General features: G+C 56.6%; 59 protein-coding genes and 1 tRNA gene (1 of these 60 only partly in view). 21 read left to right on the top strand and 39 right to left on the bottom strand.

What is annotated here, in order from left to right; translation table 11 throughout:
• The 13 genes from ACSVHP_RS07620 to ACSVHP_RS07560 all read right to left on the bottom strand — a co-directional run.
• Positions 1–1,135, bottom strand: the 5' portion of a protein-coding gene (locus ACSVHP_RS07620) for an aldehyde dehydrogenase (protein WP_447551512.1). It extends 335 nt beyond the left edge of the window; the window shows 1,135 of its 1,470 coding nt (coding positions 1–1,135); it begins with the start codon at positions 1,133–1,135; its stop codon lies beyond the left edge, outside the window.
• Between the two features lie 9 nt (positions 1,136–1,144).
• Positions 1,145–1,915: an aspartate dehydrogenase gene (locus ACSVHP_RS07615; protein ID WP_447551511.1), complete on the bottom strand. Its 771-nt coding sequence runs from the start codon at positions 1,913–1,915 to the stop codon at positions 1,145–1,147.
• 9 nt (positions 1,916–1,924) lie between these two features.
• A complete protein-coding gene (locus ACSVHP_RS07610; RefSeq protein ID WP_447551509.1) occupies positions 1,925–2,719 on the bottom strand; it encodes an SDR family oxidoreductase in 795 nt (264 codons plus the stop codon).
• Positions 2,703–3,473: an alpha/beta fold hydrolase gene (locus tag ACSVHP_RS07605; protein ID WP_447551508.1), complete on the bottom strand. Its 771-nt coding sequence runs from the start codon at positions 3,471–3,473 to the stop codon at positions 2,703–2,705. Before ACSVHP_RS07605 ends, ACSVHP_RS07610 begins: the two co-directional genes overlap by 17 nt.
• Positions 3,474–3,482: 9 nt before the next feature.
• A complete protein-coding gene (locus tag ACSVHP_RS07600) occupies positions 3,483–4,013 on the bottom strand; it encodes a cupin domain-containing protein (RefSeq protein ID WP_417313436.1) in 531 nt (176 codons plus the stop codon).
• 10 nt (positions 4,014–4,023) lie between these two features.
• On the bottom strand, positions 4,024–5,280 hold the full coding sequence (locus ACSVHP_RS07595) for an MFS transporter (protein WP_447551506.1): 1,257 nt from the start codon (positions 5,278–5,280) through the stop codon (positions 4,024–4,026).
• Positions 5,281–5,305: 25 nt separating this feature from the next.
• Complete coding sequence (locus ACSVHP_RS07590; protein WP_447551504.1) at positions 5,306–6,493, bottom strand: NAD(P)/FAD-dependent oxidoreductase; 1,188 nt, start codon at positions 6,491–6,493, stop codon at positions 5,306–5,308.
• Entirely contained in the window at positions 6,490–7,416 is a 927-nt protein-coding gene (locus tag ACSVHP_RS07585) for a VOC family protein (protein WP_447551502.1), read from the bottom strand. The genes ACSVHP_RS07590 and ACSVHP_RS07585 overlap by 4 nt, the downstream gene beginning before the upstream one ends.
• Positions 7,417–7,494: 78 nt before the next feature.
• Positions 7,495–8,283 carry an IclR family transcriptional regulator gene (locus ACSVHP_RS07580; protein WP_417314047.1) on the bottom strand — a complete coding sequence of 263 codons (789 nt, stop codon included), beginning with the start codon at positions 8,281–8,283 and terminating at the stop codon, positions 7,495–7,497.
• Between the two features lie 13 nt (positions 8,284–8,296).
• Positions 8,297–9,046, bottom strand: coding sequence for an SDR family oxidoreductase (locus tag ACSVHP_RS07575; RefSeq protein WP_447551500.1), 750 nt, complete (start codon positions 9,044–9,046; stop codon positions 8,297–8,299).
• Entirely contained in the window at positions 9,046–10,068 is a 1,023-nt protein-coding gene (locus ACSVHP_RS07570) for a Rieske 2Fe-2S domain-containing protein (RefSeq protein ID WP_447551499.1), read from the bottom strand. Before ACSVHP_RS07570 ends, ACSVHP_RS07575 begins: the two co-directional genes overlap by 1 nt.
• Positions 10,069–10,078: 10 nt before the next feature.
• The gene (locus ACSVHP_RS07565; RefSeq protein ID WP_447551497.1) at positions 10,079–10,387 is read right to left on the bottom strand and encodes a recombinase-like helix-turn-helix domain-containing protein; all 309 of its coding nucleotides are present in this window, start codon (positions 10,385–10,387) and stop codon (positions 10,079–10,081) included.
• Entirely contained in the window at positions 10,384–10,707 is a 324-nt protein-coding gene (locus ACSVHP_RS07560; protein ID WP_014885174.1) for a Rieske (2Fe-2S) protein, read from the bottom strand. Before ACSVHP_RS07560 ends, ACSVHP_RS07565 begins: the two co-directional genes overlap by 4 nt.
• A 414-nt stretch (positions 10,708–11,121) precedes the next feature.
• Here ACSVHP_RS07560 and ACSVHP_RS07555 point away from each other — a divergent pair, with 414 nt between their 5' ends.
• Complete coding sequence (locus tag ACSVHP_RS07555; protein ID WP_447551654.1) at positions 11,122–12,333, top strand: MFS transporter; 1,212 nt, start codon at positions 11,122–11,124, stop codon at positions 12,331–12,333.
• 3 nt (positions 12,334–12,336) lie between these two features.
• Here the strand turns inward: ACSVHP_RS07555 and speB are convergent, their stop codons facing one another.
• The 4 genes from speB to ACSVHP_RS07535 all read right to left on the bottom strand — a co-directional run bounded on the left by speB (position 12,337) and on the right by ACSVHP_RS07535 (position 15,897).
• Positions 12,337–13,257, bottom strand: a complete 921-nt coding sequence (gene speB, locus ACSVHP_RS07550) for an agmatinase (RefSeq protein ID WP_006811917.1) — start codon at positions 13,255–13,257, stop codon at positions 12,337–12,339.
• 286 nt (positions 13,258–13,543) lie between these two features.
• Entirely contained in the window at positions 13,544–15,520 is a 1,977-nt protein-coding gene (speA, locus tag ACSVHP_RS07545) for a biosynthetic arginine decarboxylase (protein WP_234676540.1), read from the bottom strand.
• 8 nt (positions 15,521–15,528) lie between these two features.
• Complete coding sequence (gene yqgB, locus ACSVHP_RS07540; RefSeq protein WP_234676541.1) at positions 15,529–15,660, bottom strand: acid stress response protein YqgB; 132 nt, start codon at positions 15,658–15,660, stop codon at positions 15,529–15,531.
• A gap of 93 nt (positions 15,661–15,753) precedes the next feature.
• Positions 15,754–15,897, bottom strand: coding sequence for a hypothetical protein (locus ACSVHP_RS07535; RefSeq protein ID WP_420536334.1), 144 nt, complete (start codon positions 15,895–15,897; stop codon positions 15,754–15,756).
• 423 nt (positions 15,898–16,320) lie between these two features.
• On the opposite strand from ACSVHP_RS07535, the gene metK reads away from it, so the two are divergent.
• The 8 genes from metK (at position 16,321) to ruvX (ending at position 23,433) form a co-directional block, all read left to right on the top strand.
• Positions 16,321–17,475 (top strand): methionine adenosyltransferase, encoded by a 1,155-nt coding sequence (metK, locus tag ACSVHP_RS07530; protein ID WP_234676543.1) that lies wholly within the window; start codon positions 16,321–16,323, stop codon positions 17,473–17,475.
• 399 nt (positions 17,476–17,874) lie between these two features.
• Positions 17,875–19,272: a galactose/proton symporter gene (gene galP / locus ACSVHP_RS07525; protein WP_234675602.1), complete on the top strand. Its 1,398-nt coding sequence runs from the start codon at positions 17,875–17,877 to the stop codon at positions 19,270–19,272.
• Between the two features lie 59 nt (positions 19,273–19,331).
• Positions 19,332–19,829, top strand: a complete 498-nt coding sequence (locus ACSVHP_RS07520; RefSeq protein ID WP_417314958.1) for a SprT family zinc-dependent metalloprotease — start codon at positions 19,332–19,334, stop codon at positions 19,827–19,829.
• Positions 19,830–19,923: 94 nt separating this feature from the next.
• On the top strand, positions 19,924–20,631 hold the full coding sequence (endA, locus tag ACSVHP_RS07515; protein WP_417314959.1) for a deoxyribonuclease I: 708 nt from the start codon (positions 19,924–19,926) through the stop codon (positions 20,629–20,631).
• 52 nt (positions 20,632–20,683) lie between these two features.
• Positions 20,684–21,415, top strand: coding sequence for a 16S rRNA (uracil(1498)-N(3))-methyltransferase (rsmE, locus tag ACSVHP_RS07510; RefSeq protein ID WP_234675605.1), 732 nt, complete (start codon positions 20,684–20,686; stop codon positions 21,413–21,415).
• Positions 21,416–21,434: 19 nt separating this feature from the next.
• The gene (gene gshB, locus ACSVHP_RS07505; protein WP_417314960.1) at positions 21,435–22,382 is read left to right on the top strand and encodes a glutathione synthase; all 948 of its coding nucleotides are present in this window, start codon (positions 21,435–21,437) and stop codon (positions 22,380–22,382) included.
• Positions 22,383–22,456: 74 nt separating this feature from the next.
• Positions 22,457–23,017: a YqgE/AlgH family protein gene (locus ACSVHP_RS07500; RefSeq protein ID WP_234675607.1), complete on the top strand. Its 561-nt coding sequence runs from the start codon at positions 22,457–22,459 to the stop codon at positions 23,015–23,017.
• Positions 23,017–23,433: a Holliday junction resolvase RuvX gene (gene ruvX / locus ACSVHP_RS07495; RefSeq protein WP_234675608.1), complete on the top strand. Its 417-nt coding sequence runs from the start codon at positions 23,017–23,019 to the stop codon at positions 23,431–23,433. The genes ACSVHP_RS07500 and ruvX overlap by 1 nt, the downstream gene beginning before the upstream one ends.
• On the opposite strand, the gene ACSVHP_RS07490 is transcribed toward ruvX, so the two are convergent.
• Positions 23,430–24,422: a type IV pilus twitching motility protein PilT gene (locus tag ACSVHP_RS07490; RefSeq protein WP_447551492.1), complete on the bottom strand. Its 993-nt coding sequence runs from the start codon at positions 24,420–24,422 to the stop codon at positions 23,430–23,432. The genes ruvX and ACSVHP_RS07490 overlap by 4 nt on opposite strands.
• A 17-nt stretch (positions 24,423–24,439) precedes the next feature.
• Here ACSVHP_RS07490 and ACSVHP_RS07485 point away from each other — a divergent pair, with 17 nt between their 5' ends.
• The 6 genes from ACSVHP_RS07485 to ACSVHP_RS07460 are packed head-to-tail and all read left to right on the top strand — an operon-like array spanning position 24,440 to position 28,179.
• Positions 24,440–25,144, top strand: coding sequence for a YggS family pyridoxal phosphate-dependent enzyme (locus ACSVHP_RS07485; RefSeq protein WP_234675610.1), 705 nt, complete (start codon positions 24,440–24,442; stop codon positions 25,142–25,144).
• A gap of 18 nt (positions 25,145–25,162) precedes the next feature.
• The gene (locus tag ACSVHP_RS07480; protein ID WP_234675611.1) at positions 25,163–25,729 is read left to right on the top strand and encodes a YggT family protein; all 567 of its coding nucleotides are present in this window, start codon (positions 25,163–25,165) and stop codon (positions 25,727–25,729) included.
• Entirely contained in the window at positions 25,726–26,022 is a 297-nt protein-coding gene (gene yggU / locus ACSVHP_RS07475) for a DUF167 family protein YggU (protein ID WP_217186911.1), read from the top strand. Before ACSVHP_RS07480 ends, yggU begins: the two co-directional genes overlap by 4 nt.
• 3 nt (positions 26,023–26,025) lie before the next feature.
• Positions 26,026–26,619 carry an XTP/dITP diphosphatase gene (locus ACSVHP_RS07470; protein WP_234675613.1) on the top strand — a complete coding sequence of 198 codons (594 nt, stop codon included), beginning with the start codon at positions 26,026–26,028 and terminating at the stop codon, positions 26,617–26,619.
• Positions 26,612–27,760: a radical SAM family heme chaperone HemW gene (gene hemW / locus ACSVHP_RS07465; RefSeq protein WP_447551490.1), complete on the top strand. Its 1,149-nt coding sequence runs from the start codon at positions 26,612–26,614 to the stop codon at positions 27,758–27,760. The genes ACSVHP_RS07470 and hemW overlap by 8 nt, the downstream gene beginning before the upstream one ends.
• A 56-nt stretch (positions 27,761–27,816) precedes the next feature.
• Positions 27,817–28,179: an endonuclease domain-containing protein gene (locus tag ACSVHP_RS07460; protein ID WP_447551488.1), complete on the top strand. Its 363-nt coding sequence runs from the start codon at positions 27,817–27,819 to the stop codon at positions 28,177–28,179.
• A gap of 67 nt (positions 28,180–28,246) precedes the next feature.
• Here the strand turns inward: ACSVHP_RS07460 and ACSVHP_RS07455 are convergent, their stop codons facing one another.
• Genes ACSVHP_RS07455 through trmB form a run of 3 tightly spaced genes read right to left on the bottom strand, consistent with a single transcriptional unit; the run spans position 28,247 to position 30,065 of the window.
• Positions 28,247–28,966: a YggN family protein gene (locus ACSVHP_RS07455; RefSeq protein WP_234675616.1), complete on the bottom strand. Its 720-nt coding sequence runs from the start codon at positions 28,964–28,966 to the stop codon at positions 28,247–28,249.
• A gap of 53 nt (positions 28,967–29,019) precedes the next feature.
• Positions 29,020–29,346, bottom strand: a complete 327-nt coding sequence (locus ACSVHP_RS07450) for a YggL family protein (RefSeq protein WP_234675617.1) — start codon at positions 29,344–29,346, stop codon at positions 29,020–29,022.
• On the bottom strand, positions 29,346–30,065 hold the full coding sequence (trmB, locus tag ACSVHP_RS07445; RefSeq protein WP_447551486.1) for a tRNA (guanosine(46)-N7)-methyltransferase TrmB: 720 nt from the start codon (positions 30,063–30,065) through the stop codon (positions 29,346–29,348). The genes ACSVHP_RS07450 and trmB overlap by 1 nt, the downstream gene beginning before the upstream one ends.
• Before the next feature lie 144 nt (positions 30,066–30,209).
• Here trmB and mutY point away from each other — a divergent pair, with 144 nt between their 5' ends.
• The 4 genes from mutY (at position 30,210) to ACSVHP_RS07425 (ending at position 34,291) form a co-directional block, all read left to right on the top strand.
• Positions 30,210–31,262 carry an A/G-specific adenine glycosylase gene (mutY, locus tag ACSVHP_RS07440; protein ID WP_447551485.1) on the top strand — a complete coding sequence of 351 codons (1,053 nt, stop codon included), beginning with the start codon at positions 30,210–30,212 and terminating at the stop codon, positions 31,260–31,262.
• A 26-nt stretch (positions 31,263–31,288) separates the two neighbouring features.
• A complete protein-coding gene (locus ACSVHP_RS07435) occupies positions 31,289–31,561 on the top strand; it encodes an oxidative damage protection protein (RefSeq protein ID WP_234675620.1) in 273 nt (90 codons plus the stop codon).
• A 124-nt stretch (positions 31,562–31,685) separates the two neighbouring features.
• On the top strand, positions 31,686–32,762 hold the full coding sequence (gene mltC / locus ACSVHP_RS07430; protein WP_447551483.1) for a membrane-bound lytic murein transglycosylase MltC: 1,077 nt from the start codon (positions 31,686–31,688) through the stop codon (positions 32,760–32,762).
• A gap of 272 nt (positions 32,763–33,034) precedes the next feature.
• Positions 33,035–34,291 (top strand): nucleoside permease, encoded by a 1,257-nt coding sequence (locus ACSVHP_RS07425; protein WP_234675622.1) that lies wholly within the window; start codon positions 33,035–33,037, stop codon positions 34,289–34,291.
• A gap of 60 nt (positions 34,292–34,351) precedes the next feature.
• On the opposite strand, the gene ACSVHP_RS07420 is transcribed toward ACSVHP_RS07425, so the two are convergent.
• Positions 34,352–36,487 carry an ornithine decarboxylase gene (locus ACSVHP_RS07420; protein ID WP_447551481.1) on the bottom strand — a complete coding sequence of 712 codons (2,136 nt, stop codon included), beginning with the start codon at positions 36,485–36,487 and terminating at the stop codon, positions 34,352–34,354.
• A 399-nt stretch (positions 36,488–36,886) separates the two neighbouring features.
• Between ACSVHP_RS07420 and ACSVHP_RS07415 the strand changes: the two genes are divergently transcribed.
• Positions 36,887–37,600 carry a DUF554 domain-containing protein gene (locus ACSVHP_RS07415; protein WP_234675624.1) on the top strand — a complete coding sequence of 238 codons (714 nt, stop codon included), beginning with the start codon at positions 36,887–36,889 and terminating at the stop codon, positions 37,598–37,600.
• Positions 37,601–37,695: 95 nt separating this feature from the next.
• Positions 37,696–37,771, top strand: a tRNA-Phe gene (locus tag ACSVHP_RS07410).
• A 63-nt stretch (positions 37,772–37,834) separates the two neighbouring features.
• Here the strand turns inward: ACSVHP_RS07410 and ACSVHP_RS07405 are convergent.
• The 17 genes from ACSVHP_RS07405 to ACSVHP_RS07325 all read right to left on the bottom strand — a co-directional run.
• Positions 37,835–39,037 (bottom strand): VasL domain-containing protein, encoded by a 1,203-nt coding sequence (locus ACSVHP_RS07405; RefSeq protein ID WP_447551480.1) that lies wholly within the window; start codon positions 39,035–39,037, stop codon positions 37,835–37,837.
• A gap of 18 nt (positions 39,038–39,055) precedes the next feature.
• Positions 39,056–39,526, bottom strand: a complete 471-nt coding sequence (locus ACSVHP_RS07400; protein WP_447551478.1) for a hypothetical protein — start codon at positions 39,524–39,526, stop codon at positions 39,056–39,058.
• Positions 39,527–39,561: 35 nt separating this feature from the next.
• Positions 39,562–40,017 (bottom strand): type VI secretion system baseplate subunit TssE, encoded by a 456-nt coding sequence (gene tssE, locus ACSVHP_RS07395; protein ID WP_447551477.1) that lies wholly within the window; start codon positions 40,015–40,017, stop codon positions 39,562–39,564.
• Positions 40,017–40,562 (bottom strand): type VI secretion system lipoprotein TssJ, encoded by a 546-nt coding sequence (gene tssJ / locus ACSVHP_RS07390; protein ID WP_447551476.1) that lies wholly within the window; start codon positions 40,560–40,562, stop codon positions 40,017–40,019. Before tssJ ends, tssE begins: the two co-directional genes overlap by 1 nt.
• Positions 40,540–41,625, bottom strand: coding sequence for a type VI secretion system baseplate subunit TssG (tssG, locus tag ACSVHP_RS07385; RefSeq protein WP_447551475.1), 1,086 nt, complete (start codon positions 41,623–41,625; stop codon positions 40,540–40,542). Before tssG ends, tssJ begins: the two co-directional genes overlap by 23 nt.
• A complete protein-coding gene (gene tssF, locus ACSVHP_RS07380) occupies positions 41,589–43,343 on the bottom strand; it encodes a type VI secretion system baseplate subunit TssF (RefSeq protein ID WP_447551473.1) in 1,755 nt (584 codons plus the stop codon). The genes tssG and tssF overlap by 37 nt, the downstream gene beginning before the upstream one ends.
• Before the next feature lie 198 nt (positions 43,344–43,541).
• On the bottom strand, positions 43,542–43,964 hold the full coding sequence (locus ACSVHP_RS07375; RefSeq protein ID WP_447551471.1) for a DUF1240 domain-containing protein: 423 nt from the start codon (positions 43,962–43,964) through the stop codon (positions 43,542–43,544).
• Between the two features lie 54 nt (positions 43,965–44,018).
• On the bottom strand, positions 44,019–45,614 hold the full coding sequence (gene tssA, locus ACSVHP_RS07370) for a type VI secretion system protein TssA (RefSeq protein WP_447551470.1): 1,596 nt from the start codon (positions 45,612–45,614) through the stop codon (positions 44,019–44,021).
• Positions 45,614–49,045 (bottom strand): ImcF-related family protein, encoded by a 3,432-nt coding sequence (locus tag ACSVHP_RS07365; RefSeq protein ID WP_447551469.1) that lies wholly within the window; start codon positions 49,043–49,045, stop codon positions 45,614–45,616. Before ACSVHP_RS07365 ends, tssA begins: the two co-directional genes overlap by 1 nt.
• Entirely contained in the window at positions 49,029–50,099 is a 1,071-nt protein-coding gene (locus ACSVHP_RS07360; RefSeq protein ID WP_447551468.1) for a hypothetical protein, read from the bottom strand. The genes ACSVHP_RS07365 and ACSVHP_RS07360 overlap by 17 nt, the downstream gene beginning before the upstream one ends.
• A gap of 65 nt (positions 50,100–50,164) precedes the next feature.
• Positions 50,165–50,422 carry a PAAR domain-containing protein gene (locus ACSVHP_RS07355; RefSeq protein WP_447551467.1) on the bottom strand — a complete coding sequence of 86 codons (258 nt, stop codon included), beginning with the start codon at positions 50,420–50,422 and terminating at the stop codon, positions 50,165–50,167.
• 19 nt (positions 50,423–50,441) lie between these two features.
• On the bottom strand, positions 50,442–52,922 hold the full coding sequence (locus tag ACSVHP_RS07350) for a T6SS phospholipase effector Tle1-like catalytic domain-containing protein (RefSeq protein ID WP_447551466.1): 2,481 nt from the start codon (positions 52,920–52,922) through the stop codon (positions 50,442–50,444).
• The gene (locus ACSVHP_RS07345) at positions 52,910–53,443 is read right to left on the bottom strand and encodes a DUF3304 domain-containing protein (protein WP_447551465.1); all 534 of its coding nucleotides are present in this window, start codon (positions 53,441–53,443) and stop codon (positions 52,910–52,912) included. The genes ACSVHP_RS07350 and ACSVHP_RS07345 overlap by 13 nt, the downstream gene beginning before the upstream one ends.
• A gap of 66 nt (positions 53,444–53,509) precedes the next feature.
• Entirely contained in the window at positions 53,510–54,043 is a 534-nt protein-coding gene (locus ACSVHP_RS07340) for a DUF3304 domain-containing protein (protein WP_447551464.1), read from the bottom strand.
• A 66-nt stretch (positions 54,044–54,109) separates the two neighbouring features.
• Complete coding sequence (locus tag ACSVHP_RS07335) at positions 54,110–54,643, bottom strand: DUF3304 domain-containing protein (protein WP_447551463.1); 534 nt, start codon at positions 54,641–54,643, stop codon at positions 54,110–54,112.
• A 66-nt stretch (positions 54,644–54,709) separates the two neighbouring features.
• Positions 54,710–55,243 carry a DUF3304 domain-containing protein gene (locus ACSVHP_RS07330; protein ID WP_447551462.1) on the bottom strand — a complete coding sequence of 178 codons (534 nt, stop codon included), beginning with the start codon at positions 55,241–55,243 and terminating at the stop codon, positions 54,710–54,712.
• Positions 55,244–55,309: 66 nt separating this feature from the next.
• On the bottom strand, positions 55,310–55,701 hold a 392-nt coding region (locus ACSVHP_RS07325), incomplete at its 5' end, for a DUF3304 domain-containing protein (RefSeq protein ID WP_447551461.1).

Here is a 55,701-nt window from a genome sequence, read left to right as displayed (position 1 = left end):
GGGCGCTGTTGCTCAGCCCTTCAATAATCGTCGGCTGGAAGAAGCTGCCGTTGGCAAGAGCAGGATCCGCCGGGATCTCCCCGCCGCACAGCACGCGGCCCCCTTCTCGCTTCGCCAGCTCGACGTACTCCTGAACGCTCTGACGATGTTTGTCGTTAATCAGCGGCCCGACGTGCGTGCCGTCGGTAAACGGATGCCCGACGCGCAGCCCGCGGGTTAGCTCCAGCAGCCGCGCCATCAGCGGAGCGTAAAGGCTCTCGTGGATAAACAGCCGCGACCCGGCAATACAGGCCTGACCCGCCGAGCTGAAAATGCCGTAGCAGATGCCGCGCGCGGCCTGCTCGATGTCCGCGTCTTCCAGCACGATGGTCGGGGATTTACCGCCCAGCTCCAGCGACGCGGGGATAAGCTTTTCCGCCGCCACGTGCGCCAGATGCCGCCCCGTGGTCGTGCCGCCGGTAAAGGAAATTTTGCGAACTTTAGGATGGCGCGCCAGCGCGTCGCCAATTACCGAGCCTTTGCCCGGCAGCACGCTCAGCAGCCCGGCAGGAAGCCCGGCCTGCTCAAAGATCCGCGCCAGCTCCAGCGCCATCAGCGGCGTGGCCTCGGCGGGTTTTAAAATCACCGCGTTCCCCGCCGCGATGGCGGGCGCCACTTTCTGCATTTCGCTGGCAATCGGCGAGTTCCACGGCGTGATCGCCGCCACCACGCCGAGCGGCTCATAGCGGCTCAGGGTCAGCAAATCGGGCTGGCGCGGCGTCGGCAGCTCCCCTTCCAGCAGCTCGCAGGCGGCGGCGAAGTAGCGCGCGGTTCCCGCCGCGCTCATCACCAGCCCGCGCGCTTCCGCCAGCGGTTTACCGTTGTCGCGACTCTGCATCTGCGCCAGCGCATCAGCGCGGGACTCGATCAGATCCGCCACCTTATGCAGGATCTTCGCGCGGACGTGCGGCAGGCTGTTGCGCCAGGCCGGATCCCGCCACGCGCGATCCCCTGCCGCGATCGCCTCTTCCAGATCGTCGGGGCTGGCCGCGCGCAGCGTTGCGTTGAGCGATCCGTCCGCCGGGAAGTGGCTCTGCATCGGGTTGCCGCCGCCGTGTCGCCACTGGCCGCCAATAAAAATCTTCTGCTCTTCCATCGTGGCTCCTTAGCGCTGCGCCAGTTCACGGCAGGCGCGTACCGCGCTGAGTGCCGCCAGGGTGGAGGTTTTCGGGTTAGAGGCCAGCGGCAGGCCGCTCAGCTCAAGATGGAACTCCCCGAACAGCCCCTCGACGTGCAGCGTGTGGGTGTTGCGTTTTGTCGCCGGATCCACCATCAGCTGCACGCGGGTATCGTCCATCCCCACGCCGCCGAGGGCGACGGTTGCCGCCACGTTGGCGTTGGCCGGGAACAGCCGCGCGGCCTCGCGGGCGCTGCCTTCAAAGAAGACCTGCGCGTCGGACACCGCGTTCAGATCGATCAGCTGCTCGGCGTAGCTCCCGCGCCAGCTGGCCGGGCTTTTGCGCGAGCGGTAGGTGACGCGCTCAAGCCCGCCCTCCTTCGCCGCCGCCAGCCCGTCGATACCCGCTACCGCCCCAGAGAGCAGCGTCAGCCTGCCGCCCGCCGCGAGCAGCCGCTGTTCGAGGGCGCTGTCGGCCAGTGCCCCGGTGGAGATCACCGCCAGATGCCAGCCGCGACGCAGAATGTCTTCGCCGTACTGCGCCACCGCCTGCTGGCTGGCGCACTCCAGCACCAGATCGGGCGTTTCCGCGCACTCCATCGGCGAGGCCAGCGCCACCGCCGCATCGCCAAACTGTTTCGCAATCGCCGCGTGGTGAGACTCGCGCGCGACGATCCAGCCAATCGTCACCCCGGCAGGCAGGCGTTCAATCACCGCCTGCGCCATGGCGCCAAAACCAATTAACATGACCTTTTTCATGATGCGTCCTTACAGGTGACGGCAGAAGCCGCCGGAAACGTCCAGCGCTGCGCCGGTGGTAAACGACGCCAGCGGCGAGGCGAGGAACAGCAGCGCCTGCGCGGGCTCCTGCGGCTTGCCGAGGCGCGCCATCGGAATGCCGCGTTTGCGGGCGATATCCGCCGTCCACTCGGGCCAGCTCTGGCTTTTATCCGCGCGGTTCTCGAAGCGGCGCTGCCACTGGCCGGACTCGACCATGCCGAGCAGAATGGAGTTCACGCGGATGCCTTTGCCCACCAGCTCTTTCGAGAGCGTGAGCGTCATGTTCAGCAGCGCGGCGCGGGCGGCGGAGGTGGCAATCATGTGCTCCTCCGGCTGGAGCGCCAGCAGGGAGTTGACGCAGGTGATAGAGGCGATATCGGACTGCTCCAGCAGCGCCTGAAACGCCTGCACCGGGTTGATCACGCCGAAGAGTTTCAGCTCCGCTTCGTGCAGCCAGGCCTCGCGCGGGGTGTCGTTGAAGTGCGCCACGTAGCCCTGCCCGGCGTTGTTGATCAGCATGTCCGCCGCGCCAAAACGCGTATTCACCGCCTGCGCAAAGGCCTGCACCTCGTCGGCGTTGAGCACGTCGCAGCGGTAAGAGAAAATTTCGCCGTCGGGGTACTCGTTTTGCAGCGCCGCGTGCGCGCTGGCGAGCCTGTCCGGGTCGCGACCGCAGAAGGCCACCTTTGCCCCTTCGCCCAGCAGCAGGCGCAGGGTTTCAAAGCCAATGCCGGACGAACCTCCGGTGACGATCGCCACGCGCCCGTCAATTTGTGCATTCATCGCGAACCTCTTCGTTAATGCGTAAAAGCTGTTGGTTAAAAAACGCGTCGTTGTCGAGATAGCTGGCGTGCCCGGCCAGCGGAATCGCGGTAAACGGCATGCCGTAGCGCAGCGCCAGCCCGTGAACCAGCTCGGGCTGCGTGATGGCATCCTGCTCGCCGCACCAGACCTCAAAATTGCCGGAGTAGCGCTTCAGCCAGCCGTGAATGTCGTCATGCGCCAGCATCCAGGCAGCGGCGAGGTAGCCCTCGGGGCGCAGCCTGCGCATTCCGGCCGCAACGGTGGCGATATCCCCCGGGCGCGCGCCGGGGCGCAGCAGCTTCGCCGCGCGGGTTTGCGCCATGATGTCGCCGCCCAGCGCTATCTGCTGCTCTCGGTTGCGCCAGACCTGTTCGCGCTGCTCCGGCGCGGCCTGGCCGTAGCCCTGCGCGGCGTCCGCCAGCACCAGATGCAGCACGCGATCCGGGAACTTCGCCGCAAAGGCGCTGGCAACCAGCGCCCCGAGGGAGTGGCCCACCAGCACCGCCCGCCAGACGCCCGCGCGATCGAGCATCAATGCCAGCGCGTCGGCATAATCCCCGGCGTTCGCCCGCGCCGTCGCCAGCATCGGGCTGTCGCCGTAGCCCGGCATATCCCACGCCAGCACGCGAAAACCGTCCAGCGCCATCTGCTTATGCCAGGAGGCCGCGCCCGAGCTGATACCGTGCAGCAGCATCAGCGGAATGCCGCTTCCCCGTTCCCGAAACTCCGTCATCGTGCCCCCTTAGCTGCGCTTCACTTTGGACAGCGGATGGTCAGCGGGATAGGTCGGGATTTCCGGCTTGTTGGTGCCGAGCATCACGCACATCAGCGCCTCTTCTTCCCCGTGGTTAAACAGCCCGCGATAGATGCCCGCCGGAACGGAGATCAGGTCGCGCTCGCGCAGCACGGTTTCGGTGTAGTTATCGCCGTCCTGGATCATCAGCGTGATCTGCCCTTTGAGCATGAAGAACACCTCTTCCACGTCGTCGTGCAGGTGCAGCGGCCCTTCGCACTTCGACGGCAGCACCATGGTGGAGAAGGTAAAGTGGTCGGCCTGCACGGTGTTGGTGTCGTTCGCCACGCCGGTTGCCCCGGTGCCGATGTAGCGCATCTGCGCGCGGCGGTATTTTGGGTCAAAATCGGCCTGGAACTTCAGCGCGTTCCAGTCATATTTGCGGCCTTCGAAACGCGCGATGCGCGACTCGACCCACTCTTCCATGGTCAGGTTTTCAGGCTTCACGCCCGGTTTTGCAGTTACGGTTGAATCAGTCATGACGCTCTCCTCAGTAACGTTTAAGCAGCGGCAGTAACAGGACGCAGCCCACCGCCGCCATCACCGCCAGAAAAATCAGCCCGGAATCCATGCTGTGGGTGAAGGCGATTAACGCGCCCATCACCGCAGGCGACAGCGCCCCCGCAAAGTTTCCCAGCCCGTTGAAAATGCCCCCCGCCGTGGCGCTCACCCGTGGATGGGTGGCCTTTGCCAGCAGGGCGAAAATGTTCGGCGCGCCCGTGCCCCACATAAAGGTGCTGAAGCTCATGGCGGCAATGATGGTCAGCGGGGTGTCGAGGTGCATCACCGCCGCCAGCCCGACGGCGGCACCCGCCATCGAGATAAAGCAGGCCGCCGCGCGCTTATCGACCCGATCCGAGATCCACGCGCCAATCACTTCCCCCGCCAGCATGGCGATAAACGGCATCGACGACAGCCAGCCCGCGTGCTCCAGGTGAATGCCTTTGCCCTTAATCAGGTAGCCCGGCAGCCAGCCGTTGATGCCCCACAGGTAGGTCAGAAACGCAATGTTAAAGATGCAGATGATCCAGAAGTGCGGGCTGACGAACAGCTCGCGCCGCGCGGCACGCCGCTCGTCCGTGGAGGCCTGTGACGTTGCGGGCTTCGCCTCAAGACGAATGCCGCGCAGGCCGATACGCACGAAGATCAGCACCGGCACGGTCAGCATCGCCATCACAAAGAAGGTGCTCTGCCAGCCGAAGGTGTTAAGCAGCCAGATGGACAGCGGGAAGCCAATCGCCGCGCCGACGGGGGTGCCGAGCAGCCAGAGCATGGTGGCGCGCGCCTGCAAATGCTGCGGGAAGTTGTGGCGCACGATGGCAAACGCCAGCGGGAACAGCGGCCCTTCCGCCACGCCGAGCAGAATGCGCAGCACGATCATCAGCGTGTAGTTATGGGTAAAGCCCATCGCCACCATCAGCACGCACCACACCGCCATCATCCCGGTGAGCAGGCGCAGCGGCGCGATTTTGTCCCCGAGCCCGCTGAGGAAGACCGATGAAAAGCCGTAGCTCAGCAGAAACGCGCTCATCAGAATGCCGAGGCGCGTGGTGTCAAAATCGATGCCCATCGCCTGCTGGAAATGGCCGTCGGAAAACAGCGCCGCAATGCTGATTTTGTCGAAAAACGCCAGCAGCACGCAGGCCAGCAGCGACAGCGGGATGGCCCAGCGCACCGCTTTTTCGGGCGTGCGGGTCCCCTCACCGCTCGCCTCAACGGGCGCGGTGTTGGTCTCTAATGTGGTCATGTCTCCCCCTACGGGTGCGGGTTAGCTATCGCAGTGACATCAGTGAAAAGGTCGGGTCGGCGAGCGGGACGTCCGACAGATCCCGCCCGGCCGCCATCCAGCGCTTCGCGAGTTTTACGGTGCGGGCATCGTTGAACGCCACCAGCTGCGTCAGCCGCCCGTTCGCGTCCAGCGAGAAGAACAGCGCCTTGTCGCGCACGATCGTTGTGCTGCCCGGCTGCGGAATGCCGAGGATCTGAACGTTGTGCTGGTATTGATCCGACCACAGCCACGGCGCGTCGTCGTAGCCGGGCGCATCCGGGTTGAGCATCGCTTTTGCCGTCGCCACCGCCTGATTCTGGGCAAAGGCCCACGACTGAATGCACAGGCCGTAGTGATGGTGCTGCGCCACATCCCCGGCGGCGAAGATAAACGGATCCGAGGTGCGTCCCTGGGCATCGACAACGATCCCGCGTTCCGTGCGAAGCCCCGCCTCGCGCGCCAGTTCGAGATTAAGATCGACGCCGATCCCCACCACCACCGCATCAAAGGTTTCACGCCTGCCGTCGCAGTGAATGACCGGCAGGCCGTTATCGTCCTCCAGCTCCAGCGCGCCGCAGCCGGTACGGATATCCACGCCCTGCTCGCGGTGGATAGCCTCTAAGCGCTGCGACACCTCGCCGCTCACCGAGCGCATGCAGAGTGCGGGCTGCTGCTCGAACAGCGTGACCGCCACGCCGCTTTTGCGCGCCGAAGCCGCAATTTCCAGGCCGATCCAGCCGCCGCCGACAATCGCCAGCGTGTGGCTTTCCGCCAGCCGCGCTTTAAGGCGCTGGGCATCCTGCCAGTGGCGCAGGGTATAGACCTGCGGATGCGCGTCCCACGCCTCACCCGGCAGGCGCGCCCGCCCTCCGGTCGCCAGTAAAAGTATGTTGTAACTAAGGCGCTCGCCGTTGCTCAACACCACCGCCTTCGCGTCGCGGTCGATGGATTCTGCGCGCAGCGGGCGACGCCAGGTCAGGTTTAGCGCCTGCTGCGCAGCTTCAGTAAACAGCCGCGGGAGGGTCGCGTTCGCTTCCAGCAGAGAGGCTTTCGACAGCGGCGGGCGCTCGTAGAAATCCCACGCCTCTTCCGCCACCACGCAGATCTCGCCGTCAAAGCCCTCGTCGCGCAGGGTTTTCGCCGCCCAGCCGCCCGCCTGGCCGCCGCCGATAATGACAATGCGCGAGGTCATACCGCCTCCGGCTTTTTCTGCTGGCGGCGCGTGTCGTGGTCGATACCGCCCTCAACGGCCCATTCGGTAAAGGAGACCAGCGAGTGCTCAAGCTCGCGCGGCTGCCAGTTTTCGGTCAGATAATCGTCGTTGGTGTAGTACTCAAACGCCCCGCCGGTCGGGCTGTTGACGTACCAGAAGTAGGCCGACGACACCGGATGGCGACCCGGGCCGATAAAGGTGCTCCAGTCGTGCCTGTTCATCGCGATGCCGCCGCCGATCACCTCATGGATGTCGCGCACGGTAAAGGCAACGTGGTTCAGGCCGCGCTTGCGGTTGGGCAGTTGCAGCAGGAACAGGTTGTGATGGCCGCCGCGCTTCCCGCAGCGCAGGAACACGGCGCGGTTGATGTAGCGGTCAGAGACCTGGAAGCCGAGCACCTCGCGGTAGAATGCCTCCACCGCCGCCAGCTCTTCGACGAAGAACACCACGTGCCCGACGTTAATCGGCTGGGCGCGATCGTACACCGGGCTGGGGGTGTCGATGCGACGCGCGTCGCCCCACTGATTAATCGGCTCAACGTTCAGCTCCACGTCGGTCTGCTGGCTGACCTGCACGCGCAAGGTCATGCCGTTCGGGTCGAGACACTCCAGCGCGTCGCCCACCTCGCGAAAGCCGGGCTGCTGCGCCAGCTTCGGGCGCAGCGCGTCCAGATCCGCCCGCGTGGCGACCGCCCATGTCATGCGGCGCAGGGTGTTGCCCGCTTCAAACGCCGGCGGCAGGTCGGGGCTGTCGATCGGGTTCAGCTCCACGCGCGCGCCGCTCAGGGTGGTAAAACGCTGGCCGCTGGCATCGCCCGTCAGGCCAAAATCAAGCATAAATTTGGCGCAGTGCGTCAGGTCTTCGACGCCAAATTCCAGCTTTTCAATTCCGGTTACACTCATTATTCGTTGCCTCATTCGGCCCAAACTGGGCGTAAAACATGCCCGACGCAGCAAAGCGCCTGACGTTAACTCACTGATTTAACTGGCCTGTGACAAATACCCTAAGAAGCCAGAGATTTTATCCGCCGCCAGACGCACCTCGTTTTGCAGGCGCTCGCGGTCGGTTTGCGGGATCTCTTCCGACGGCACCAGAATGCTGACCACCGCCGCCACCCGTCCGCTTCGGTCATACACCGGGTAGACGATGGAGGAGATGCCGTGGCGGAAGAAGGATTCGCCGATGACGTAGCCGCGCGCCTTGTCCTGCTGCACCATCTGCCACAGCGCTTCGCGGTCGTGAAGCTGTCCCGGCGTGTTGCCCGGCAGGCGCTCGTGCGGGAAGAGCTGTTCAAAGTCGGCGCGGGAAATATCGGTCAACAGCATGCGTCCGAGCGAGGTGCAGTGAACCGGCAGGCGGGTACCGATGCTGACCTGATTGATGCGCGACCCGGCGGCGCTGACGCGGGCGACGTAGATAATGTCGCGCCCGTCGCGGATCGCCAGATGGCTGCTGCACTGGCTCACGTCGCGCAGCTGCTCGATGACCGGCTGGCCGACCTGCGCCACGTCCAGCGAGGCGATGTACTCAAAGCCGAGGCGCAGCACGTTCATGCCGAGCGAGAAGGTATTGGTGCGCGCGTTGCGCTCCAGAAATCCCATGTATTCCAGGGTCTGCACCACGCGGTAGGCGGTGGCTTTTGGCATATCCACCAGCCGGTGCAGCTCGGCAAAGGTCAGTTCGCGATGCTGCTCGCCGAAGGCTAACAGCAGCTGCAAACCGCGCTCCAGCCCCGGTACCAGGTACTTCACTTCCTGAACGTTTGCCATCGTTGCCTCACCTTTAGTTAAAGACAAAACCGCCGTTGACCGGAATCAGCTGCCCGGTGATAAACCGCGACAGATCGCTTAACAGCCAGACCACGCTGCCGGTGACGTCTTCCGGCTGCTGCGCGCCCGTTAGCGCGCGGCCGTTCTCATAAAGCTGATGGCGCTCGGCGGGCACATATTCGGTTGCCTCGACGCGGGTTAACCCCGGCGCGATGGCGTTGATGCGAATGCGTTTTTCACCCAGCTCGCGGGCCATTGAGCGGGTCATGGCAATCACCGCGCCCTTGCTGGCGACGTAGGCCATCAGGCGCGGCGCACCCCACAGGGCGGTATCGGACGCCACGTTCACAATCCCCGCCCCTTCGCGCAGCAGCGGAACCGCGGCGCGGGTCACCAGCCAGGTGCCTTTAACGTTCACGCTCATCACCCGATCCCAGAGATCCGGATCGTAATCGAGCATATTTTTGCCGCCCACGCCCGTCGCCATCGCCGCGTTATTCACCAGCCCGTCAATCTGCCCCTGCTCGCCGATCTTGCGAAACACCTGCTCGATAGAATGCGGATCCGCCAGATCGATAACGTGCGATTCGACGGCAAACCCCTGCCCGCTCAGCCCGTGAGCGCTTTCGGCCAGTTCGCCTTCAAGGATGTCGCACATCACCACCGCCGCCCCCTGCTCCGCGCAGGCTTTGGCAAAGTGGTAGCCCAGCCCGCGCGCGGCGCCGGTCACGACGATGCGCTTGCCGCTCAGCAGCCCGTTCATCAGGCGGCTCCCTGCTGGGCTTCGCGCATCGCCAGCTGCTCTTTCGCGGCCTTCTGCATCATGCGGCGCAGGCGGGAAAGCCCCACGTCGTGCTGGTAGAGATACTCATGTTCCCGGGCGTTGGGCGCCAGGCTTTCCAGCACCACGCGATCCTGCTCCAGCACCTCCCAGTGCAGTTTTTCCAGGCGGTTGCGGTACATGAAACGCCACATGTCGCGCTGCCAGCCCTGCACGCGGCGGATGCGCCAGAAGAAGACGCGGCAGTTGTCGTTATCCTCCGGCACCACCATGCCGACGATAAAGAAGTGGCCGCCCGGCCCGAAGCGCTTCTTGTACGGGATAGACAGGCGCATCCAGCAGGTGCCGCTGTTGCCCAGCTCCACCCAGTCGAAGTTGACGCCGCTCTGGCCTTTTTTCTCAAAGATAAAACCGGTTTGGGTCGGCTGGAGCACCATGTCCGCCTTTCGATCCCCTTCCGCCATCGAGTGCGACGACGAATGGAGATAGGTGCCGTGCATCGGATCCATGACGTTTTCCAGCGCGTACTGGTAATTGCACTTCCACGCGGCGGTACAGAGGAAGTTGCTGAAGTTTTCCGTGTCGGCTAGCTCAGCCGGGAAGCTCAGCTCGTCCGGCTGCTGGTCGGCGGTGACGCCAAACCACAGGAAGATGGCGCCGTGCTCCTCCTGCACGTTATAGCTGCGCACGCACTGCTGGCCGACCAGCGGGCATTTGTCCACGGCGGGCACGTCTTTCACTTCGCCGTTGCCCGCCACCTCCACGCCGTGATACCAGCAGGCGATGCGGTCGCCGAGGTTCCAGCCCATCGACAGACGCGCGCCGCGGTGCGGGCAGCGGTCTTCCAGCGCCTGTACCTGGCCGTCTTTGTTACGCCAGACCACAATCTGCTCGCCCAGGCGGGTGATGCCCACCGGCGCAGACTGCACCTCCCAGCTTGCCAGTACCGGATACCAGAGGCCGCGCAGACCTTTATCGAGATAGTGTTGTACGGTCGTCGTCATCGTTTTGTCCTCAGTAGCCGTTAACCTGTAAGAATGCCTGGAAGCTGGCCTCGCTCCACGCCTCACCCTGCTGGTCGTGCATGCGCACCGCGTTCAGCCCGTTCACCAGCTCCGGCAGGGTTTCCGCGCCCTGTTCGAACAGATCTTCCAGCGTGGCGATCAGCTTCACCTCCCAGTTTTCCGGCTCGCGGCTGCGGGTCTGCCAGATCAGGTTGGTGTAATCCCCTGGCTTATGAATAGCGCCGTTACCGCCCTCTGCCGGCGGGGTGAACTGGCGGCTTTCCGGCAGCGCCGGGTTGAAGTTCAGGGTGTCGCTCATGCCACGCTCTCCTCGACGAAGGTAATCTGGATTTGGTTTTCAAAGACCCGAACCGGGTAGCGGTTGAGGTTGCGGCCGCCGGGGCCGTGCAGGCACTGGCCGGTTTTGACGTCGAAGACCGCCTCGTGCAGCGGGCATTCCACCTTGCCGTCTTCCACAAAGCCCTGACTCAGCAGCGCATAGGCGTGGGGGCAGACGTCTTCCAGCGCGTAATATTCGCCGTCAATCAAATAAACGCCGATCTCTTTGCCATCGACGTTGCCGCTAAAGGGAAAATCTTCCTGTACTTGTTCTGCGTCACATACGCCTATCCAGCTCATCGCGATCCTCCAGGCTTTTGTTTCATATATGAAACTCTGTTTCTTATTTAATACGGTCAATATAAAAGCGATGAATGTTTCGTCAAGCGGCAATGTGACGAATTTGTTAATCAATCGCTAATTAATGAGCTAAGTGTGCAAACGATCACGAAAAAATGCAGCGATATGAAATTTTCATTATTCCGGCGTGAATAAATACGTTTTTTTGATGGACCTTTATTTCGAATAATAGATATTGACTTCTTTTCATTTTCTTCCTTAAAAATAAACAGGCTGACCAGAGCAGTGTTTCACCTGTGAAACCTAATTTTATTTTATCGTTAATAATCAATGAGTTTCACAGGTGAACCATTTTAGCTCCGTGACAATCACTGTGATAAAAATATAAAGAGATAAAAACCTAAGGCGGGCATGATGACGGCAAGATGGCAAGGTACAATCGCACTGCTATTACTGATAATTATTTCCTACGTCGACCGGGTAAATATCTCGGTAATGATTTTAAACCCGGAATTTGCCGAACATTTTCAGCTAAATGAAAACAGAATGTTACAAGGGATGCTCATGACCTGCTTTCTGCTGGGTTATGGATTTTCGGCTTTATTATTAACGCCGGTTATTGAAAGCAAACTGCATTACCGGCAGGGACTGTTAATCAGCATTGCCGTCTGGGCGGTGGTCTGCGCCATTTCACCGCTGCTCGGATCGCTGATGGGCATGCTTATCGCACGGGTAATTCTGGGCGTTGCTGAAGGGCCGCTTTTTTCGCTGAAGACGCGCTTTATCAGCGATAACTTTCGCCCCGAAGAGATAGGCAAACCTAACGCCGTGACGGCGCTGGGGGTGTCACTCGGGCTGGCCGTGGGCTTTCCGCTGGTCACCTGGCTGATGGCGAATCTGGGCTGGGCCGGATCGTTTTACGCGCTGGCGGTCTTAAACCTGCTGCTGGGCGGCGGGCTGATCTGGCGCTTTCTGCCCGCGCCAGGAGATTTCGCGAAAAGCGCAAAGCCGGGCTTTGCGCAGACCTTTGCCCTGGCCTGGCGCACGCCGCTGCTGGGCTGGATCCTGCTGGTTGAGATCGCCACCCTGAGCTATCTGTGGGGCAGCAGCGCGTGGCTTCCGGCGTGGCTGCGCGATGAGCATCACTTTTCGCTGCACGCGACGGGCATGTTGGCCGCCGTCCCCTTCCTGCTGAGCCTGGGGTCGAAGTTTCTGGGCGGCGTGCTGCTCGACAAAATGCGCCCGGAGCAGGCACCGTTGCTGTTTGTGGCAGGCGGTCTGCTGACGGCGCTGTCCGTCGTCGCGCTGATGATGAGCCAGCAACCCGTATGGCTGGCGCTGTTTATGCTGTGCGCCAATATGTTCTGGGGGCTTCAGGGGGCGGCGATCCCTGCGGTCATCCAGCATCACGCCGCCCGGGAGGCGGTGGGAAGCGCGTACGGGATCATTAACGGCATCGGCAATATCTGCGCGGCGTTTATTCCGCTGCTGATGGGAATAGTGATGAAGTCGGCGGGATCGGTCAGTTCGGGCTTTTCGGTACTGGTGGTGTCGCAGGTGGTTACCCTGCTGGCGGGGGGAATGTTGCTGCTGCGCATGAATCGCGCAGCAGCCGTCAGCGCGTAAGGCTTATTCGCCTTTTTTCGCCGCCTGGATGTAGAGCATTTCGAGCGCCAGGGTCGCCGCAGCCAGCGCGGTGATCTCGGACTGGTCGTACGCAGGCGCCACTTCCACCACGTCCATCCCGACGATGTTCAGATCCTTCAGGCCGCGCACCAGCTTGATCGCGCGGTCTGAGGTCAGGCCGCCGATCACCGGCGTACCGGTACCCGGTGCAAACGCCGGATCCAGGCAGTCGATGTCGAAGGTCAGATAGACTGGCATGTCGCCAACGATCTGCTTCACCTGCGCCAGAATATCGTCCACGCCGCGGTCGTTGACCTGACCCGCGTCCAGCACGGTAAAGCCGTTGTCTTTGTCGAACTCGGTGCGGATACCAATCTGCACGGAGTGGTTCGGGTCGATCAGACCTTCGTTTGGTGCGGTGTAGAACATGGTGCCGTGATCGAATTCACAGCCGTTCGCGTAGGTGTCGGTATGCGCGTCAAAGTGGACCAGCGCCATTTTGCCGAAGTGCTTCGCGTGGGCGCGCAGCAGCGGCAGGGTCACGAAGTGGTCGCCGCCGAAAGAGAGCATACGCTTACCGGCAGCCAGCAGTTTTTCAGCGTGCGCCTGCAATTTTTCGCTCATTTCACGCGCGTCACCGAAGGCGTACACCAGGTCACCGCAGTCCACGACGTTCAGGCGCTCACGCATGTCGAAGTTCCACGGGAAGCGGTTGTGCTCCCAGGCCAGGTTGGTTGACACCTGACGGATGGCGGCCGGGCCGTGACGACCGCCCGCGCGGCCGGAGGTCGCCATATCAAACGGCACGCCGGTGATGACCCAGTCAGCATCGCTGTCGTACGGCTGGAAGTTCATCGGAAGACGTAAAAAACCAAAGGCGTTAGATACCAGAGAGTTATCGTACTGATGACCTAAAGTGCTCATGTCCTGACCTCGTTTTAAGTCGATACATTAAAAACAGATGAAAAAAAATCCCCTCCGCGTCGTTAAACCCGACGAGGAAGGGATTGATTCGTAAATCGCTAATTGGGGCGAATTATCGCCGGGAATGCATACGGGTTCAAGAGAGTATAGCATTCTGCCGGATGACGGCTCCGCCTTATCCGGCCTACATACGTAGGCCCGGTAAGCGCAGCGCCACCGGGCATCAGCGGCACAGCAGCCTGCTGCCCTCACCCCGCCCCTCTCCCACGGGAAGAGGGAGGTTAACCTACTCGTCTTCCAGGTAGGTGTACCCGTACAGACCCGCTTCAAACTCTTCCAGGAACTGCTGCTGCAACGCGTCGTCCAGACCGGTGTTTTTCACCTGGTCACGGAACTGGGTGAGCAGTTTTTTCGGATCGAGCTGAACGTATTCGAGCATATCCGCCACGGTATCCCCTTCGTCGGACAGTTCCACTTCTACGCTGCCGTCAGGGAAGACAAACACGTCAACCGCTTCGGTATCGCCGAACAGGTTGTGCATGTTGCCGAGGATCTCCTGATACGCACCCACCATAAAGAAGCCCAGCATTGGCGGGTTCTCCGGATCGTATTCCGGCATTGGCATGGTGGTGGCGATCCCGTCGCCGTCAACGTAATGGTCGATAGCGCCGTCGGAGTCACAGGTGATATCCAGCAGCACCGCACGACGTTCCGGCGCGTGGTTCAGCCCTTCGAGCGGCAGAACCGGGAACAGCTGATCGATACCCCAGGCGTCCGGCATCGACTGGAACAGCGAGAAGTTGACGTACATTTTGTCCGCCATACGCTCTTGCAGCTCGTCGATAATCGGACGGTGCGCGCGGTTGCTCGGGTCGAGCTGCTTCTGCACTTCATGGCACATGTTCAGATAGAGCTGCTCTGCCCACGCGCGTTCTTGCAGGCTGAAGGTGCCTGAAGAGTAGCCGACGTGAATGTCATGCAGGTCCATCTGGCTGTCGTGCAGCCATTCACGTAGGGAGCGGCGCGTGCCCGGCTCGTGCATCTCCTGCCAGGTTTCCCACATGCTTTGCAGGGAACGCGGGGCATCGTCTGCCGGAGGCGTGGCTTCGGTGATTTCGCTGCGCTCAACGCCGATGATGTTGGATACCAGCACCGTGTGGTGTGCGGTCACCGCGCGACCGGACTCGGTGATCACCGTCGGGTGCGGCAGGCCGTGCTCTTCACAGGCATCGCCAATCGCCCAGATGATGTTGTTGGCGTATTCGTTCAGGCCGTAGTTGACGGAGCAGTCAGACTGCGAGCGGGTTCCTTCGTAGTCCACGCCCAGGCCGCCGCCCACGTCGAAGCACTGGATGTTTACGCCAAGCTTGTGCAGCTCAACGTAGAAACGCGCCGATTCACGCACGCCGGTGGCGATGTCGCGAATGTTGGCCATCTGCGAACCGAGGTGGAAGTGCAGCAGCTGAATGCTGTCCAGACGACCGCGCTCGCGCAGGATTTCAACCAGTTGCAGCACCTGGTTCGCCGCCAGGCCGAACTTGGATTTTTCGCCGCCGGAAGACTGCCATTTACCGGAACCTTGCGACGCCAGACGCGCACGCACGCCGAGGCGTGGAATAACGTTCAGACGCTCGGCCTCTTCCAGCACGATAGCGATTTCGGTCATCTTCTCGATCACCAGATAGACCTTGTGGCCCATCTTCTCGCCAATCAGCGCCAGACGAATGTATTCACGGTCTTTATAGCCGTTACAGACGATCACCGACCGGGTCATGCCCGCGTGCGCCAGAACGGCCATCAGCTCCGCTTTAGAACCCGCTTCCAGACCCAGCGGTTCGCCGGAGTGAATTAAGGATTCAATGACGCGGCGGTGCTGGTTTACCTTGATCGGGTAAACGAGGAAGTAGTCGCCGTTGTAGCCGTAAGATTCACGCGCGCGCTTGAAGGCCGCGTTAATGGAACGCAGACGGTGTTGCAGGATCTGCGGGAAGCAGAACAGTGCAGGCAAACGCTGGCCCTGGGCTTCGCGGGCTTTCACCAGTTTGGCGAGATCCACGCGCGCTTCAGGAACGTCAGGATCCGGGCAAACGGTGATATGGCCCAGTTCGTTGACGTCGTAGTAGTTATTGCCCCACCAGGCAATATTGTATGTGCGCAGCATCTTGCTGGCTTCCTGGGAGCTCATCGCAACCTCCTGCATAGAACGTAGTACACCCTGTTCGCCCGCTGACGAAGGCGAAAAAGAAGACATGTCGTCAGACATAGCGAACCTCAACTCTTTGTATTAAGTGTAAAACAGTTGACTACTATCGCAGCGTTATACGGCGATAACAACCCATTAACGGCCCTGTTTCCCAGCAGAGTATGCTGAAATCCAGACCGTGCGACCGGTTTCTTATTCATATCATTGTAAAACACGTATCCGAACTCTGTATGACAAGGTTCGGCGAAACCACGAGAAAACCCTTGATTAACAAGAGCGCCCTTGTTCAGTTTTCACACGGCGTGACCGGCCCTGGAATCCTGAGAAGCACCGAGATGGGTATAACATCGGCAGGTTTGCAGACTGGAGATGCGGGTTGCGGGAATCAAATACGCGCCAGAACGGCTGCGCTGAATGTGCGGAAAACGATGGTTCATTATCTCGTATCACCTCCACGGCCGCCTCTGCTGAAACGGACCACAAGCCAAAGCTAAAAGTTCACTGCTTAACCCGGCTGGAAGTGGCGACACGATGAGTTCATCGAGCGCTTTTTTGTATGAGCCGCGCGCCGCGTTTTATACCGAGAAGGTGGGTAAAAAGCAAAATAAAATTGCACACCTTGCCAGCGCCGTCAGGAAAAATTTCCAGCGGCTATTTCAACGCAGTGAGAGATGAATCAAAAAAAACTGGAAATCGGGCGAAGAAGTGACCTAAAATAGACGTCCAGATGTTAATCCATCCATACCGATTAACACTCAGACTGCCAGTGTCAAAACCTGCTGGCCTTGGTAGAATTATCTCCTTTGGCTATTCCACACAGCAGCTTGAGCTAACCAAATTCCTCTTAGGTGAAATAAAACATGGCAAAACACCTGTTTACGTCCGAGTCCGTATCAGAAGGACATCCAGACAAAATTGCTGACCAAATCTCCGACGCCGTACTTGATGCGATCCTGGCTCAGGATCCGAAAGCGCGCGTAGCCTGTGAAACCTATGTCAAAACCGGCATGGTGATGGTTGGCGGTGAAATCACCACCAGCGCATGGGTTGATATCGAAGAGATCACCCGTAACACGGTGCGTGAAATCGGTTATGTCCATTCTGATATGGGCTTTGATGCCAACTCTTGCGCGGTGCTGAGCGCAATTGGCAAACAGTCTCCTGACATCAACCAGGGCGTTGACCGTGCCGATCCGCTGGAACAGGGCGCGGGCGACCAGGGCCTGATGTTTGGCTACGCCACCAACGAAACCGACGTGCTGATGCCAGCGCCTATCACCTACGCACACCGTCTGGTGCAGCGTCAGGCTGAAGTGCGTAAAAACGGCACCCTGCCGTGGCTGCGCCCGGATGCGAAAAGCCAGGTGACCTTCCAGTATGACGATGGCAAAATCGTGGGTATCGATGCGGTCGTTCTGTCGACCCAGCACGCCGAAGATATTGACCAGAAATCCCTGCAAGAAGCGGTGATGGAAGAGATCATCAAGCCGGTTCTGCCAACAGAATGGCTGAACTCTGCCACCAAATTCTTCATCAACCCAACGGGCCGTTTCGTTATCGGCGGACCAATGGGCGACTGCGGTCTGACCGGTCGTAAAATCATTGTTGATACCTATGGCGGCATGGCGCGTCACGGTGGCGGCGCGTTCTCCGGTAAAGATCCGTCTAAAGTTGACCGTTCTGCCGCGTACGCTGCACGTTATGTTGCGAAAAACATCGTTGCCGCGGGCCTGGCCGACCGCTGTGAGATCCAGGTTTCCTACGCTATCGGCGTGGCTGAGCCGACCTCCATCATGGTTGAAACCTTCGGTACTGAGAAAGTGCCTTCAGAACAGCTGACCCTGCTGGTGCGCGAGTTCTTCGACCTGCGTCCATACGGCCTGATTCAAATGCTGGATCTGCTGCACCCAATCTACAAAGAAACCGCTGCATACGGTCACTTTGGTCGCGAACATTTCCCGTGGGAAAAAACCGACAAAGCCGCTCTGCTGCGTGACGCTGCCGGTCTGAAATAACCGACCGCCGTCTGCTTTCGAAAAGGCCAGCCTTCGGGCTGGTTTTTTTTTACCGCGTTTAGCAGGTTTTGAGAAGTTTGTAGGCCGGGTAAGGCGCAGCCGCCACCCGGCGATAAAATGATACCGTTTACACCGCACCAAACATCCCTCGCTTTCAGACTATTCTCTTTGCATGATCGCATTTCTTCTGCTGTTACATTCCCTTTCAGTTAAGTCTGAATTGTGCTCGTTCGCGATGCATATCAATTAATTTAGCTCTATATTTTCAAAGCTTTAATATTATTTACGATTACACATTAGTGTAACCGATTACACCATTGTGATTTATTTCACATATTTTTACGGGTCGCTCACTTACCCTTAACATCAATAAAACTGATAACCCAACTGGAGGGCATAATGCCTGACAATAAAAAACAGGGGCGTACGTCCAACAAGGCGATGACCTTTTTCGTCTGCTTCCTCGCCGCCCTGGCAGGATTACTCTTTGGCCTGGATATCGGCGTCATTGCCGGTGCGCTTCCGTTTATCGCGGATGAATTCCAGATTACTGCACACACCCAGGAATGGGTTGTTAGCTCCATGATGTTCGGTGCAGCCGTCGGTGCCGTCGGCAGCGGTTGGCTCTCCTTCAAGCTCGGGCGCAAAAAGAGCCTGATGATTGGCGCGATCCTCTTCGTGGCCGGATCACTCTTCTCCGCCGCCGCGCCTAACGTAGAAGTGCTGATCCTGTCGCGCGTGCTGCTCGGCCTGGCCGTTGGCGTGGCGTCCTATACCGCGCCGCTGTACCTCTCCGAAATCGCACCGGAAAAAATTCGTGGCAGCATGATCTCGATGTATCAGCTGATGATCACCATCGGTATTCTCGGCGCTTATCTTTCTGATACCGCGTTCAGCTACAGCGGCGCGTGGCGCTGGATGCTCGGCGTGATCATCATTCCGGCCATTCTGCTGCTGATTGGCGTCTTCTTCCTGCCGGACAGCCCGCGCTGGTTCGCCGCGAAGCGCCGCTTCCACGATGCCGAGCGCGTGCTGATGCGCCTGCGTGATACCAGCGCAGAGGCGAAAAACGAGCTGGAAGAGATCCGCGAAAGCCTGAAGGTAAAACAGTCCGGCTGGGCGCTGTTCAAAGAGAACAGCAACTTCCGCCGTGCGGTATTCCTGGGCGTGCTGTTGCAGGTGATGCAGCAGTTCACCGGGATGAACGTCATCATGTATTACGCGCCGAAAATCTTTGAGCTGGCGGGATATACCAACACCACCGAGCAGATGTGGGGTACGGTGATCGTCGGTCTGACCAACGTGCTGGCCACCTTTATCGCTATCGGTCTGGTTGACCGCTGGGGCCGTAAGCCGACCCTGACGCTGGGCTTCCTGGTGATGGCCGTCGGCATGGGCGTACTGGGTACCATGATGCATGTGGGCATTCACTCACCGACCGCGCAGTACTTCGCCGTGGGGATGCTGCTGATGTTTATCGTCGGTTTTGCGATGAGCGCCGGTCCGCTGATTTGGGTACTGTGCTCTGAGATCCAGCCGCTGAAGGGGCGCGATTTCGGTATCACCTGCTCTACCGCAACGAACTGGATCGCCAACATGATTGTCGGCGCAACCTTCCTGACGATGCTCAACACGCTGGGCAACGCGAATACCTTCTGGGTGTACGCCGCGCTGAACCTGTTCTTCATCGTTCTGACCATCTGGCTGGTTCCTGAAACCAAACACGTTTCGCTGGAACACATTGAACGTAACCTGATGAAAGGTCGCCCGCTGCGCGAAATCGGCGCACGCAACTGATCCTCCTCGTGGGAGGTGCCCCTTGCACCTCCCCGCTTCGCGTTTTATGCTCTGCCCCTATGAAAACGCCCCGCCTCCCTATCGCCATTCAGCAAGCCGTCATGCGCAGCCTGCGGGAAAAACTCGCTCAGGCAAACCTGAAGCTCGGCCGCAACTATCCCGAACCTAAAGTGGTCTATCAGCAGCGCGGCACCTCGGCGGGCACCGCCTGGCTGGAGTCATACGAAATTCGCCTCAACCCGGTGTTAATGCTGGAGAACGAGCAGGCTTTTATTGACGAGGTCGTTCCGCACGAGCTGGCGCATTTACTGGTGTGGAAGCACTTTGGTCGCGTGGCGCCGCACGGCAAAGAGTGGAAGTGGATGATGGAGGCCGTGCTCGGCGTTCCGGCGCGCCGCACGCACCAGTTCGAGCTGGGGTCGGTACGCACGAATACGTTCCCCTACCGTTGCCAGTGCCAGCAGCATCAGCTGACCGTTCGTCGCCACAACCGCGTCGTACGCGGGGAAGCGACCTACCGCTGCGTTAAATGCGGTGAACCGCTGGTCGCCGAGTAATTGACTGAACAATCAGGAGCTTTCCTGATCTGACTGATTGCATATAAGAACAACATTCGTTAGGTTGCGGGCTTGTTTTGACATGGAGCGTAAGATGTCCCGTAATTTCGCATTCGCGGCTGCCCTTCTGGCGACCGCTCTCTCAGGCCCGGCGCTGGCCGACGGTATCCACAGTTTCTCTCAGGCAAAATCCGCAGGGGTAAAAATCAACGCCGACGTGCCGGGCGATTTCTACTGCGGCTGTAAAATCAACTGGCAGGGCAAAAAAGGGGTCGTGGACCTCGAATCGTGCGGCTATAAGGTGCGTAAAAACGAAAACCGCGCCAGCCGCATCGAATGGGAACATGTGGTTCCGGCCTGGCAGTTCGGCCACCAGCGCCAGTGCTGGCAGGACGGCGGACGTCAGAACTGCTCCAAAGATCCGGTTTATCGCCAGATGGAAAGCGATATGCATAACCTGCAACCGGCGGTGGGCGAAGTGAACGGCGATCGCGGCAACTTCATGTACAGCCAGTGGAACGGCGGCGAGGGCCAGTACGGTCAGTGCGCCATGAAGGTCGATTTCAAAGAGAAAGTCGCCGAGCCCCCTGCCCGCGCGCGCGGCAGCATCGCCCGCACCTACTTCTATATGCGCGACCGCTACGAGCTGAATCTTTCACGTCAGCAGACGCAGCTGTTTAACGCCTGGGATAAGCAGTATCCGGTCACCGACTGGGAATGCCAGCGCGACGAGCGTATCGCGAAGGTTCAGGGCAATCACAACCCTTACGTCCAGCGGGCTTGCCAGGCGCAAAAGAGCTAACCTACACTAGCGGCAACTTGCTTACATTGCATCACACATGGAATTTCTGACTATGCGCATTCCTCGCATCTACCACCCTGAACTGATTACCGCGGGCCACGAAATCGCCCTCTCTGACGACGCCGCAAACCACGTAGGCCGCGTGCTGCGCATGGGGGCGGGCCAGGCGATCCAGCTTTTTGACGGTTCGAATCAGGTTTTCGACGCTGAAATTACGCGCGCCGATAAAAAAAGCGTACATGTCAACGTGCTGCGCGGCGAAGTGGACGACCGTGAATCGCCGCTGCACATCCATTTAGGGCAGGTGATGTCGCGCGGTGAGAAGATGGAATTCACGATCCAGAAATCCATTGAACTGGGTGTAAGCCTCATTACGCCACTTTTTTCTGAACGCTGTGGCGTTAAACTGGATGCGGAACGTCTGAACAAAAAGATCCAGCAGTGGCAGAAAATCGCCATCGCTGCCTGTGAACAGAGCGGCCGCAACCGTATTCCGGAGATCCGCCCGGCGATGGATCTGGAGGACTGGTGCGCTGAAGAAGATAGCGGGCTTAAGCTCAATCTTCACCCGCGCGCCAGCGCCAGCATCAATACGCTGCCGCTGCCCGTTGAACGCGTGCGCCTGCTGATTGGCCCTGAAGGGGGCCTGTCGGCTGACGAAATTGCCATGACCGCACGTTACCAGTTTACTGATATTCTGTTGGGACCTCGCGTTCTGCGTACTGAGACAACTGCGCTCACAGCCATTACCGCGCTCCAGGTGCGGTTTGGCGATCTGGGTTGACGTATAAATGGAGAAGAACATGATCAAGCTCGGCATCGTGATGGATCCCATCGCAAACATTAACATCAAGAAAGATTCCAGCTTCGCTATGCTGCTGGAAGCGCAGCGTCGCGGCTATGAACTCCACTATATGGAGATGAACGATCTTTACCTGATCAACGGTGAAGCCCGCGCGCGCACCCGCCTCGTTAACGTCGAGCAGAACTACGACAAATGGTATGAATTTGGCGCCGAGCAGGATATCCAGCTTGCGGATCTGGACGTGATCCTGATGCGTAAGGATCCGCCGTTCGACACCGAGTTCATCTACTGCACCTATATCCTTGAGCGCGCCGAAGAGAAAGGCACGCTGATCGTCAACAAACCGCAGAGCCTGCGCGACTGTAACGAGAAGCTCTACACCGCCTGGTTCTCCGACCTGACGCCTGAAACCCTGGTGACCCGCAGCAAAGCACAGCTGAAGGAATTCTGGCAGAAGCACGGCGATATCATCATGAAACCACTGGACGGCATGGGCGGCGCGTCAATTTTCCGCGTCAAAGAGAGCGATCCGAACATCGGCGTGATTGCCGAGACCCTGACCGAACTGGGCACCCGCTACTGCATGGCGCAGAACTACCTGCCAGCTATCGTTGATGGCGATAAGCGCGTTCTGGTGGTAGACGGCGAGCCGGTACCTTACTGCCTGGCGCGTATTCCACAGGGCGGAGAAACCCGCGGCAACCTGGCCGCCGGTGGCCGTGGTGAACCGCGTCCGCTGTCCGAAAGCGACTGGGAAATTGCCCGCCGCGTGGGCCCGACGCTGAAAGCCAAAGGTCTTATCTTCGTTGGCCTGGACATCATCGGCGATCGCCTGACCGAAGTGAACGTCACCAGCCCGACCTGTATACGTGAAATCGAAGCGGAATTCCCAATCTCGATCACCGGAATGCTGATGGACGCTATCGAAAAGCGTTTACAGAAATAACCTGTGACAGCGCCCTGGTTTATCCCCATACTGGGCGCTGTCGCTTTTTAAACCAGGAAACAGTACCTCTGACAATGAATTTACAGCATCACTTTCTTATTGCCATGCCTGCTCTCCAGGATCCGATGTTCCGCCGTTCCGTCGTTTATATCTGCGAATACAATGAAGACGGCGCCATGGGCATTATCATCAATAAGCCGCTGGAAAACCTGCAAGTCGAAGGCATTCTGGACAAGCTGAAAATCACGACCGAAAACCGTCTTCCTGAGATCCGCCTTGATAAGCCGGTGATGGCAGGCGGGCCGCTGGCAGAAGATCGTGGCTTTATCCTGCATACCCCTCCGGCGTTCTCCTCCAGCATCCGTATTTCAGATAACACCGTGATCACCACCTCGCGCGACGTGCTTGAAACGCTGGGCACCGCTGACCAGCCTTCCGAAGTGCTGGTTGCCCTGGGCTACGCCTCGTGGGAAAAAGGCCAGCTTGAGCAGGAGATCCTGGATAACGCCTGGCTGACCGCGCCTGCGGATCTGAACATTCTGTTTAAAACGCCTATCGCCGATCGCTGGCGTGATTCTGCCAAGCTGATTGGCATTGATATCCTGACCATGCCGGGCGTAGCGGGGCACGCGTAATGAGCGGAACGCTGCTTGCCTTCGATTTCGGCACAAAGAGTATCGGCGTTGCCATTGGCCAGCGCATCACCGGCACGGCTCGCCCGCTGACGGCGCTCAAGGCTAACGACGGCACGCCGGACTGGACGCTTATCGAACGCCTGCTTAAAGAGTGGCAGCCCGATGACGTTATCGTGGGCCTGCCGCTGAACATGGACGGCACCGAACAGCCCCTCACCGCCCGTGCGCGTAAGTTCGCGAACAAAATCCACGGCCGTTTTGGCGTGTCGGTTAAGCTGCACGACGAACGTCTTAGCACCGTCGAAGCCCGCGCAGGGCTGTTTGAACACGGTGGGTTCAGGGCGCTTAACAAAGGCAGCGTCGACTCTGCCTCCGCCGTCATCATTCTCGAAAGCTACTTCGAGCAGGGTTTTTAAGCGCTCGGGGCAATTCGCCCCTGGGCGCACCGCTCTGCCCGACTCTGCGCAAAATTCTGCATCCCCGCCTGCTGCCCGGTCTGAATAATGCCCGGTAGTTGCCAGGTTTTGCCTTCACGGATCAGGTTCGCCGCCGCAGAGGTATTTACCAGCAGTTCGTACAGCGCTACGCGCCCTCCCTGACGATCCTGACACAGCGTTTGCGCCAGCACCGCCCGTAAGCTGCCCGCCAGCTGATTGCGCACCGGATCTTTTTCCTGCGACGGGAAGGTATCCACCAGCCGCTCTATCGCCTGCGCCGCCCCGCGCGTATGCAGCGTCGCCAGCACCAGATGCCCGGTCTCTGCGGCCGTCAGCGCCAGCCGGATAGTTTCACTGTCGCGCAGCTCCCCCAGCAGGATGACGTCGGGATCCTCGCGCAACGCCCCGCGCAGCGCCTCGGCGAACGAGCGGCAGTGCTGACCGACCTCCCGCTGCTGGATAAGACAGCGTTGGCTTTGATAAATAAACTCCACCGGATCTTCCAGCGTCAGAATATGCCCGTCGTAATGCTGATTGAGATAATCGACCATGGCCGCGAGTGTGGTGGACTTGCCGCTGCCGGTCGCCCCCGTGACCAGTATCAAACCGCTGCCGCCAGCCAGCAGCGCCGGTATCGCCTTCGGCGCGCCCAGCGCGGCAAGCTTTGGGCAGGAGACAGGCAGAATACGCAGCGCCACCGACACGCCGTTGATATGGCTGAACGCACTGCCGCGCAAGCGCTGTTCGCCGGGAAGCGTCAGGGCAAAATCAACCTGCCCGTTTGCCCACCAGCCCCCCTGCTGCTCGTCGTTGAGCCAGCTTTCCAGAAGCTGCTTTACGTCAGGTGCAGGAAACGGCGCGGGCTCAAGCAGGCCGGACCTGCGCCAGCGGGGTGGCGAATCACTGCACAGGTGTAGATCCGACACGTTATGCTTTACACTAAGGGCCACCATTTCTTCCAACACCACACGACTCTCCTCGGAATATGAACGACATTGCGCATAACCTGGCACAGGTCCGGGACAAAATCTCAGCCGCTGCAACGCGTTGCGGCCGTGCTTCAGAAGAAGTTACGTTGCTTGCAGTCAGTAAAACCAAACCTGCGAGCGCCATCGCAGAAGCAGTTGCCGCCGGTCAACGCGCGTTTGGCGAAAATTACGTGCAGGAAGGCGTGGATAAAATTCGCTATTTCCGGGAGGCGGGACACGCTGACCTGCAATGGCACTTTATCGGCCCGTTGCAGTCGAACAAAAGCCGTCTGGTTGCAGAGCATTTTGACTGGTGTCATACCATCGACCGTCTGCGTATTGCCACGCGCCTGAGCGAGCAGCGCCCGGCGGAACTGGCACCGCTTAACGTGCTGATTCAAATCAATATTAGTGACGAGAACAGTAAGTCCGGCATTAAGCTTGCCGAGCTGGATACGCTGGCCGCTGAGGTCGCCGCTCTCCCGGGGTTAACCCTGCGCGGATTGATGGCGATCCCGGCGCCTGAGTCAAGTTACGAAAGGCAGTTTGCCGTGGCACAGCAAATGGCTGTAGCATTTGAGGCGCTTAAGGCTCGCTACTCAACGATAGACACGCTTTCGCTGGGCATGTCGGATGATATGGAAGCCGCCATCGCGGCAGGCAGCACTATGGTGCGCATCGGCACGGCTATTTTCGGTGCGCGCGATTACTCCCCAAAATAAGGAAACCTGAGGAACGCCATGAAAACGTTGACTTTCCTGCTCTCAACGGTCATTGAGCTGTATACGATGGCGCTTTTGCTGCGCGTCTGGATGCAGTGGGCTCGTTGTGATTTTTACAATCCCTTCTCGCAGTTTGTGGTGAAAATCACACAGCCTGTCGTTGGGCCGCTGCGCCGCGTGATCCCTGCAATGGGGCCAATCGACAGCGCCTCGTTGCTGGTCGCGTTTGTGCTGAGCGTAATTAAAGCCATCGTGCTGTTTATGGTGGTGACCTTCCAGCCTATTATCTGGATTGCCGCCGTGCTGATCCTGGTGAAGACCATCGGCCTGCTCATCTTCTGGGTGCTGCTGGTGATGGCGATCATGAGCTGGGTGAGCCAGGGCCGTAGCCCGGTGGAGTATGCGCTGATCCAGCTTACCGAGCCGCTTCTGCGTCCGATCCGCAACCTGCTGCCATCGATGGGCGGCATCGATTTCTCACCGATGATCCTGGTGCTGCTGCTGTATGTGGTAAACATGGGCATCGCCGAGCTGTTACAGGCCACGGGCAACATGCTGCTGCCGGGGCTGTGGATGGCGCTATGAGTGCGGTAAGCACCTGCGCCGACGGGCTGGTTTTACGGCTGTATATTCAGCCGAAAGCCAGCCGCGACAGCATTGTTGGACTGCATGGCGACGAGTTAAAAGTCGCCATCACCGCCCCACCCGTTGACGGACAGGCAAACGCGCATCTGACCAAATATCTGGCGAAACAGTTCCGCGTGGCAAAAAGTCAGGTCATCATTGAAAAGGGTGAACTTGGGCGGCATAAACAGGTAAAAATTCTCGATCCGCAATCTATCCCGACGGAAGTCGCGGCTCTGACAGAACAGGAATAAACCATGCAAAAAGTTGTTCTCGCGACCGGTAACGCCGGTAAAGTGCGCGAGCTGGCCTCGCTGTTGAATGATTTTGGTCTGGACGTGGTTGCCCAGACCGAGCTGGGCGTGGACTCAGCCGAAGAGACCGGCCTGACGTTTATTGAAAACGCGATCATTAAAGCGCGCCATGCCGCGCAGGTTACCGGCCTGCCCGCGATTGCCGATGACTCCGGTCTGGCGGTGGATTATCTGGGCGGTGCGCCGGGGATTTACTCCGCGCGTTACTCCGGTGAAGGCGCGACCGACCAGCGTAATCTGGAAAAGCTTCTGGACACGCTGAAGGATGTCCCGGACGAGCAGCGCAAGGCGCAATTCCACTGCGTGCTGGTCTATCTGCGTCACGCTGAAGATCCGACCCCGATTGTCTGCCACGGCAGCTGGCCGGGCGTGATTACCCGCGAAGCGGCAGGAAACGGCGGCTTTGGCTATGACCCAATATTCTTTGTCCCCACCGAGGGCAAAACCGCTGCGGAGCTGACCCGCGAAGAGAAAAGCGCGATTTCCCACCGCGGGCGCGCGCTAAAACTGTTACTGGAAGCATTACGTAATGGCTAATTTGCCACCTCTGAGTCTTTATATTCATATCCCGTGGTGCGTGCAGAAATGCCCGTACTGCGATTTCAACTCGCACGCGCTGAAGGGCGAAGTGCCGCACGATGACTACGTTGCGCATCTGCTGGCCGACCTGGACGCCGATGTACCTTACGCACAGGGACGTGAAGTTAAGACCATTTTCATTGGTGGCGGTACGCCGAGCCTGCTATCAGGCCCGGCAATGCAGACGCTGCTGGACGGCGTGCGGGCGCGCCTGAATCTGGCAGCGGATGCAGAAATTACGATGGAAGCTAACCCCGGCACCGTTGAGGCCGACCGTTTTGTCGAGTATCAGCGCGCGGGGGTGAACCGTATCTCCATCGGCGTGCAGAGCTTTAGCGAGCCCAAGTTAAAACGTCTGGGGCGTATCCACGGTCCGGAAGAGGCAAAGCGCGCGGCGAACCTCGCCACGGGGCTGGGCCTTCGCAGCTTCAACCTCGATTTGATGCACGGCCTGCCGGATCAGTCGCTGGAAGAGGCGCTGGACGACCTGCGTCAGGCGATTGAACTCAACCCGCCGCATCTGTCCTGGTATCAGCTAACCATCGAGCCCAACACGCTGTTCGGCTCGCGCCCGCCGGTGCTGCCGGACGACGACGCGCTGTGGGATATTTTCGAGCAGGGTCACCAGCTGTTAACTGCCGCAGGCTATGAGCAGTACGAGACCTCGGCCTACGCGAAGCCGGGCTATCAGTGTCAGCACAACCTGAACTATTGGCGCTTTGGGGATTATCTGGGGATTGGCTGCGGCGCGCACGGCAAAGTGACCTTCCCGGACGGGCGCATTTTGCGTACCGCCAAGACGCGCCATCCGCGCGGGTTTATGGAGGGGCGCTACCTTGAGCGTCAGCATGACGTTGAGGCAGAGGACAAACCGTTTGAGTTCTTTATGAACCGCTTCCGCCTGCTGGAAGCCGCGCCGCGTAACGAGTTCGCGCTTTATACCGGGCTGCCGGAGTCGGCGATCCGTTCGCAAATTGACGAGGCGCTGGCGCAGGGCTATCTGACCGAGTGTGATGAATACTGGCAGATCACTGAGCACGGTAAGCTGTTCTTAAACTCCCTTCTTGAGCTGTTCCTCGCTGAAGATCCTGAAGGCTGATTCAGGATTTTGCATCCCGTTCTGCCGGCTGAGGGAAAGGCTGGCAGAGTGTGGGGATGGACATTATTCGTTCTTACGCAAAGCAGCTCAGACGCGAGCTCACTCACGAAGAAAGACGGCTGTGGTATTTACTGCGCAGTCGCCGTTTCGAAAATTATAAATTTCGCCGACAGCACCCGGTGGGTAACTACATTCTTGATTTCGCCTGCTGCTCGGCTCGTCTGGCTGTTGAACTGGATGGCGGGCAGCATGATGAAAATCAGGAATACGATGGCCAAAGGACGGATTGGTTAAATCAACAGGGTTGGCACGTTATTCGTTTCTGGAACAACGAACTCTGGAGTAACGAAGAGGCGGTGTTAGAGAGGATCCTTGAAACGCTGCGAGCGCTGCAACCCTCACCCCGGCCCTCTCCCTGAAAGGGAGAGGGAGCAAACCATTCCCTCGCCCCTTTGGGGAGAGGGTTAGGGTGAGGGGTGACGTTGATTACTTCAGCGTCCCCACCAGCGCCTTACGGCTGTCTTCCAGAGACACCACGCGTTTACACACGTCTTTGCCGAACTGCTGGAAATCGGCTTCCTGATTCTTCCATTCATTCTGAATCGAAGTCTGCAATCCGCCCAGGCTGCCCAGTACGCCCTGCAACGGGTTACCGCCGCCTTTCAGCACGGCTTTGGCGCCCATCTCATTGATGCTGTCCTGCAAAATGCCGCCCATCGCCTGGTTCACCAGGTTTTGACCGTCGGCACGCACCTGATCGATCGCTTTATAGTGGAACGTCAGGCCGTCGGAGCGTTTCTCAATGATTCGGTTCATCTGCTCTTTCAGCTGAGCATCCAGCTTCGTCAGGCGAGTGCGCATATTGCTGCTCTCCCCGACCTCTTTGGTGATGATTTTATCCAGCGCCACGCGGCTTTTCTCAACGCGCGTCAGGGCGCCGTCGTTAATCCACGGCAGCGCGGTACGCAGTTCGGCCTGATAATCTTTCGCCTGCTCGCGCTGGGCGGCGGTCAGGGTTTGCTGCTTGCCGTTAAAGGTTACGTTGCCATCCGGGGCGATCACCAGATTGCCGTTTTCGCCTTTGACCTGAACGGTTTGCGGGTTTAATACCACGTCGTCACGCGGGGTGACGCTACATTTATACTCCGCATGGGCGGTGGTTCCGATTGCTAATAAAGCAACAGCCAGCAACGTTTTGCGCATCATAAAAACTCCCTAAGACAAAATGGGCCAGCTAATGCTGGCCCCGTATTGCTTACTTAGTCCCACCAAATATCGAAAAGTTCGCTGATGCGCACGTCTTCGCATTTGTGGTCTTCAAGCCATTTACGCACGGCGGCCTGATGTTCTTCGGTGCATTTGCCCACTTCTTGCAGGCAGATCAGACCTTCCCATGCCAGATAACCGCTGCCATCAAACGCCAGCTTGTTAGGCTCAATAACGTCGCTGATGAAGGCATCAACATCCTGATCAATTTGCTCTACGCTGGTCCCTTCCGGGAAACGCCACGCGACGGAAAAACCGACTTCCTGGAATTCCTCGATGTGCATTTTTTTACGCAGACGACGGCTACGGTTCTTTGCCATTATTTCACCCTCTCGAACATTAAGTCCCATACACCGTGACCAAGACGATGGCCACGCTGTTCAAATTTCGTTACCGGACGTGAGTCCGGGCGCGGTACATAATCGTTGCTCTCTGACTGGTTTTTATAACCGTCCAGCGACGACATCACTTCCAGCATATGTTCCGCATACGGTTCCCAGTCGGTCGCCATGTGGAAGACGCCGCCCAGTTTTAGCTTACTTTTCACAAGCTCTGCGAAAGGTGCCTGAACGATACGGCGTTTATTATGACGTGCTTTATGCCACGGGTCAGGGAAAAAGAGCTGAACCATGTTCAAAGAATTGTCAGGAATCATTTTGTGCAGCACTTCCACCGCGTCGTGACACATGACGCGCAGGTTTTCCACGCCCTCTTCGTGCGCGGTCGCCAGGCACGCACCCACGCCCGGGGAGTGAACCTCAATACCGAGGAAGTTCTGCTCAGGACGGGCTTTCGCCATCGTGACCAGGGAAGTGCCCATACCAAAGCCGATCTCCAGCGTCACGGGCGCTTCGCGGCCAAACAGCCCGGCAAAGTCCACAGGCTGCTCGCTGAACTCAACGCCCATCACCGGCCAGTAGTTGTCCAGCGCATGTTGCTGCCCTTTGGTCAGGCGGCCCTGACGGCGGACAAAGCTGCGAATACGGCGCAGCGGGCGACCGTTTTCATCAAATTCCGGTGAAATGACGTCGTTTTTCATAAAAGAGTTGTCTGCTTGTGAGAATGTTCGGGAAACGGGCATTATCCAAAGTTAAGGCTTCTATGCAAGCATGGGAAAGATCCGGTTTACAGCAGATGGACGCTGTGCTGCAATCTGCGTCCCTGATTAAGTGAATCGATGACCATGCAAGCCTCTCAATTTTCAGCCCAGGTGCTGGACTGGTACGACAAATACGGGCGTAAAACCCTGCCCTGGCAAATTGAAAAAACGCCCTACAAAGTATGGCTCTCCGAGGTGATGTTGCAACAAACGCAGGTCGCCACGGTTATCCCCTATTTCGAGCGTTTTATGGCGCGCTTCCCGACGGTCACCGATCTCGCAAACGCCCCCGTTGATGAGGTGCTGCACCTGTGGACCGGGCTTGGCTATTACGCCCGCGCGCGCAACCTGCATAAAGCCGCGCAGCAGATGGCCACGCTGCATAAGGGTAAATTCCCGGAAACGTTCGACGAAGTGGCCGACCTGCCCGGCGTCGGGCGCTCAACGGCAGGCGCGATCCTCTCCCTGTCACTCGGCAAGCATTTTCCGATTCTCGACGGCAACGTAAAACGCGTGCTGGCCCGCTGCTACGCTGTAGACGGCTGGCCCGGCAGGAAAGAGGTTGAAAAACGGCTGTGGGAGATCAGCGAAGCGGTTACCCCGGCCAACGGCGTGGAGCGTTTTAATCAGGCGATGATGGATCTCGGGGCGATGGTCTGCACGCGCTCAAAACCGAAGTGCGAGCTGTGCCCGGTCAATAATATTTGCGTGGCGTATGCCAAAGGCGCCTGGGCACAGTATCCAGGCAAAAAGCCCAAGCAGACGCTGCCGGAGCGCACCGGGTATATGCTGCTGATGCAGCACAATGACGAGGTGTTCCTCGCCCGCCGCCCGCCGAGCGGCCTGTGGGGTGGTCTATACTGCTTCCCACAGTTTGAAGATGAAGCGTCACTTAGGGAATGGCTTAAACAGCGCGGGATTGCTGCCGATAACCTCCAGCAACAGAACGCGTTTCGCCATACGTTTAGCCATTTCCATCTGGATATTGTGCCAATGTGGCTTCCCGTGTCCTCATTCAGCTCGTCCATGGATGAAGGCCAGGCTCTCTGGTATAACTTAGCGCAACCGCCCTCTGTCGGGCTGGCGGCTCCCGTAGAGCGCCTGTTACAGCAATTACGTGCCGGTGCACTGGTTTAGCATCGGCAATAAAAAGAGGAATGAGTATGGCCAGAACCATTTTTTGCACCTTCCTACAGCGTGACGCTGAAGGCCAGGATTTTCAGCTTTACCCGGGCGAACTGGGCAAGCGCATTTTCAACGAGATCTCCAAAGAAGCCTGGGGACAGTGGCAGAAAAAGCAGACCATGCTGATTAACGAGAAAAAGCTCAGCATGATGAACCCGGAGCACCGCAAGCTGCTGGAGCAGGAGATGGTTAACTTCCTGTTTGAGGGTAAAGACGTTCACATCGAAGGCTATACGCCACCGGAAAAATAATATCGCGCTGCTGGTGCCGGGTGGCGCTGCGCTTACCCGGCCTACAAAACCGTAGGCCCGTGCAGGCGCAGCGCCGCCGGTCAACAGCACCCCCAAAGCAAACACAACACGCATACCCGGAATAATGAAAAAACTTTTAGCGCTAGCTCTTGTTGCGCCGTTGCTTGTGTCTTGTTCCTCTAAGAAAGGCGATGATTACAATGAAGCCTGGGTAAAGGACACCAACGGTTTTGACATTTTGATGGGGCAGTTTGCCCATAACATCGAAAATATATGGGGGTTTAACGAAGTTCTTATTGCAGGCCCAAAGGACTACGTTAAATACACCGACGCCTATCAGACCCGTAGCCACATCAACTTTGATGACGGTACGATCACCGTTGAAACTATCGCCGGGACAGATCCTGCCGCCCGCTTACGCGAAGCGATCGTAAAAACCCTGCTGATGGGTGACGATCCGGGAACTATCGATCTCTATTCCGACGCCGACGATGTCACGATTTCGAAAGAGCCGTTCCTCTACGGTCAGGTGGTCGATCAGACCGGCCAGGCGATTCGCTGGGAAGGACGCGCCACCAAATTTGCCGATTACCTGCTGCAAACGCGCCTGAAAAGCCGCACCAACGGTCTGAAAATCATTTACAGCGTGACCATTAACCTGGTCCCGAACCACCTCGACAAGCGTGCGCATAAATACCTGGGCATGGTGCGTCAGGCGTCGCGTAAGTACGGCGTGGATGAGTCGCTGATCCTGGCGATTATGCAGACCGAATCGTCGTTTAACCCGTACGCCGTGAGCCGTTCCGACGCGCTGGGGCTGATGCAGGTTGTCCAGCATAGCGCGGGCAAAGACGTGTTCCGGGCACAGGGGAAATCCGGCACGCCTAGCCGTAGCTATCTGTTCGATCCGCAGAGCAACATTGATACCGGCACCGCCTATCTGGCGATGCTGAACAACGTTTACCTCGGCGGAATTGATAACCCAACGTCACGTCGCTACGCGGTGATCACCGCCTACAACGGCGGCGCGGGCAGCGTGCTGCGCGTGTTCTCGAATGACAGAGTGCAGGCCGCAAATATCATCAACAGCATGGCGCCGGGGGATGTCTACTCAACCCTCACCACCCGCCACCCGTCTGCGGAATCCCGTCGTTATCTGTATAAGGTGAATACGGCGCAGAAGAACTACCGTCGTAGATAATCAACACACCTTCTCCTGCAAGGAGAAGGTGTTCTGCTTCCCCTCTCCCCGTGGGAGAGGGTCAGGGTGAGGGCATCAGACCGCACCCATTTAACCCCCATCCATACGAAAATGTTATTTGCATCACAATCCAAACTGCAAATTAATGTGGATTGCATTTTTTTGCGGGAGGTAACAAAACATATCGTTGCCTGCTGATAGAATTGCACCAAATACCAACCCTGAATGTTCCTATAACAACATATCTCCCGCTCACTTGTGAGGAAAGTAACATGAACCTTAAGCTGCAGCTTAAAATCTTGTCGTTTCTGCAGTTCTGCCTGTGGGGCAGCTGGCTGACCACACTCGGCTCCTATATGTTTGTGACGCTGAAGTTCGACGGTGCGTCAATCGGTGCCGTATACAGCTCGCTGGGTATTGCGGCGGTCTTTATGCCAACGCTGCTGGGGATCGTGGCGGACAAATGGCTCAGCGCCAAATGGCTGTACATGCTTTGCCACCTTGTCGGGGCGGGAACGCTGTTTATGGCGGCAGAGGTCACCACGCCGGGCGCGATGTTTATGGTGATCCTGCTTAACTCGCTGGCCTATATGCCAACGCTTGGCCTGATCAACACCATCTCCTACTACCGCCTGAAATCCGCGGGGCTGGATATCGTTACCGACTTCCCGCCAATCCGTATCTGGGGCACCATCGGCTTTATCATGGCGATGTGGGGCGTAAGCTTCGCAGGCTTCGAGCTGAGCCATATGCAGCTTTACATTGGCGCGGCGCTCTCCGTGGTGCTGGCGATCTTCACCCTGACGCTGCCAACCATTCCGGTTTCTAACCAGCAGAAAAACCAGAGCTGGAGCACCATGCTCGGCCTGGACGCCTTCGCGCTGTTCAAAAACAAGCGTATGGCGATCTTCTTTATCTTCTCCATGCTGCTGGGCGCGGAGCTGCAAATCACCAATATGTTTGGCAACACCTTCCTGCACAGCTTCGATAACAACCCGCTGTTCTCCGGCAGCTTTATCGTTGAGCATGCGTCGGTGATGATGTCTATTTCTCAGATTTCCGAGACCCTGTTCATCCTGACCATCCCGTTCTTCCTGAGCCGCTACGGCATCAAGAACGTGATGCTTATCAGTATCGCGGCATGGATGCTGCGTTTCGGCCTGTTCGCCTACGGCGACCCGAGCGCGTTCGGCACCGTGCTGCTGGTGCTGTCGATGATTGTTTACGGCTGCGCCTTCGACTTCTTCAACATCTCCGGTTCGGTGTTTGTGGAAAAAGAGGTCAAGCCTGAAATTCGCGCCAGCGCGCAGGGGATGTTCCTGATGATGACCAACGGCTTCGGCTGTATTCTGGGCGGTGTGGTGAGCGGGAAAGTGGTTGAGATGTACACCACCAACGGCATTACCGACTGGCAGCCAGTGTGGCTTATCTTCGCGGGCTATTCTCTGGTGCTGTTCTTCGCGTTTATCGCGCTGTTCAAATACAAACACGTGCGCCAGCCGCACGGCGCGCAGCCAATCGCGCATTAATCTTTGCCGTGTTGTGCCCGGTAACGGCGTCGCCTTACCGGGCCTGCATTTCTGAACACGTTATTTCAGCACATATCCATACAGCCGTTTGATTCCGTCCGCATCTTTCTCGCTATAGACCCCTTGCAGCTCAGGCGAAAAGCCCGGCAGCAGGTTAACGCCCTCTTCCAGCGCCAGGAAGTAACGCTGCACCGCCCCGCCCCAGACTTCACCCGGCACAACGCACAGCACGCCCGGCGGGTACGGCAGCGCGCCTTCGGCGGCGATTCGCCCTTCGGCATCACGAATGCGCACCAGTTCAACGTTGCCGCGAATGTAGGCCTGATTCGCGTCCTGCGGGTTCATCACCACGGCAGGCAGGCTCTCTTTGCGGAACATCGCTTTTTGCAGATCCTTGACGTTGAAACTGACGTACAGGTCGTGCATCTCCTGACACAGCTCGCGCAGCGTGTAATCGCGATAGCGCACCGGGTATTTCTGGTAGATGGTCGGCAGCACGTCAGCAAGCGGGGTGTCATCCTCAATGTGCTGTTCAAACTGGCCGAGCATCGCCACCAGCTGCGCCATCTTCTCGGCGCTTTCCGCCGGCGTCAGCAGGAACAGAATGGAGTTGAGATCGCACTTCTCCGGCACGATGCCGTTTTCACGCAGGTAGTGCGCAAGGATGGTCGCCGGAATGCCAAAGTCGGTGTAGTTCCCGGTTTCAGCATCGATACCCGGCGTGGTCAGCAGCAGCTTGCACGGGTCGACAAAATACTGCTCGCTGGCATAGCCCTCAAAGCCATGCCACTTCGCGCCCGGCTCAAAGCTGAAGAAGCGACGCTCGCTGGCGATGGTGGACGTCGCGTGATCCTGCCACGGACGCCCCGCCACCATCGGCGGAATAAAGGGTTTGATCATGTGGCAGTTGGCAATGATCGCTTTACGCGCCTCAATGCCCAGCTCGACGCACTCGGCCCAAAGCCGGCGTCCGCTTTCCCCTTCATGGATTTTGGCGTTCACGTCGAGCGCGGCAAACAGCGGATAGAACGGGCTGGTCGACGCGTGCAGCATAAAGGCGTTGTTCAGCCGCTTATGCGGGCAAAAACGCGCCTGACCGCGAATGTGGTTATCTTTTTTATGGATCTGCGACGTTTGCGAGAACCCGGCCTGCTGCTTGTGCACCGATTGGGTCACGAAAATGCCCGGATCGTTTTCGGTAAGTTCCAGCAGCAGCGGCGAGCTGTCCGCCATCATCGGAATGAACTGCTCGTAGCCTACCCACGCCGAGTCAAAGAGGATGTAGTCGCAGAGGTGGCCAATTTTGTCCACCACCTGACGGGCGTTGTAAATCGTGCCGTCGTAGGTGCCGAGCTGGATCACCGCCAGGCGGAACGGACGTGCCTCGTGCGCTTTTTCCGGCGCAACGTCGCGGATCAGAGTGCGCAGATAGTCCTCGTCGAAGCAGTGCTCGTCAATACCGCCGATAAAGCCAAAGGGATTGCGCGCCGCCTCAAGATAGACCGGCGTCGCGCCCGCCTGGATCAACGCCCCGTGGTGGTTGGATTTATGGTTGTTGCGGTCAAAGAGCACCAGATCGCCACGGGTCAGCAGCGCGTTGGTGACGACTTTATTGGCGGCGGACGTCCCGTTAAGCACGAAGTAGGTTTTATCGGCGTTAAAGACTTTGGCCGCGAACTTCTGCGCGTGTTTGGCTGAACCTTCGTGGATCAGTAAGTCCCCAAGCTTGACGTCGGCGTTGCACATATCGGCGCGAAAAACGTTCTCACCGAAGAAATCATAGAACTGACGGCCCGCGGGATGTTTCCTGAAAAACGCGCCGTGCTGGTGCCCCGGACAGGCAAAGGTGCTGTTATTCATCGCCACGTACTGACTCAGGGTGTCAAAAAACGGCGGCAGGAGGTTCTCTTCGTACTGGCAGGCGGCGGTTTCCAGTTCCAGGAACTCCTGCGCTTTACCTGATATCACGCCCGTGACACCATCAGGAACATCCGTCTGCTCTTGCGAGAACATAAAGACCGGCAGCTGAAAGCCCGTACGTTTCAGTAACGCGAGGATGCCGCTGCGGCTCTCAGCGACCGTCATGACGACTGCCGCCACGTCGGTAAAGTCAGTATTGTCCAGCGTCACCTTTTCGCGGTGCGTAGACACAGTGGCGACCAGCTCGCGGCTGACGGCAATTTTCAAGGATTTCATAAGCGCAAATACCCGTTTCAGGGGAGAAAAGGCCCCGGACAGAGGAAATCCCCTGCCCCGTGAACGCGTCTGTTCGGAATCAGCTCCGACCGCCAGACATCAGTAAAATCAGAACGCGTCTGGTTTTACTGTTGTCCTGCAATGAGCCAGCGTTAGCCTCACCGCACGGTAAGACAGGGAGAGCGTGGGACGATACGGACAGGCCGTTGCGCAGCGGTGAACAGTGGCATTGTTGGCGGCTCCGTATCAGAAAAGGAGAAAATTCGCGCAATCATGTCACCTTTTATTTTGGGGTGCAACAAGCAATCTTTATGCATTCATTCGTACAAAGCTGACCATTTAGCACGGATGTCATGCCATAATAATGCAATATCAGTGATTAAATAACAGGAGCTTACCGTGGTTATCGGGCCATTTATAAACGCAGGTGCCGTTTTGCTGGGCGGGGTGCTTGGCGCAGTACTCAGCCAGCGCTTACCGGAACGCATCCGCTCGTCCATGCCCTCCATTTTTGGTCTGGCATCCTTAGGCATCGGTATTTTGCTGGTGATTAAATGCGCCAACCTGCCGGTGATGGTGCTGGCGACGCTGCTCGGCGCGTTAATTGGTGAGTTTTGCTATCTGGAGAAAGGGATTAACAGCGCGGTGGGGAGAGCGAAGAACCTGATAGCGCGTCCCGGCAAGGCGAAAAACGGCTCGCACGAAACCTTTATTCAGAACTACGTCGCGATAATTATTCTTTTTTGCGCCAGCGGCACGGGGATTTTTGGTTCAATGCAGGAAGGGATGACCGGCGACCCCAGCATATTGATTGCCAAGGCATTTCTGGATTTCTTTACCGCCACCATTTTTGCCACCACCCTCGGTGTCGCCGTAGCTGCAATCAGCGTTCCGATGCTGCTCATCCAGCTGGCGCTCGCCACCTGCGCAACGCTGATTCTGCCGCTAACAACTCCCGCCATGATGGCCGATTTCACCGCCGTCGGGGGTTTGCTGCTGCTCGCAACCGGGCTGCGAATTTGTGGCATTAAGATGTTCGCGGTGGTGAATATGCTGCCCGCCCTGCTGCTCGCCATGCCGCTTTCAGCGCTCTGGACGCATTTTTTCGCTTAAGTTTCCGTCGAGGTGGTGAGAGAGTGTGCAGTCTGTAACGAAAACAACAAATTTCGTTGACGACAAACGGCGAATCGGGTTTAATGCGCCCCGTTGCCCGGATAGCTCAGTCGGTAGAGCAGGGGATTGAAAATCCCCGTGTCCTTGGTTCGATTCCGAGTCCGGGCACCACTATTTAAAGAACCCGCCCTCGTGGCGGGTTTTTGCTTTTGGGGCAAAAGCCCCCCGCTTATATCAATGCAATTTATCCTGCCGAATCAACATATACCGGTTCAACAGCTGGTTCAGATAGATATCCGTCTGCATCAATAACGCAGGTGACAGCGGTGCTCCGTTTTCAGCCTGACTCAGCTGATAAAGCTGCTCCTCAACGGGAACCGCGCGACCAAAATCCTGCATGATGGTGAAGACCATCGACTTCAGCTCAGAGCCGGTCAGGTATTTACCTTTGCGCTCGTCCAGCGCATTCAGGCGACGGGTCAGCTCCTGTAGCCCTTCCATTCCCTGATGCCAGCCGCCAAGCGCCTCTTGAGGCAACGCATTGCCAGTGATGTACTGCTGCCACTGCGCTTTCAGCTTATCTGACTCTGTTGGCTCCCCTCTGGCGGCCAGGACAAAGCCATATTCCTGACGCCATAGGGGTGGAAGCTGGCTCAGCGCGGTTAAGGACGCCTCATTTGAGATAGCCGGAACAGGAAGTTCGGGCGTCGGTTCGAAATGCTGCCAGCCCCACAGCCCGGCGGCGCTTACCGCCAGCATGGTCAGCATTCCACCCAAAAATGCCTTCCAGGGCCTGGCATGGGCTTGCGGAGATTGCGGCACCACGCGCGGTGCGGGCGGTTCCTCACGCGCAACATAAACCAGAGGTTCAGCGCGCACCGACGACGCAGGCAGAACAACAGCAGGGCTGTCGTTCTGGTTATCGCTCATGTTTTCCAGCCGCGTTACCGCGTTATGCATAAACGAGCATAACTCGTTTATCTGGCTGGCATTTTTCAACTCAAGTCGCGCAAGCACGTCACGCAGCGCATCCAGATGACGCTCCGCCTCGTAAACCTGCTGGAGATCGGCATAGTGAAGGGTCAGCGTGCGCAGCACTGATTGCAGACGATGGCTGAACCCGGAGAGGATCTCCATTCTGGCGTGAACCGCCTGAGGCCACAATGCTCCCCACTGGTTCACCATCAATGCTTCCAGCAGGGCAAGCCCTTCGTTTAGCCCCGCCAGACCTGCGATACGGGTTCTGGCGAGGGTGTACCAGGTCAGGGTCTGAAGCTCAATGCCGTTTTGACGAAACAGAGACAGGCTCAGCTTTTCAACGCTTTGCCAGTCAACATCGGGACGCGCCGGATGGGACAACTTCGCCAGCTCGTCGCGCAGCACTGCATAGTCCGGCAGCGCCCTCGGGTCGCCACCGGTTTTGAGATGATTACTCATGGATTTTTCCTTAATCCGCTAAGGGAGCAGGCCTTCCACAACGCTGAAAAAAGCCTCTTCATCGAATACGTTTTGACGCTGAGATTCAGGCCCTGCAAGGCGGCAGGTCCATTCTGACAATTCACCCGAGCACATAAACAGACGGCCAAGCGGCGTGTTTTTGCCTTCCGCGCAGAGCGCTATTTCAACGCACCCGGTCACGCCATGACCGTATAAAAATAGTGGGGTAAACTTCACGGCTCTGCCTTCAAAGCGAAGTACGATGCCCGGCATGTCAAAGGCCCCGCCGGGCACCAGCAGGTCGGCGAGGGACACTGAAAAGCTATCCGTCGTCACTCCCGTGTCGACCAGCCAGCCGGTCATTTTTTCCTGAAGCTGCCCCATTCGCAGCCGAAATGCCGCGATATCGGCTTCACTTTTATTTTTGAAAGCTCCCGCAGAAGGTTGACGAGACTGGAGTTTTTTAAGGAATTGCGATTTTGCTGACATGTGTTCATTAACGTCCTGAAGAAAAAGGGCACGGCTTAGAGTTGGGAATTGTGGTCGAGATACTGCTGCTGCTTAAGATGGCGAAGCAGGACGCGTCCCTCAGGCATAAACTCGGTACCGTAGCGCACCAGCCCGACACCTTTGAGTTCGGCATCAATGGCATAGCGAAGCTCGCCCGGTTGCAGCTGTTCCAGCAAAATCACCTTGATGCTTTTCAGGCGCGGCTCGTATTTCAGCAGCACATCCGAAAAGGTGCTCATCAGCTGGTGAGCCGTACCGGGCATCCCCTGAAGGATGCGGGTCATATCCGGCAGACCGTAATCAGGCAGATGTGCCAGCGTACCGGCGCGACAGTTGAGGATCCGCTGCATGTTGTCGAGCACGGAGAGGATCACCTGGTTTTTTTCGTTGATCTGATGAAGGTCGAGACCGCCGGAGAAATTGCCCGAAAGCATTTCATACAGCGAGGGGGTATTGTGTCCCTGCGGCATTAGTCTTCCTTAACCGGTTGTAATATCAGGTGGTTTCTTCCCGCTTCGATAATGCGTGGTTTGTCCGGATCGAGTTCTTCACGCTCAATCACCAGCCTCCAGCTGTTGTTATCCATATCGGGATGGCGGAACAGTCCCACGATAGCGACAAATTGCGCATCGGCTTCCATTGGCACATCAAGGCTGACGTCACCGCCTGGCTTCACCACCACATCGCGGCTGGCCAGCAGATCGTTTTTCAGCAGAGTTTCCCCCTCTTTGAGCAGCTGCTGATAAACGGTTTTGTCGAAATCCTTACGATCCTTCAGCTGGTAAATCCGCACCACGACCGGCTCAGACAACGAATTGTTTTCCCGCGCATCGGTATTCAACTCTTCACGCGCCGTAAAATCTAAATGCAGGATCTTAATTTTCTTATAAAAAACAGAGTTGAAAGCGGATTTCGTTCCATCCGTAACGCTTTGCGTCAGCCCGCAACCTGTCATGTTTACTACCAGCAGAGGCAGCAGCCAGCGGGAGGTCTTAGTCAAACTTATATGCAACACATCGATTTCCTTGTTGTGATTTAGCAGGCTGCAATCCTGAATAATTACCCAGCTCCGTGGTAAAGGTTCGTGGGATATCGTCCGGGAGTACATCCCCTTCAGCCCCCAGCACGCCGTTCATTCCCAGCCAGAACGGACCTTCACCAAGCGGAGGCGCTTTCAGCAAACGCGTACCGATCGTCAGCGTGATTCGGGCCTTAAATCGCCAGCCCAGATAAACCCGCAGCATGACCAGAAAGTCCTGGTAGAGCAGACCATCGGGCTTCCAGCCTTCAGCTTCTTGTTCGTTATCCGTCGTCAGCGCGATCAGCAGCTGACTGTTGGCATCCATCGCCTCATCGCCCAGAGGAGTATTGCCGTCGAGCAAAAAGTCCTTATCGCCATAAAAGCCCAGCGGCTGGCTGATTTCGATTGGACGCAAACAGTAAGGACTCACCCGCACTTGCGTGTGGGGTGCCAGCAAACTCACCAGTGCCTGTACCCCTTCCTGAGTTTTGGCGGGCTGGCGTAACACGCCCAGCAGAGCAAGAAAGCGCGAAACCGGCGTAGCGATGTGATTTGCCGTTCCCGGGATACCCAACCCCACCAGCCCTAACAGGGACTGGGAGATCGTATCCGTCCCCCCTGCTTCAAACGAAGCCGGATAAGAGTATTTGCGCCAGATACGGTAAAACTGCGTCAGAATGCGGTGGCTGAAGATATCGAGAAAGCCCTGTAGCGCCTCGTGCCCTTCCCTGCGCTGGGTGATGTCATCCAGATAGGCGGTCGGGAGCGGAGAATCGACGCCGTACATGCCCATAAAGGTTGTACGAATAACGGGTGGTTTATTCTCATCCTCTTCATCGTATTCCACCGCTCTGAGTTCGCTCCCCGGAAACCCCATACCAGGATGCGGACAAAAGCGTACGGGATCGTCTGAAGGATGACTTGTCGATCCTAAATGCGGCTTACCGGGCTGCCGCTTCTCCAGCAGCTGACAGAACCGATAGAAGTTGATCCGATGAAGATCGGCTTCCAGCCGTGGCGTTAACCGGGAATACGACGATTGTGCTTCTCTTCCCATTCGAGGCGCTCTCCGGTTGGTTGCAGGATAATAATCAGTCGGTTAAACAGGTAGATATCGGTATAGAGTGCGAAGAAGCGACTCAGCATTTCGCCAAACAGACAAATGTCCCCTCGTCCGGCAAAACCATGGCTATCAAGCGTCACTTCAATCTGCACGCCCCGCACCAGATATCCCTGCTCGAATCGCTCTGTTTCACCGTGTTTCACATCGATAATGGCTTCCAGCCGACGGCGGTTCATCTCGCTGTGCGTCCATTCGTACAGGGCCAGCGTGCCGCGCAGGACCTCTGCGTTATCCATCATCGAAAGAAAACCGCTGCCAAGATGGCTCAGCACTCGCCAGTGAAAACGATCCTGATCCGGCGGATAGCATGGCAACGTTGGCGCACAGAGGTTTCGCACCGCAATACTGGCGGATGTGGTTTTCATCACCGTATCCAGCACGGTACTTTGCAATGCGCGACGAGGGAGCTGGCCATTTGTTCCGGTAAGCGTCAGGGACAGGCTTTCATCGGGTGGCACCGTATGGTTGTCAAACCCCTCCCCTCCCAGAATCAGCCAGGTGTTATACAGACCGGACGGGCCACGACGAACGCGCGTGTGGTAGTAATATTCCGGCGCTTCGTGCCGCATCATTCCGCCTTTATGGCGGAAACTTGAGAACGGAACATAGACATGCTGGCTGGACGACATCACAGAATCCACGGCATAGATCTCGGTATGACCATCCTGCACGCGCATCGGACGCAGCATGTATTCCGTCTGCAACGAGTTCAGCGTCAGCGGATCGGACTCCAGCGGGAACAGATTGATAACCGGCACACAGTTCAGACGCAGATGTTTTTCGTTAAAGCTGAAGTCATGCTCCCAGCGCTCTTCAAGGACGACGTCGATTTCAAACCACTGAAGCTGCGCGGGGAAAGCAACCTTCTCCAGACCCCGCAGCCCGGTAAACATGAATTTTTCGCGGAAGGTAAAGTACTCAAGCAGCAATTGATAGCCGCTGAAACTGCTGTCCCCCTTCGGCCATAAACCTTCGTTGTCACCAAAGCCCATGGCGGTAAAATGCCCGTCAAGCGGCCTTCTGTCCGTGTCGCCCGGCATACGTAACCACACTCTGGCGACATTCATGGTAAAGGCTTCGTGCATGGCGCAAGCCAGCGGCGCATCCGCATTGAAATAAAGCGGAATGCAGCTGAGATCGATACGACTCCAGTCGGCCAGATCGCTACAGTTAAAACGTAGCGACACCACAGAACGGCCATCGGGATCGGTGGTTAAACGGACATGCTCAAGTGCGAGCGGCTGAAGGTTAATCTCTTTCGTGGTGCTGTAACGACAACGCGTCGCTTTTTCGCCAATTGGTCGTGAAACCACCTCAAAACCCTTGCTGACGCACATCGGCTCTTTCATCTCGCGCCAGTCAGGGGTGAATTCCACCACCGACATAGATGGAATGGTTCGCAGATAGTGCGGCCATAGCAGGCTGACCAATCCTTCCGTCAGTTCAGGCAGATCGTCGTCGAGCTTTTCACGCAGTCGCCCCATCAGGAAGGCGAATCCCTCAAACAGGCGTTCCACATACGGGTCGCGCGCGCCCGCCTTATCAAGGTTGAGCATTGCAGCCTGCTCAGGATGTGCTCGGGCAAATTCTTCACCGGCTTCGAGCAGGTAGCGCATTTCAGCGTCGTAATAACGCAGGGTTAAATCGTCCATAATAGTTTCTGTTTAGTTAATTTTTACGTTTAATCGGTGAAAAGAAGGCGGGTTTCATCGCGCATAAACGATTCAAACATTCATTAGTGAATTTCGTAATAAGATCGAGGTAGTTATCCACATTGAATAAGTTTTAAAAGAATTCAGTTAAAATGAAAATGCTTATAATGATAACGTAGGACTAATCGTGAACACGCCTCAATTCTTAATACACTGAGAGGGATCTTTAACGTATCGGGTTGCTGTTCCTGGCGTCCAACCCGAAGGAATTCCATTGCAACGCACATACCCCTTGCGAACCAGTTCCTGTGGATACAGCAAGGAAAACAGCACTCCAAATACAATTATTGCAATACAAACCCACTTGAAATAAGAGATATAACAATCCATTTTTTTGAAAGCAAATTCCTTGTCTTTGCAAAGAAACAGAATGAAATAGCAAAGTGGCAAAAACATCACAACTGGCAAAGCAATCAATGCTATTGCCAGCCATGAAAACACAATGTTATTCGCAAAAGAGAAATACGAATAAAAGACATTCCACCCAAGATAAATACACAGAGCAGACAAACCGAAAATAATAATAATAGCAAGGAAAGGTCGGATTTTTGTCTCAAGCATTAGCATAAGCTTCTTTGAATGCTCATCAAATTACCTCTACAACCCTATGTGTTATCAACTGCAAAGAACTACCGCTCGTGCTGCATCCAAAGAAATCAGCCCTGACAGCAATGACTCCATTTCAGGCTGCAAACGCGTTTTATCGGCCTCGCTGCGGCTCGCTTTTGTCCGCAACAGCTTCAGGCGCCGGGCTTTGACTTCAAACATCAGCTCTGGTGTCCACTGTTCAAGCGTAAGCGTGCGGGCGCTGCCGTCGAGCTCGCTCAGCAGATACAGCGCCATGTCATTCTTGCCGTATTGCTCGGTGACGCGGGCCATCAGCAGGCGCATTAACCATCTGTCGCGGGGGGAAGTAAAGCCCGGACGAGTTTGCAGCCAGCCAATCGCTGCGTCGATCCCTTCGCTGTCTGCTTTGGCGAGAACTTCCGGCTCCAGCATCAGTATTTCATCACCTGAAGATGCATTTACGGCAACCGGCTCGCTCTGCCAGCCGTGAACATCATCCAGCACCTTTTCGTTAATCCAGTTCGTTGTGACTTCATCAGCGAAAGGCGTGCCATCGTTGAATGCCAGCGTCTGAAGCCCCGGCAGGCGGGCCAGTAGCCCTTTAAGATCGCGGCAGATAATGTCAGCGCGCACGGTATCGGGATCCAGACGGGTCAGCGCCTGCCACGTATACCACTGCACATCCAGCCACAGATGGTTCACGCCCTGCGCCATCAACATGTCAGTATGCTCAAGCAGTTCTGACCAGCTGTTTTGCAGATAAAGCCGCTTCAGATGGGCTTTGTTATCAGGCTTCGGGGGCACCAGCCGGGTACGCCCGGAAGCATCCAGCGGCGGCAGCTCTGTTAACGTATCCCAGCGGACGCTTTTTAAAAGATGATGCCCCGCCAGCCAGCCACCAGGCTGATCGCGCAGATATTTTGCCAGCACTTTTGTCTGATCGAGCAAATCGCGCCCGGACGTGACGGTGTTCATGACGGGCGCAGAAGAGGACGCTGTAGATGAAGATGGGTTGTCCTCACGGCTGGTCTGCGGCACCAGGCTGTTCGCCCCCCCGCTCTGCACCAGCCTCAGATCAAGCGCGCGATACAGCCCGGCAAGCTCAGGACGGGCCTGCGGATCGAGCGTCTGGAAGCATTTTTCAGCGAGCAGTAGCGATCCCGTGATGCGTTGCATCACAGCCATATCCACTTCGGGATAAAGAGACAGGCTATCCGTCACACGGCTGCTACCCAGCCACTCCAGCGCTGTTTTACAGCTGCGGGCACGCAGAGGATGAAGCTGGCTTCCAAAACGTTCTAACATTGCGGCAAGCAGTTCCAGCCCCTCGGCCAGCCCGGTTTCCCCGTCCTGATGCAGACGGGCCCAGGCATAAAAGGTGACCACGCGCAGATCTTTACTGGTGCTCGTCAGCAGTTTTTCTGCCAGCTGGCAAATCAGCGCGGTATCAATCCCGGAGAGCTTATTAACCTCTTCGCGAATGCGCTGGAAATCATCATCGTATCCCGGATCTTCACCTACCGGCGCGCTACTGTTGACGGGCGACAGCCAGCGCTCCCAGTCTGCGCTTCGCTCCCGCGCCCGATCCATCAACGTATTTTCGTCAACGCCACAGCTGTGGAGTAAATTTTGTAGTAAAGCCATTATTCTTCTCCATCCATGGCAAAGTTGTCGTTGCCTGAAATAGCCTGTGCAGCCACTGTAGGATCCACGCTAAAAATCTGCTCTGGCAGCTTAAAGTTTCTCAGTGCCAGCAGCGCCAGTGGACCATTGCCTAACTGGGAACGCAGTACCCATTGCAGCGTACTTCCGTCCGGGGCGGTGTAGCTCATCATCCACTGACTACGATCGAGCTGCTGACGTTTTCCCTTCTCCAGCCAGCGGATAAAGCCCCAGGTACCGGTGTAATCACCGTAAAGACGAGCTCCTGCGTTGGTTGAAGTCCAGGTCAACATCGTTCCTGGTTTGTAGGTTTCACCTGGCCAGCGGAAGGACTGCCAGTCTGCCATCTGGTTGAAATAGTGAAGCTTCTGTCCATCTATCGTCAGCTGCGTTTCGACAACTTGCGATGCCGGACGGGCCTGAAGCTCAAAGCTGATCCCCTGGCTGCCATCGGTAAAGAGGATATCTGACAGCAGGCTTAGCTGATTAACGGCTTTGAGGAAGGCGGGATTAAACGTCAGCCCCTGGCTATGCGCGTTATCCGGTACCCACTGGCTTCCCTCTTTGTGCAGCACACCGCTGAGTTCCGTCGCCAGGAAGCGGTCAATGCGCCCCGTGTCTTTACGGATAAACTCCGCCAGCATCGGTAATGATGCATCGCTCTTACTGGCCGCAAACGGGAAGCGACCGTCAAAAGCGGTACGCCAGTTTCCCACCACCGAACGACTCCACCTGTCATTGAGGCTGGCTGCGGATGGCTGAAGCACCGTTTCCCATGCCTGGGTCAGGGGCTGAACGAACATCGTATTACCGAAACCGCTCCACTCTTCTCCCAGACTGGCCGCCACAAGGCTCCCGTATTGCTGGGTATCGGTTAAATCTACGCTCTTACCCTGGAAGACAGTTTGAGCCAGGGTTTGCATCATCTCCTGCGGATCTGACGCGCTGGCCACCTGCTGAAGACGCAGACGCACGCGGGTGATTCTGGTCAGATACGTTTGCAGACTCAGCGTGCTGTCAGCAGACATCACGTTTCCGGCGTTGTTTTTTCCCATCAGCGTCAGCAAGGGTCCGAAGGTGTCATCCAGAGGTCCCTGAGGCCCTGCCGCACTCTGGTCAATGGCCGGTTTCTCTTTATTACCCATCAAATCTTTTGCCGACTTGATGATCGAATCGGACAGCCCCTCACGCTTCTGACCGGTCTGTCCCTGCCACGCCAGCGTATTCATTAAGGCAATCAGCGGCGACTGACGAACATCGCTCATCAGGGTTAACTGGTCGGTCACATCGGCGATATTGCTGGTCGGATTCCAGTGAAGGCTGTTGAGGAAGTTAAGCCAGCTACCGGCAAAATCGGTGAAGTAGCGCTGGGTCAGACGTTCTTTCAGCGCTTCCGGCGACATATCAGCCGAAACCGCCTTACGGCTGTCGCTCAGCACCCAGTCAATCTCGTCGCGTCGGGAATTTGCCGCCTTCTCAATGGCCTGCTGAATTCCGCCTTCCCACGCCTGACGGGTAAACATTCCCGGGACCACTTCCTCCGTGGAGAACAGGCGACGGGCATCCGTATTGCTCGTCATGTCTTCCAGCGTCACATCGGCAAAGTTCCGGCGTACTGATCTGAGCATGTTTTCGTACAGCGTCCCTTCGGCGTTGCGACGACCGATCTGCTGCAACAGTACCTGACGACTCTGACTGACCAGAGCAGCATCGGGATTAATTTTCCACTGCGGCTGTTCGGGCAACATATCGATATAAAACGCCCATAAATCCGGCGCAAGGATCTGCCACAACCCGCTTGAAATCCCCATGTGAGCAGGCTGTACGGCTTTCATCGTTTGCGAGTAGAAAGCGCTGTCCGTTTTATCCGGACGAGACATCATCAGCCAGGCCTTGAGCTGGTCATAACCCGGTTTTGCAAGCTGCACTCGCTGGTCGCTGTTAGGCGCAGAGTTAATCAGCGCCGTCAGTTTTTGAACCAGTGCCGCATTAGCCGGATCGCGTATCAGCCTGTTATTCGCCTTGCCATACCAGGGCAGCATCGCCCCGAGCAGCGCCTGATTGTGGTCAAGCCCAAAGCGCTGATACCACGGCGTGCCGTCCTTTATATAGTGCAGCAAAAGCCCGGCATCGTTACGCAGCTCGTAAAGCGACGTCAGCTGATAATCTGAAACAGAAGGATGCTCGACCAGAGAACGCGCTTTGCTTGCGACAGAGGTCATCTGGTGGTAATTCAGGGCAAAGGAGAGCAGCAGTCCGCCGCCCCAGACACCCAGCATCACCATGACGGCCCACGCCAAAGTCTGTTCCCACGCCATTCCCACACGACGGCCGCGAATCCGGGTGCAATCGTCGATAATCCCCTGCCAGGTTCGCGGGAGGATCAGGGCGTGGTTGTGTGCTGGCAAATCAATACGTTGAGGAGACTGGCCGTCTTTGTTAACGGATTCTGGTTCATTGAGTTGACTAAATACCAGCCCTCGCAACGGGATATTACGCTGTGAACTGTACAGCCACGGCATAAGACGAGATGCCCAGAGCTTGCTCTCCCCCTGTTCGAGCCGCTGAGCAAGACGGAGGAGGAAATCGTAGTGGCGTGCTTCAGCAATCTGGGCAATACCCTGTTCACGGAGCTGCGGCAGCAGTTTAGTCAGCTGTTTTTCCACATCTTCCGGGATCGCCCGCAGCGGCAACGAGATCCCGACGGACTGCGGCTCACGGCCTTCCTGCGACCATTCATTACCACACAGCTGCCATAGCCACACAGGGGCAGAGTAACGCAACGCTTCGCTGATTTTCTCCAGCCCGCGCAGATCACTGTCGCTCAATTGCGGAGTGAGCGTTTGCTCTTCGCCAAGTACGCGAATAATGCCATCCAGCGGGCGGCTGCGGCGCAGTTTGCGCAGGGCTGAATATTTGTCGCTTTCTACTTCCGATGCCAGGCTACCACCGTAGATCAATACGGTACGGTCGCCTTCAAGCCACAGCTGCCGCTGAAGGCCTGGAAGAAGTTGCTCAATATTATTTTCATCCCCCGTGACCAAAAGCAGACGCACTTTGCGGCTCCACAACAAGCTGTAGCGCTGGCGCAGATGTTTTTTAATGTCAGAGACAAAAGGCAGATGAGATGATTTTTTCTTTGCGATACGCGCCGGAGAAGGTTCACGAAATACTTTATCCCGAATCATCAAACGAAACGCAATAAAGCCTAGTACTAACGTGCTGAGTGAAATTCCCCAAATGATAAAACAGACCAACATAAGCTGACGGAGCACGGTCCATTCCGTGGAAAGATCTTCTCTCCAGTACCACCAAACCAGCCCGCCTAAAACCACGAGCAGCGTTACAGTAGCAATAAACAACACCGCTGTAGATGCCACAGAAAATTCAGCGGGTTTATTTTCCTTCACCATAAGGTTTTACGATCCCAAGTGCGAGAGTATGTAATGTGTCTTTGGCTATCCAGCCGCAGGGTTCTTGATAATGATGTGCATACAGGGCAGCCAGGCTTAACGTGATTAACATCTCCATCTCACCGGGATTGCCCCAGTTGATATCCTGAATATGGTGAACCACATTCCAGCCGCTTTGTGCCAGCTCCGGTAATTCCGGCTGCGAAAAAAGAATGCACGTTTCTGGCGCATCGTCGATATTGCTTTGCTTTAATGCCCGCTTACTGACGTCAGAGAGCGATCCTTGCTCGTTGATGTTATAAAACTCTCCCCGAGCCAGGCAGACCGGCCCCTCCTTTCTCACAAGCCACAACGCCGCAGACTCACCAGCAGGCTGGACATCGCTAAACGACGCGGTCAGCGACTGGCAACCGGCAACCAGAATTGCGCTATCTGCTGTTAATGTGCTGGATTCAGCAGCAAGAGCTGAGAGACTTGCTTCTCCTCGCCACACGAGCGGCACGTCAGGTAAAGCGAAGTCTGGGAACGTAGCCTGTACTTGTTCACAAAATGCTTGCCATGACAGCAAAGAACCCTGCCAGTAGCATTGTTCTAAAAGAGGAAGGGAGGACTTTACTCTTTGGGCTTGCCATTGCAGTGCCAGCATTTTTGCCAGTTGAACCTCACGTTCATCAGCCGTTCCCTGCATCGTACGCGCGGTACGTAGTGCTTTTCCGCTAGCTTCATATTTCACTTCAGGAAGTCGATGCTCACGTCTGAGTAAACGTAGCCAGTGTCCAATATCTGTTCCGACCGGGCCGAGCAATACCACTTCACTTAAGGAAAAATGTTGCTGATGTTGTTTCCACCATTCCTGACGTTGCTGTTCAACAAGCTGGTCGTAAAGCCTGGCGTTATGGGCAGAGACCCGGTAATAAAGCAGTCGAAGAAGCCATAGCCCGCCTATTACAATCACCGCCCCAATCATTCCCCAGACCGCCATCCCTGTTCCCCTATCAGCGGAATGAAACAACGCCATGCCGCCTCCACCCAGCATTACCAGCAGTGCGCCCATCGATAGCCAGCGCCTGGCATTAGGGGGGCGCACTTCCCGATAAGGGGGATATTCTGGCAACGCTCTCACTGCTCAATTCCAACATCGGGGAAAGAACTGACCAGCGTACAACCACATGCACATCGGTGGCCGTGCAGGGCTACGGGCTGCCCGTCCACTTCCGTTAAGGCACTCCCTTCACTGATAACCGTCATGCCGTGTTTGTTGCACTTCACCGGATCGCCTTTGCAGGCTATGCCTTTGCCAAAGCAAAGATAGTGCCCGCCCATAACCTTACCGCCATACTCCCGTAAGGTATCGCCTTCGCGGATAACCTGTTTCATCTACCTCGCCTTCCTTGTTTTATGCGGTTATGGTCGACTTAAGCGTGTCTGCCCAACTGGAATTAATCGCCGATTTCGCCAGTGCCAGTCGCTGTTCATTTACCCGCTGCGTTTGCTGAGCGACGACCTTACCCGGCTCCAGCGTCGGAGCTTGTAACAGTGCCGCATTCGCCAGCATCGGCAGAGGTTTACCTGAAAGCAGGTCGATTGCCTGGGTTTCCAGATAGAAAGCCCCCATCATCCCGGCAAGCCCCCCGAGTTTCCCTTTCGCGCCTTTTTGTTTAATGATGATGGCAACGCCCCCTGCGAGTGTCGCAGCGCCGACCACCGCACCTGCAATCATTAATGGAGACATTGGCTTACTGCATCTGCCACCAAAATAGATCATGCGATAGAGAAAATAGCTGCCCCAGGGTTCGCGGGCGCCAAATGTGTTGTGCATAAACCAGGCGCGTGAATCGTGGACCTGATCGTCAAAAAGCGCTCGCACCAGCCCGCCAGGCTGTGTTGCATTACTCGCCTCTCCGGCGGCAGGGAAAAGCAGAGCTTTACGCTCGTCAACGAGGGTTTTCATTTTTAACCACTCGCCGTACTCGTTGTCATTGTTCAGCAGGAAAATGGCGTTACTCAGTGCGTCCATACCGTTAAAGATCCAGCTATCGCTGCTAGCCGTCCGGGAAAGGCCGTGATAGTCCTCTCTGAACTCTTCCGCAGCCTCCCGCAACTGCGTCTGCCCGAGAGCGGCATCAAAATCTTTTGGCCCTTGGGGATAGAGAACAAAATCACTGTCTTTTGATTTTCCTGCCTTTAGTTTTTGGCGTTCTTTCTCAACGTCTTTCTGAACCTTATCCCTGGCATCTTCCGATTGCTTTCTGACCAGGGGATCGCTGTCTTTGTCCAAACCGTTTGCAGCAGAGTCAACGTAAAAACGCTGCGTTTTATAGTTGCCTTCGGCATAACGGTTAATGCGCCATGCAGTGATCCAGCCCATCTGATCTTCGAGCTCTTTTTCTAGACTGGAGCGGGCAGGAATAGGTTCGTATGTTGCAGCCTGCTCAGGGGGAATGGGATCCTTGGGTGCAGGCAAATTAAGGGTGAGCTCTCGCCAGGCGTTGAAGCGGTTGATTAATTCCGTTGAAACATAAAATTCCGAAATTACATCAACGTCCATTATTCTCCAGCTATGGCCCTTCAACTCTTTAGGTAAGCTATTTTGAGCTACTTTTAAGGGAGCTCCAGATTCAAAAGCAGAAGAATACATATCATGTAAAGCTATTTGCGATAATAAGTAACCATCATTGTCTCCATTACCTTTTCCTTGATCTCCCGGCGGATATCCTCCGCCTAAATCAGAGTGCATTCCTGGATAAATCACCTCCCGGCTGTAAGGGGGATACTTACCATCCTCACGACAAATCGAATCTAATGGGAAGCACAACCGCTGTTCATGTGAGGAAACTAAGTGGATACACTTTTTAATTAGCCCACCATAGGTTTTATCATTCGGCAATTCTTGCGTGCCATCGGCCCACCCCATATGCCCCTCAGCGAGTGGGGCCACATGCGCCACGCCAACTGAAGCTACGGTATCTAACAACCCCAAAAACTCGACGCTTATCGGAATTTTTAGATCACCAACGGCCAGACACTGTTCGGGTTTATCCTTCCCTTCTTCAGGTTTAGGTAACAGCTCGCAAAGCCAGTTAACAAAGGTTCGGGCAGCGGCCGCCCCGCGAGAAAAACCATATACATAGAGCTTAATTCCCAGCAGTTTCGGCTTATCTGGCGCTATGGGCATTAATGCTTTTTGTAGGTCAGCCGACATCTTTGTCAGCAAATCCTGAAACGTTTCATAGCGGTTAGCACTACCGGTAAGCCCAAACAACACAGCGAAAGTGCCCATCTTTTGTACCGCATCCCAGCATTCTTCATCTGTCATCTTACCCTTACCCATTGTTCGCCTCAGCGCATCAATCAGTCTTAGCAGACCCCAGTTGATCCTTTCTTCACCGTATTTCGCCATTGCTAGCCCCGACGTACTGAAATCCAGATCCATGACCTCAGGGAAAGGGGTTCCAACGCCGGGAATGTAATATTTATAATATTTATCTTCGCTGCTGCCACTGGCATCGAGCAGCTCAGTCTCTTTATTACCCAGGCCACCTGCGTGGCCCTGACCAATAGTTGCGCGAAATAGGCGAGCAATATTAGTTGGATGCGGAACTGCCGTTTTATTTTTACGCTGTTCTTCCCGGGCTATAAACAAATCATTATTCAAATTATTTCCGGTGCCATCAAAAAACAGGCTGATATGCAAAGTCTTACAGCAGGGAGGTTCTACACGGCGTTGGGCGGCGAGGCATAGCTTCTGCCGATGTTCTAACTCCTTCTCATCCTGCTTAGCACAATGTTTCCCCACCAGAGCTTCTTGGGTCGGCAATCGTCCTTGCGCCGGAAAAGCGGGCGGATACCATGCGTTAGAGGATATTATTTCGGACATACTTTCGGCTCCGGCATCTTGATCGGTTCTTTTATCGGGTAGTCCGGGTAACCATAATCTGAACAACTGGTGGTCACTTTTACTTCATCACAGGGCATAAAATGCACCGTAATCCCACAAGTCTTTTGCCCCGTATAGTCAGGCAACGGAACAACCTTGCTGTGTTGCCTATTCAGTGCCTTCATTTTCTTTTCCCAGGCCAGATATTTGGCATCATCTCCAAATCCAGGGAACCCCTCAGAGCCCCCAACTCCGGTTTCCCAGTCGACTCTTACTTTCATATCAGGACGCCACTGTGAGGGCACCCCATAGCAGCATCCGCCGCCGCCGCCCTGATACGGGCCGATAATATCTATTCCCGACTGACCGTCGACGCTAAAATGGTTAATCGCCCATTTGGTATGGTTAATCGCCTCAATGGTTCCACCGCCGCCGCTCCGGGGTTGTGCCTTTGCATCAGGCTGGCTACAGCCCGTAAGCAGCAGCACAGCAAGTAATATGACGCTGTGTGTTAATTTCATTAGATATTCCTTTATTTGATCTTACGAGAATGAGGTATTACTAAAGAGAGAAATACAGGTAACTTGTTATTTTGAGCAGACTGTCGGCTCCGGCATCTTAATCGGCTCTTTTATTGGGTAGTCCGGGTAACCATAATCTGCACAGCTAGTTGTGACTTTTACTTCATCGCAGGGCATAAAATGCACCGTAATCCCACAAGTTTTTAGCCCTGTATAGTCAGGCACAGGAACAACCTTACTGTGTTGCTTATTCAGTGCCTTCATTTTCTTACGCCAAGCGTTGTATTTTTCCCTATCTGCAAAGCCAGGAAAGCCATCCATATCACCTGCACCAGTATCCCAGTCAACTCTTACCTTCATATCTGGATGCCACTGCGAGGGCACCCCGTAGCAGCATCCGCCACCGCCGCCCTGATACGGGCCGATAATATCTATCCCCGACTGGCCGTCGACGCTGAAATGGTTAATGGCCCATTTGGTATGGTTAATCGCCTCAATGGTTCCACCACCGCCGCTCCGGAGTTGTGCCTGTGCATCAGGCTGGCTACAGCCCGCAAGCAGCAGCACGGCAAGTAACATGAAGCTGTGTGTTAATTTCATTAGATATTCCTTTATTTGACCTGACAAAAACGAGTTATTACTTAAGAGAGAAATACAGGCAACCCGTTATTTGGGGCAGACTTTCGGCTCAGGCATTTTAATAGACTCATGAATGGGGTGGCCTGGGTTACCATAAAGCACGCAGCTGGTCGTAACTTTTACTTCATCACAGGGCATAAAATGCACCGTGATCCCACAGGTTTCTTGTCCCGTGTAGTCGGGCACAGGGACAACCTTGCTGTGTTGCCTATTCAGTGCCTTCATTTTCTTTTCCCAGACTAAATACTCATCCCAATTGTCATAGCCAGGAAAACCATCCATATCACCTGCACCGGTTTCCCAGTCGATTCTTACTTTCATATCGGGACGCCACTGTGAGAGCACCCTGTAGCAGCATCCGCCACCGCCGCCCTGATACGGGCCGATAATATCGATTCCCGACTGGCCGTCGACGCTGAAGTGGTTAATCGCCCATTTGGTATGGTTGAAAGCCTTAATGGTTCCACCGCCACCGCTCCGGGGTTGTGCCTGTGCACCAGGCTGGCTACACCCCGCAAGCAGCAGCACAGCAAGTAATATGATGCTGTGTGTAAATTTCATTGGATATTCCTTTATTCGATCTTGCGTAAACGTGGTGTTCCTGGAAGGGGAAATACAGTTAACCCGTTATTTAGGGCAGTCTTTCGGCTCCGGCATCTTAATAGGCTCTTTTATTGGGTAGTCCGGGTAACCATAATCTGCACAGCTAGTTGTGACTTTTACTTCATCACAGGGCATAAAATGCACCGTAATCCCACAAGTCTTTTGCCCCGTGTAGTCTGGCAGAGGTACTATTTTGATGAATTGACGATTATTAGCTGTCATTTTCTTTTCCCAAGCCAAGTATTTGGCCGAATCGGAAAATCCAGGAAACCCTTTAGTGGAAGCCTCTCCTCTTTCCCACTCAATGCGTACTGCAATATCCGGCCTCCACGTTGTGGGTACACCGTAACAACAGCCCCCACCGCCGCCCTGGTAAGGCCCAATGACGTCTATTCCTGATTGACCATCGACGCTGAAATGGTTAATAGCCCATTTGGTATGGTTAATCGCCTCAATGGTTCCACCGCCGCCGCTCCGGGGTTGTGCCTTTGCACCAGGCTGGCTACACCCCGCAAGCAGCAGCACAGCAAGTAACGTGACGCTGTGTGTTAATTTCATTGGATATTCCTTTATTCGATCTGGCGCAAACGCGTTGCCACTGGAGGGGGAAATATACGTAACCAGTTATTTGGGGCAGACTTTCGGCTCCGGCATCTTAATAGGCTCTTTTATTGGGTAGTCCGGGTAACCATAGTCTGAACAGCTAGTTGTAACTTTTACTTCATCGCAGGGCATAAAATGCACCGTAATCCCACAAGTTTTTTGCCCCGTATAGTCAGGTACAGGAACAACCTTGCTGTGCTGCCTATTCAGTGCCTTCATTTTCTTTTCCCAGGCTAAATACTCATCCCATTTGTCATAGCCAGGAAAGCCATCCATATCTCCTGCACCGGTTTCCCAGTCGACTCTTACTTTCATATCAGGACGCCACTGTGAGGGCACTCCGTAGCAGCATCCACCTCCGCCGCCCTGATACGGGCCGATAATATCTATCCCCGACTGGCCGTCGACGCTGA

The organism is Enterobacter sp. 186315 (assembly GCF_053290175.1).
The sequence above is the reverse complement of the archived record's forward strand: the minus strand, read 5'-3'. Positions and strand labels throughout refer to the sequence as shown.

Coding starts and splice junctions, on each gene's coding strand:
- ACSVHP_RS07615 (WP_447551511.1), bottom strand. CDS start 1,915: ATGAAAAAGGTCATGTTAATTGGTTTTGGCGCCATGGCGCAGGCGGTG.
- ACSVHP_RS07610 (WP_447551509.1), bottom strand. CDS start 2,719: ATGAATGCACAAATTGACGGGCGCGTGGCGATCGTCACCGGAGGTTCG.
- ACSVHP_RS07605 (WP_447551508.1), bottom strand. CDS start 3,473: ATGACGGAGTTTCGGGAACGGGGAAGCGGCATTCCGCTGATGCTGCTG.
- ACSVHP_RS07600 (WP_417313436.1), bottom strand. CDS start 4,013: ATGACTGATTCAACCGTAACTGCAAAACCGGGCGTGAAGCCTGAAAAC.
- ACSVHP_RS07595 (WP_447551506.1), bottom strand. CDS start 5,280: ATGACCACATTAGAGACCAACACCGCGCCCGTTGAGGCGAGCGGTGAG.
- ACSVHP_RS07590 (WP_447551504.1), bottom strand. CDS start 6,493: ATGACCTCGCGCATTGTCATTATCGGCGGCGGCCAGGCGGGCGGCTGG.
- ACSVHP_RS07585 (WP_447551502.1), bottom strand. CDS start 7,416: ATGAGTGTAACCGGAATTGAAAAGCTGGAATTTGGCGTCGAAGACCTG.
- ACSVHP_RS07580 (WP_417314047.1), bottom strand. CDS start 8,283: ATGGCAAACGTTCAGGAAGTGAAGTACCTGGTACCGGGGCTGGAGCGC.
- ACSVHP_RS07575 (WP_447551500.1), bottom strand. CDS start 9,046: ATGAACGGGCTGCTGAGCGGCAAGCGCATCGTCGTGACCGGCGCCGCG.
- ACSVHP_RS07570 (WP_447551499.1), bottom strand. CDS start 10,068: ATGACGACGACCGTACAACACTATCTCGATAAAGGTCTGCGCGGCCTC.
- ACSVHP_RS07565 (WP_447551497.1), bottom strand. CDS start 10,387: ATGAGCGACACCCTGAACTTCAACCCGGCGCTGCCGGAAAGCCGCCAG.
- ACSVHP_RS07560 (WP_014885174.1), bottom strand. CDS start 10,707: ATGAGCTGGATAGGCGTATGTGACGCAGAACAAGTACAGGAAGATTTT.
- ACSVHP_RS07555 (WP_447551654.1), top strand. CDS start 11,122: ATGACGGCAAGATGGCAAGGTACAATCGCACTGCTATTACTGATAATT.
- speB (WP_006811917.1), bottom strand. CDS start 13,257: ATGAGCACTTTAGGTCATCAGTACGATAACTCTCTGGTATCTAACGCC.
- speA (WP_234676540.1), bottom strand. CDS start 15,520: ATGTCTGACGACATGTCTTCTTTTTCGCCTTCGTCAGCGGGCGAACAG.
- yqgB (WP_234676541.1), bottom strand. CDS start 15,660: ATGAATAAGAAACCGGTCGCACGGTCTGGATTTCAGCATACTCTGCTG.
- ACSVHP_RS07535 (WP_420536334.1), bottom strand. CDS start 15,897: ATGAACCATCGTTTTCCGCACATTCAGCGCAGCCGTTCTGGCGCGTAT.
- metK (WP_234676543.1), top strand. CDS start 16,321: ATGGCAAAACACCTGTTTACGTCCGAGTCCGTATCAGAAGGACATCCA.
- galP (WP_234675602.1), top strand. CDS start 17,875: ATGCCTGACAATAAAAAACAGGGGCGTACGTCCAACAAGGCGATGACC.
- ACSVHP_RS07520 (WP_417314958.1), top strand. CDS start 19,332: ATGAAAACGCCCCGCCTCCCTATCGCCATTCAGCAAGCCGTCATGCGC.
- endA (WP_417314959.1), top strand. CDS start 19,924: ATGTCCCGTAATTTCGCATTCGCGGCTGCCCTTCTGGCGACCGCTCTC.
- rsmE (WP_234675605.1), top strand. CDS start 20,684: ATGCGCATTCCTCGCATCTACCACCCTGAACTGATTACCGCGGGCCAC.
- gshB (WP_417314960.1), top strand. CDS start 21,435: ATGATCAAGCTCGGCATCGTGATGGATCCCATCGCAAACATTAACATC.
- ACSVHP_RS07500 (WP_234675607.1), top strand. CDS start 22,457: ATGAATTTACAGCATCACTTTCTTATTGCCATGCCTGCTCTCCAGGAT.
- ruvX (WP_234675608.1), top strand. CDS start 23,017: ATGAGCGGAACGCTGCTTGCCTTCGATTTCGGCACAAAGAGTATCGGC.
- ACSVHP_RS07485 (WP_234675610.1), top strand. CDS start 24,440: ATGAACGACATTGCGCATAACCTGGCACAGGTCCGGGACAAAATCTCA.
- ACSVHP_RS07480 (WP_234675611.1), top strand. CDS start 25,163: ATGAAAACGTTGACTTTCCTGCTCTCAACGGTCATTGAGCTGTATACG.
- yggU (WP_217186911.1), top strand. CDS start 25,726: ATGAGTGCGGTAAGCACCTGCGCCGACGGGCTGGTTTTACGGCTGTAT.
- ACSVHP_RS07470 (WP_234675613.1), top strand. CDS start 26,026: ATGCAAAAAGTTGTTCTCGCGACCGGTAACGCCGGTAAAGTGCGCGAG.
- hemW (WP_447551490.1), top strand. CDS start 26,612: ATGGCTAATTTGCCACCTCTGAGTCTTTATATTCATATCCCGTGGTGC.
- ACSVHP_RS07460 (WP_447551488.1), top strand. CDS start 27,817: ATGGACATTATTCGTTCTTACGCAAAGCAGCTCAGACGCGAGCTCACT.
- ACSVHP_RS07455 (WP_234675616.1), bottom strand. CDS start 28,966: ATGATGCGCAAAACGTTGCTGGCTGTTGCTTTATTAGCAATCGGAACC.
- ACSVHP_RS07450 (WP_234675617.1), bottom strand. CDS start 29,346: ATGGCAAAGAACCGTAGCCGTCGTCTGCGTAAAAAAATGCACATCGAG.
- trmB (WP_447551486.1), bottom strand. CDS start 30,065: ATGAAAAACGACGTCATTTCACCGGAATTTGATGAAAACGGTCGCCCG.
- mutY (WP_447551485.1), top strand. CDS start 30,210: ATGCAAGCCTCTCAATTTTCAGCCCAGGTGCTGGACTGGTACGACAAA.
- ACSVHP_RS07435 (WP_234675620.1), top strand. CDS start 31,289: ATGGCCAGAACCATTTTTTGCACCTTCCTACAGCGTGACGCTGAAGGC.
- mltC (WP_447551483.1), top strand. CDS start 31,686: ATGAAAAAACTTTTAGCGCTAGCTCTTGTTGCGCCGTTGCTTGTGTCT.
- ACSVHP_RS07425 (WP_234675622.1), top strand. CDS start 33,035: ATGAACCTTAAGCTGCAGCTTAAAATCTTGTCGTTTCTGCAGTTCTGC.
- ACSVHP_RS07420 (WP_447551481.1), bottom strand. CDS start 36,487: ATGAAATCCTTGAAAATTGCCGTCAGCCGCGAGCTGGTCGCCACTGTG.
- ACSVHP_RS07405 (WP_447551480.1), bottom strand. CDS start 39,037: ATGAGTAATCATCTCAAAACCGGTGGCGACCCGAGGGCGCTGCCGGAC.
- ACSVHP_RS07400 (WP_447551478.1), bottom strand. CDS start 39,526: ATGTCAGCAAAATCGCAATTCCTTAAAAAACTCCAGTCTCGTCAACCT.
- tssE (WP_447551477.1), bottom strand. CDS start 40,017: ATGCCGCAGGGACACAATACCCCCTCGCTGTATGAAATGCTTTCGGGC.
- tssG (WP_447551475.1), bottom strand. CDS start 41,625: ATGGGAAGAGAAGCACAATCGTCGTATTCCCGGTTAACGCCACGGCTG.
- tssF (WP_447551473.1), bottom strand. CDS start 43,343: ATGGACGATTTAACCCTGCGTTATTACGACGCTGAAATGCGCTACCTG.
- ACSVHP_RS07375 (WP_447551471.1), bottom strand. CDS start 43,964: ATGCTTGAGACAAAAATCCGACCTTTCCTTGCTATTATTATTATTTTC.
- tssA (WP_447551470.1), bottom strand. CDS start 45,614: ATGGCTTTACTACAAAATTTACTCCACAGCTGTGGCGTTGACGAAAAT.
- ACSVHP_RS07365 (WP_447551469.1), bottom strand. CDS start 49,045: ATGGTGAAGGAAAATAAACCCGCTGAATTTTCTGTGGCATCTACAGCG.
- ACSVHP_RS07360 (WP_447551468.1), bottom strand. CDS start 50,099: ATGGGCGCACTGCTGGTAATGCTGGGTGGAGGCGGCATGGCGTTGTTT.
- ACSVHP_RS07355 (WP_447551467.1), bottom strand. CDS start 50,422: ATGAAACAGGTTATCCGCGAAGGCGATACCTTACGGGAGTATGGCGGT.
- ACSVHP_RS07350 (WP_447551466.1), bottom strand. CDS start 52,922: ATGTCCGAAATAATATCCTCTAACGCATGGTATCCGCCCGCTTTTCCG.
- ACSVHP_RS07345 (WP_447551465.1), bottom strand. CDS start 53,443: ATGAAATTAACACACAGCGTCATATTACTTGCTGTGCTGCTGCTTACG.
- ACSVHP_RS07340 (WP_447551464.1), bottom strand. CDS start 54,043: ATGAAATTAACACACAGCTTCATGTTACTTGCCGTGCTGCTGCTTGCG.
- ACSVHP_RS07335 (WP_447551463.1), bottom strand. CDS start 54,643: ATGAAATTTACACACAGCATCATATTACTTGCTGTGCTGCTGCTTGCG.
- ACSVHP_RS07330 (WP_447551462.1), bottom strand. CDS start 55,243: ATGAAATTAACACACAGCGTCACGTTACTTGCTGTGCTGCTGCTTGCG.